Origin of the sequence: Planobacterium oryzisoli (genome assembly GCF_015354315.1) — a bacterium.
GTDB lineage: Bacteria > Bacteroidota > Bacteroidia > Flavobacteriales > Weeksellaceae > Planobacterium_A > Planobacterium_A oryzisoli.
This window is the reverse complement of the sequence record NZ_JADKYY010000002.1, coordinates 57,672-115,342: the sequence shown is the minus strand read 5'-3', so window position 1 is coordinate 115,342 and position 57,671 is coordinate 57,672. Positions and strand designations below refer to the sequence as shown.

At 40.8% G+C, this 57,671-nt stretch carries 55 protein-coding genes, 1 tRNA gene and 1 riboswitch (2 of these 57 cut by a window edge); of the genes, 27 read left to right on the top strand and 29 right to left on the bottom strand.

Features of this window, described 5'->3' with window-relative positions; translation table 11 throughout:
- Positions 1-79, top strand: the 3' end of a protein-coding gene (locus IC612_RS02140) for an exo-beta-N-acetylmuramidase NamZ family protein (RefSeq protein WP_194738530.1). Its footprint begins 1,124 nt before the window's first position; only the last 79 of its 1,203 coding nucleotides appear in the window; the start codon falls outside the window, past its left edge; its stop codon occupies positions 77-79.
- Here IC612_RS02140 and IC612_RS02135 read toward each other — a convergent pair.
- From IC612_RS02135 to IC612_RS02125, 3 genes are read right to left on the bottom strand one after another with little or no spacing between them, the layout of a single operon-like run.
- Entirely contained in the window at positions 76-282 is a 207-nt protein-coding gene (locus tag IC612_RS02135) for a hypothetical protein (RefSeq protein WP_194738529.1), read from the bottom strand. The two genes, IC612_RS02140 and IC612_RS02135, sit on opposite strands and share 4 nt — an antisense overlap.
- Positions 283-287: 5 nt before the next feature.
- Positions 288-866: a DUF3575 domain-containing protein gene (locus tag IC612_RS02130; protein ID WP_194738528.1), complete on the bottom strand. Its 579-nt coding sequence runs from the start codon at positions 864-866 to the stop codon at positions 288-290.
- 1 nt (position 867) lies between these two features.
- On the bottom strand, positions 868-2,040 hold the full coding sequence (locus IC612_RS02125; RefSeq protein WP_194738527.1) for a thioredoxin family protein: 1,173 nt from the start codon (positions 2,038-2,040) through the stop codon (positions 868-870).
- 222 nt (positions 2,041-2,262) lie between these two features.
- Between IC612_RS02125 and IC612_RS02120 the strand changes: the two genes are divergently transcribed.
- Genes IC612_RS02120 through IC612_RS02095 form a run of 6 tightly spaced genes read left to right on the top strand, consistent with a single transcriptional unit; the run spans position 2,263 to position 9,112 of the window.
- A complete protein-coding gene (locus tag IC612_RS02120; RefSeq protein ID WP_194738526.1) occupies positions 2,263-3,381 on the top strand; it encodes a hybrid sensor histidine kinase/response regulator in 1,119 nt (372 codons plus the stop codon).
- A 4-nt stretch (positions 3,382-3,385) separates the two neighbouring features.
- Positions 3,386-6,964 (top strand): response regulator, encoded by a 3,579-nt coding sequence (locus IC612_RS02115; RefSeq protein WP_194738525.1) that lies wholly within the window; start codon positions 3,386-3,388, stop codon positions 6,962-6,964.
- A gap of 11 nt (positions 6,965-6,975) precedes the next feature.
- Complete coding sequence (locus IC612_RS02110; protein WP_194738524.1) at positions 6,976-7,350, top strand: response regulator; 375 nt, start codon at positions 6,976-6,978, stop codon at positions 7,348-7,350.
- Entirely contained in the window at positions 7,307-8,173 is an 867-nt protein-coding gene (locus tag IC612_RS02105) for a CheR family methyltransferase (protein ID WP_194738523.1), read from the top strand. The genes IC612_RS02110 and IC612_RS02105 overlap by 44 nt, the downstream gene beginning before the upstream one ends.
- 7 nt (positions 8,174-8,180) lie before the next feature.
- Positions 8,181-8,756, top strand: coding sequence for a chemotaxis protein CheB (locus IC612_RS02100; RefSeq protein ID WP_194738522.1), 576 nt, complete (start codon positions 8,181-8,183; stop codon positions 8,754-8,756).
- Positions 8,753-9,112: a response regulator gene (locus IC612_RS02095; protein ID WP_194738521.1), complete on the top strand. Its 360-nt coding sequence runs from the start codon at positions 8,753-8,755 to the stop codon at positions 9,110-9,112. Before IC612_RS02100 ends, IC612_RS02095 begins: the two co-directional genes overlap by 4 nt.
- Positions 9,113-9,364: 252 nt before the next feature.
- Here the strand turns inward: IC612_RS02095 and IC612_RS02090 are convergent, their stop codons facing one another.
- From IC612_RS02090 to IC612_RS02075, 4 genes are all read right to left on the bottom strand, one after another.
- The gene (locus IC612_RS02090) at positions 9,365-10,021 is read right to left on the bottom strand and encodes a matrixin family metalloprotease (protein ID WP_194738520.1); all 657 of its coding nucleotides are present in this window, start codon (positions 10,019-10,021) and stop codon (positions 9,365-9,367) included.
- A 481-nt stretch (positions 10,022-10,502) separates the two neighbouring features.
- Positions 10,503-10,575, bottom strand: a tRNA-Phe gene (locus IC612_RS02085).
- 115 nt (positions 10,576-10,690) lie between these two features.
- On the bottom strand, positions 10,691-12,511 hold the full coding sequence (locus IC612_RS02080) for a lysophospholipid acyltransferase family protein (RefSeq protein WP_194738519.1): 1,821 nt from the start codon (positions 12,509-12,511) through the stop codon (positions 10,691-10,693).
- A 5-nt stretch (positions 12,512-12,516) separates the two neighbouring features.
- On the bottom strand, positions 12,517-13,758 hold the full coding sequence (locus IC612_RS02075; protein ID WP_194738518.1) for an aspartate kinase: 1,242 nt from the start codon (positions 13,756-13,758) through the stop codon (positions 12,517-12,519).
- A gap of 165 nt (positions 13,759-13,923) precedes the next feature.
- Between IC612_RS02075 and fbp the strand changes: the two genes are divergently transcribed.
- From fbp to IC612_RS02055, 4 genes are all read left to right on the top strand, one after another.
- The gene (gene fbp / locus IC612_RS02070; RefSeq protein ID WP_194738517.1) at positions 13,924-14,943 is read left to right on the top strand and encodes a class 1 fructose-bisphosphatase; all 1,020 of its coding nucleotides are present in this window, start codon (positions 13,924-13,926) and stop codon (positions 14,941-14,943) included.
- An 8-nt stretch (positions 14,944-14,951) separates the two neighbouring features.
- A complete protein-coding gene (locus IC612_RS02065; RefSeq protein WP_194738516.1) occupies positions 14,952-15,947 on the top strand; it encodes an o-succinylbenzoate synthase in 996 nt (331 codons plus the stop codon).
- A 384-nt stretch (positions 15,948-16,331) separates the two neighbouring features.
- The gene (locus IC612_RS02060) at positions 16,332-18,017 is read left to right on the top strand and encodes a glutamine--tRNA ligase/YqeY domain fusion protein (protein WP_194738515.1); all 1,686 of its coding nucleotides are present in this window, start codon (positions 16,332-16,334) and stop codon (positions 18,015-18,017) included.
- 50 nt (positions 18,018-18,067) lie between these two features.
- On the top strand, positions 18,068-20,077 hold the full coding sequence (locus tag IC612_RS02055; protein ID WP_194738514.1) for a TonB-dependent receptor: 2,010 nt from the start codon (positions 18,068-18,070) through the stop codon (positions 20,075-20,077).
- Here IC612_RS02055 and IC612_RS02050 read toward each other — a convergent pair.
- Positions 20,067-21,044, bottom strand: coding sequence for a YpdA family putative bacillithiol disulfide reductase (locus IC612_RS02050; protein WP_194738513.1), 978 nt, complete (start codon positions 21,042-21,044; stop codon positions 20,067-20,069). The genes IC612_RS02055 and IC612_RS02050 overlap by 11 nt on opposite strands.
- A gap of 68 nt (positions 21,045-21,112) precedes the next feature.
- On the opposite strand from IC612_RS02050, the gene IC612_RS02045 reads away from it, so the two are divergent.
- Positions 21,113-21,754 (top strand): hypothetical protein, encoded by a 642-nt coding sequence (locus IC612_RS02045; protein ID WP_194738512.1) that lies wholly within the window; start codon positions 21,113-21,115, stop codon positions 21,752-21,754.
- A 3-nt stretch (positions 21,755-21,757) separates the two neighbouring features.
- Here IC612_RS02045 and IC612_RS02040 read toward each other — a convergent pair whose 3' ends face one another.
- Positions 21,758-22,039 (bottom strand): chaperone modulator CbpM, encoded by a 282-nt coding sequence (locus IC612_RS02040; RefSeq protein ID WP_194738511.1) that lies wholly within the window; start codon positions 22,037-22,039, stop codon positions 21,758-21,760.
- Positions 22,032-22,940 (bottom strand): DnaJ C-terminal domain-containing protein, encoded by a 909-nt coding sequence (locus tag IC612_RS02035; protein ID WP_194738510.1) that lies wholly within the window; start codon positions 22,938-22,940, stop codon positions 22,032-22,034. The genes IC612_RS02040 and IC612_RS02035 overlap by 8 nt, the downstream gene beginning before the upstream one ends.
- A gap of 128 nt (positions 22,941-23,068) precedes the next feature.
- Between IC612_RS02035 and IC612_RS02030 the strand changes: the two genes are divergently transcribed.
- Entirely contained in the window at positions 23,069-24,286 is a 1,218-nt protein-coding gene (locus tag IC612_RS02030) for a dicarboxylate/amino acid:cation symporter (RefSeq protein ID WP_194738509.1), read from the top strand.
- A gap of 31 nt (positions 24,287-24,317) precedes the next feature.
- Here IC612_RS02030 and IC612_RS02025 read toward each other — a convergent pair whose 3' ends face one another.
- The 7 genes from IC612_RS02025 to IC612_RS01995 all read right to left on the bottom strand — a co-directional run bounded on the left by IC612_RS02025 (position 24,318) and on the right by IC612_RS01995 (position 32,125).
- Positions 24,318-26,828, bottom strand: a complete 2,511-nt coding sequence (locus tag IC612_RS02025) for a M1 family metallopeptidase (protein ID WP_228512828.1) — start codon at positions 26,826-26,828, stop codon at positions 24,318-24,320.
- A gap of 110 nt (positions 26,829-26,938) precedes the next feature.
- The gene (locus IC612_RS02020; RefSeq protein WP_194738508.1) at positions 26,939-27,733 is read right to left on the bottom strand and encodes a thymidylate synthase; all 795 of its coding nucleotides are present in this window, start codon (positions 27,731-27,733) and stop codon (positions 26,939-26,941) included.
- 10 nt (positions 27,734-27,743) lie between these two features.
- On the bottom strand, positions 27,744-28,184 hold the full coding sequence (locus IC612_RS02015) for a GreA/GreB family elongation factor (RefSeq protein WP_194738507.1): 441 nt from the start codon (positions 28,182-28,184) through the stop codon (positions 27,744-27,746).
- A 17-nt stretch (positions 28,185-28,201) separates the two neighbouring features.
- A complete protein-coding gene (locus IC612_RS02010) occupies positions 28,202-29,554 on the bottom strand; it encodes an alpha-amylase family glycosyl hydrolase (RefSeq protein WP_194738506.1) in 1,353 nt (450 codons plus the stop codon).
- A 185-nt stretch (positions 29,555-29,739) separates the two neighbouring features.
- Positions 29,740-30,303, bottom strand: a complete 564-nt coding sequence (locus tag IC612_RS02005) for an IS1096 element passenger TnpR family protein (RefSeq protein WP_194738505.1) — start codon at positions 30,301-30,303, stop codon at positions 29,740-29,742.
- 124 nt (positions 30,304-30,427) lie between these two features.
- Complete coding sequence (locus tag IC612_RS02000) at positions 30,428-31,444, bottom strand: sensor histidine kinase (RefSeq protein ID WP_194738504.1); 1,017 nt, start codon at positions 31,442-31,444, stop codon at positions 30,428-30,430.
- Positions 31,445-31,447: 3 nt separating this feature from the next.
- Positions 31,448-32,125 carry a response regulator transcription factor gene (locus tag IC612_RS01995; protein ID WP_194738503.1) on the bottom strand — a complete coding sequence of 226 codons (678 nt, stop codon included), beginning with the start codon at positions 32,123-32,125 and terminating at the stop codon, positions 31,448-31,450.
- Between the two features lie 120 nt (positions 32,126-32,245).
- On the opposite strand from IC612_RS01995, the gene IC612_RS01990 reads away from it, so the two are divergent.
- Positions 32,246-34,864, top strand: a complete 2,619-nt coding sequence (locus IC612_RS01990) for a TonB-dependent receptor domain-containing protein (RefSeq protein WP_194738502.1) — start codon at positions 32,246-32,248, stop codon at positions 34,862-34,864.
- 25 nt (positions 34,865-34,889) lie between these two features.
- Positions 34,890-36,056, top strand: coding sequence for a hypothetical protein (locus IC612_RS01985; protein WP_194738501.1), 1,167 nt, complete (start codon positions 34,890-34,892; stop codon positions 36,054-36,056).
- An 81-nt stretch (positions 36,057-36,137) separates the two neighbouring features.
- On the opposite strand, the gene IC612_RS01980 is transcribed toward IC612_RS01985, so the two are convergent.
- Genes IC612_RS01980 through nadE form a run of 3 tightly spaced genes read right to left on the bottom strand, consistent with a single transcriptional unit; the run spans position 36,138 to position 37,685 of the window.
- Positions 36,138-36,419: a barstar family protein gene (locus tag IC612_RS01980; RefSeq protein WP_194738500.1), complete on the bottom strand. Its 282-nt coding sequence runs from the start codon at positions 36,417-36,419 to the stop codon at positions 36,138-36,140.
- Entirely contained in the window at positions 36,416-36,892 is a 477-nt protein-coding gene (locus IC612_RS01975; protein ID WP_194738499.1) for a ribonuclease domain-containing protein, read from the bottom strand. Before IC612_RS01975 ends, IC612_RS01980 begins: the two co-directional genes overlap by 4 nt.
- Positions 36,893-36,902: 10 nt before the next feature.
- Positions 36,903-37,685, bottom strand: coding sequence for an NAD(+) synthase (gene nadE, locus IC612_RS01970; protein WP_194738498.1), 783 nt, complete (start codon positions 37,683-37,685; stop codon positions 36,903-36,905).
- A 174-nt stretch (positions 37,686-37,859) separates the two neighbouring features.
- On the opposite strand from nadE, the gene gldC reads away from it, so the two are divergent.
- The 5 genes from gldC to IC612_RS01945 are packed head-to-tail and all read left to right on the top strand — an operon-like array spanning position 37,860 to position 41,810.
- Positions 37,860-38,186: a gliding motility protein GldC gene (gene gldC, locus IC612_RS01965; protein ID WP_194738497.1), complete on the top strand. Its 327-nt coding sequence runs from the start codon at positions 37,860-37,862 to the stop codon at positions 38,184-38,186.
- Positions 38,187-38,191: 5 nt separating this feature from the next.
- Positions 38,192-39,337 (top strand): cystathionine gamma-synthase, encoded by a 1,146-nt coding sequence (locus tag IC612_RS01960; RefSeq protein ID WP_228512827.1) that lies wholly within the window; start codon positions 38,192-38,194, stop codon positions 39,335-39,337.
- A gap of 7 nt (positions 39,338-39,344) precedes the next feature.
- Positions 39,345-39,791, top strand: coding sequence for a GNAT family N-acetyltransferase (locus IC612_RS01955; protein ID WP_194738495.1), 447 nt, complete (start codon positions 39,345-39,347; stop codon positions 39,789-39,791).
- Positions 39,792-39,799: 8 nt separating this feature from the next.
- Positions 39,800-40,348, top strand: coding sequence for an L-threonylcarbamoyladenylate synthase (locus IC612_RS01950; RefSeq protein WP_317173977.1), 549 nt, complete (start codon positions 39,800-39,802; stop codon positions 40,346-40,348).
- Between the two features lie 34 nt (positions 40,349-40,382).
- Complete coding sequence (locus IC612_RS01945; RefSeq protein ID WP_194738493.1) at positions 40,383-41,810, top strand: CCA tRNA nucleotidyltransferase; 1,428 nt, start codon at positions 40,383-40,385, stop codon at positions 41,808-41,810.
- A 4-nt stretch (positions 41,811-41,814) separates the two neighbouring features.
- Here the strand turns inward: IC612_RS01945 and IC612_RS01940 are convergent, their stop codons facing one another.
- Together IC612_RS01940 and IC612_RS01935 are read right to left on the bottom strand one after the other, a co-directional pair.
- Positions 41,815-43,722, bottom strand: a complete 1,908-nt coding sequence (locus tag IC612_RS01940) for a TonB-dependent receptor plug domain-containing protein (protein WP_194738492.1) — start codon at positions 43,720-43,722, stop codon at positions 41,815-41,817.
- A 98-nt stretch (positions 43,723-43,820) separates the two neighbouring features.
- Positions 43,821-43,995, bottom strand: a riboswitch (cobalamin riboswitch).
- 17 nt (positions 43,996-44,012) lie between these two features.
- Positions 44,013-44,495 carry a cytidine deaminase gene (locus tag IC612_RS01935; RefSeq protein ID WP_194738647.1) on the bottom strand — a complete coding sequence of 161 codons (483 nt, stop codon included), beginning with the start codon at positions 44,493-44,495 and terminating at the stop codon, positions 44,013-44,015.
- 117 nt (positions 44,496-44,612) lie between these two features.
- Here IC612_RS01935 and namA point away from each other — a divergent pair, with 117 nt between their 5' ends.
- Both namA and IC612_RS01925 read left to right on the top strand, forming a co-directional pair.
- Positions 44,613-45,659: an NADPH dehydrogenase NamA gene (gene namA, locus IC612_RS01930; protein ID WP_194738491.1), complete on the top strand. Its 1,047-nt coding sequence runs from the start codon at positions 44,613-44,615 to the stop codon at positions 45,657-45,659.
- Positions 45,656-45,937, top strand: coding sequence for a DUF2752 domain-containing protein (locus tag IC612_RS01925; protein ID WP_194738490.1), 282 nt, complete (start codon positions 45,656-45,658; stop codon positions 45,935-45,937). Before namA ends, IC612_RS01925 begins: the two co-directional genes overlap by 4 nt.
- Here the strand turns inward: IC612_RS01925 and hemL are convergent.
- The 3 genes from hemL to IC612_RS01910 are packed head-to-tail and all read right to left on the bottom strand — an operon-like array spanning position 45,934 to position 49,237.
- Entirely contained in the window at positions 45,934-47,214 is a 1,281-nt protein-coding gene (gene hemL / locus IC612_RS01920) for a glutamate-1-semialdehyde 2,1-aminomutase (protein WP_194738489.1), read from the bottom strand. The two genes, IC612_RS01925 and hemL, sit on opposite strands and share 4 nt — an antisense overlap.
- Before the next feature lie 42 nt (positions 47,215-47,256).
- Positions 47,257-48,306: a glucosaminidase domain-containing protein gene (locus tag IC612_RS01915; RefSeq protein ID WP_194738488.1), complete on the bottom strand. Its 1,050-nt coding sequence runs from the start codon at positions 48,304-48,306 to the stop codon at positions 47,257-47,259.
- 13 nt (positions 48,307-48,319) lie between these two features.
- Positions 48,320-49,237 carry a 1-aminocyclopropane-1-carboxylate deaminase/D-cysteine desulfhydrase gene (locus tag IC612_RS01910; protein WP_228512826.1) on the bottom strand — a complete coding sequence of 306 codons (918 nt, stop codon included), beginning with the start codon at positions 49,235-49,237 and terminating at the stop codon, positions 48,320-48,322.
- 158 nt (positions 49,238-49,395) lie between these two features.
- Here IC612_RS01910 and IC612_RS01905 point away from each other — a divergent pair, with 158 nt between their 5' ends.
- Together IC612_RS01905 and IC612_RS01900 are read left to right on the top strand one after the other, a co-directional pair.
- Positions 49,396-49,890, top strand: coding sequence for an RNA polymerase sigma factor (locus IC612_RS01905; protein WP_194738487.1), 495 nt, complete (start codon positions 49,396-49,398; stop codon positions 49,888-49,890).
- Complete coding sequence (locus IC612_RS01900; RefSeq protein WP_194738486.1) at positions 49,883-50,560, top strand: beta-carotene 15,15'-monooxygenase; 678 nt, start codon at positions 49,883-49,885, stop codon at positions 50,558-50,560. The genes IC612_RS01905 and IC612_RS01900 overlap by 8 nt, the downstream gene beginning before the upstream one ends.
- A gap of 155 nt (positions 50,561-50,715) precedes the next feature.
- Here the strand turns inward: IC612_RS01900 and rpoN are convergent, their stop codons facing one another.
- The 3 genes from rpoN to IC612_RS01885 all read right to left on the bottom strand — a co-directional run bounded on the left by rpoN (position 50,716) and on the right by IC612_RS01885 (position 54,160).
- A complete protein-coding gene (gene rpoN / locus IC612_RS01895; protein ID WP_194738485.1) occupies positions 50,716-52,194 on the bottom strand; it encodes an RNA polymerase factor sigma-54 in 1,479 nt (492 codons plus the stop codon).
- A 78-nt stretch (positions 52,195-52,272) separates the two neighbouring features.
- Positions 52,273-53,721 (bottom strand): asparagine--tRNA ligase, encoded by a 1,449-nt coding sequence (gene asnS / locus IC612_RS01890; RefSeq protein ID WP_194738484.1) that lies wholly within the window; start codon positions 53,719-53,721, stop codon positions 52,273-52,275.
- Between the two features lie 112 nt (positions 53,722-53,833).
- Positions 53,834-54,160 carry a hypothetical protein gene (locus IC612_RS01885; RefSeq protein WP_194738483.1) on the bottom strand — a complete coding sequence of 109 codons (327 nt, stop codon included), beginning with the start codon at positions 54,158-54,160 and terminating at the stop codon, positions 53,834-53,836.
- A 39-nt stretch (positions 54,161-54,199) separates the two neighbouring features.
- On the opposite strand from IC612_RS01885, the gene IC612_RS01880 reads away from it, so the two are divergent.
- Entirely contained in the window at positions 54,200-54,385 is a 186-nt protein-coding gene (locus tag IC612_RS01880; protein WP_194738482.1) for a DUF5522 domain-containing protein, read from the top strand.
- Positions 54,382-54,909, top strand: a complete 528-nt coding sequence (locus tag IC612_RS01875; protein ID WP_194738481.1) for a DUF4136 domain-containing protein — start codon at positions 54,382-54,384, stop codon at positions 54,907-54,909. Before IC612_RS01880 ends, IC612_RS01875 begins: the two co-directional genes overlap by 4 nt.
- A 41-nt stretch (positions 54,910-54,950) precedes the next feature.
- Here IC612_RS01875 and pafA read toward each other — a convergent pair whose 3' ends face one another.
- Positions 54,951-56,582 (bottom strand): alkaline phosphatase PafA, encoded by a 1,632-nt coding sequence (pafA, locus tag IC612_RS01870; protein ID WP_194738480.1) that lies wholly within the window; start codon positions 56,580-56,582, stop codon positions 54,951-54,953.
- A 111-nt stretch (positions 56,583-56,693) separates the two neighbouring features.
- Between pafA and IC612_RS01865 the strand changes: the two genes are divergently transcribed.
- A protein-coding gene (locus tag IC612_RS01865) for an alkaline phosphatase (protein ID WP_194738479.1) crosses the window boundary here: on the top strand, positions 56,694-57,671 show its 5' portion. Its footprint extends 432 nt past the window's final position; the window shows 978 of its 1,410 coding nt (coding positions 1-978); its start codon is at positions 56,694-56,696; its stop codon lies beyond the right edge, outside the window.

Here is a 57,671-nt window from a genome sequence, read left to right as displayed (position 1 = left end):
TAAAATAAAGGAAAGCTGGAAGAAGGATTTAAAAGAATTTAAAGAAATCCGATCCAAGTATATTATCTACCAGGATTAATCAAAACGATCTGGGGGATTTTTATCGTCCTTGTTCTTATAAAGTATGAACATCCCTATCGAAAGACCTACTACACCAGCAACTGCATTTAAAAGCGCTCTGCTAATACGGTCAGACGCATCACTGCCAAGATAATTCATTAAGAAAAGTATGGTAAAAGTGATGGATGAGAGTATTAGGTGCGTTTTATTAAATAGTTTCATATCTTTTATCTGATTTTATAACTTATCATCACCCCTCCACGGTAGGGTATTATTTCTCCACTTTTATTCCACTCACTTGCTGCGTCGTATCGTATCCAGCGGTCGGGCGGTACAAGTTCATAACCATGGTAATTGGCCTGACTAGTTCCACCACCCACAAATAAGTCCATATACCATTTGGAAGAAATTTGATACTGATAACCTAGGGTGGCACCCGCTAAGATAGTAAAACCCCTTTGGAACTTGTCTGCACCCGAATAATTCCATTTTGTAAGATCAAATAGCCCTAGACCCGTATTTAGTCCTATGTACCATTTATCAAATGCATGTGTCAAATAGTAACGCCATTCTATATGCCCCATATATACCTGCGCATGGTTTCCTGATATGGATTTCCAAGGGGATATTAATACGTCTGCTTGCAATGTAGAGTGCATGCTTACTTTGTACTCCGAACCAACATTCAAAATCATGCCCGGTATTAAAAGTGCATTTCCTTTCACTAACCACTTGGCTTCTAGCTGTTCTTGAGCCTGCATAGTACCATATCCAAAAAGAGCTATTAATAGAAGTACAGCCTTCATTCTACTGAGTAATTTCTTTTAGTAATTTTTCCGGTATAGTAGCATCTGCCCCTTTCTCTTTAGTAAGGGCAACAGATTCCGTAGCATATTTTAAAGCTAATTTTCTATTTCCAAGTTTATGATAAAGTTTAGCTATTAAATAGCTAAGCTCAGGTGTGGAATGTCCACTATGTACCTTGATCCCATAATCCAATGCAGCTCGAAAAGATTCCTTATTTTCAATATTTTCAGCAAAAGTGTAAAGTATCTGGGTAGTGAGTTGAGGTTCAAGCAGTCTTTCCTCCTCCATGACTTCCAAAGCTAGCGCTTCGTATTCTTTAAAATTTTTAGTCAATCCAAAAAAATTCAGCCCCACCTCTTGCCACAGTTCCTTTGCTTGCTTTGTAGTAAGCAGCTCTTTAGTATTCTCCAGGAACAAGTCTTTATCCCACTTGCCTGTTTCTAAGTTTAATGCACTGTCTATTGCTCCATTAATTTGATACTGGCGCTGAAGTTTGTCAAGTGCTTCAGCTGGTATATGTTCAAGAAGATTCTGCTTTAGTGAGATAAACTTTGCGTAATTAGAGTCCGTAGCGGACTTTACAGAATTCAGAAGCATTGCTACTTCTAATTTATCTAACTCCTTTAAAGTAAATTTAGAAAAATACCGCTCAGCTATTTGCTTAGCAAAAAGTGGATCACTCTTTATAAAAATCCCGAATGCCTGTTTTAAAAATTCAGGATCTTCCTCCCCTTCCATGAATCTTTTCTTCAACTCTATACCGCCCACTTGTATAAGAGCGTCCTGACCCAAGCGCACAAATTGCTCTTCTTTTAAGTATCCATATCCGCGTAGTACAACCTCCCCTTTACCATTTAAAAACAAGTAGCTTGGATAAGTGTTAACACCGTACTTTTTGGCTAATTCTCTACCCTCTCCCTTTTCCATATCTATCCGTGCATTAATAAAATGCTGGTTATAGTATGTATAAACCTCAGGATCTGTGAACACGTTCTTTTCCATCAAAATACAAGGTCCACACCAACTGGCGAAAGCATCTAGAAATACTAATTTATTTTCTTTTTCTGCTTTTTCAAGTATTGTACTAAAATCACTCTTTTCAAAATTGATACTTGTTTGTCCACTCACCAAGGATATAGCAAGAACACAAAGTAGTATATATAGGTTTCTCATATTTATAAATTCGAGGGGCAAAGATAACAAATGTAACTTTGCTGGTTACATAGATGTAACAAGGTCATACTTATGAAAAAAACACGCCATTGTTCATAATTTTTTTTTGGGAAAAGTTAGCATACTTTTTGCTGCAGTCGGGCATCGGATCATATAGGTATGCTTGAATCACTTATAAATTCTTACCTTTGAAACTATCCCAAAAACACAACCACTTCTGACATGATTTTAATTGTCGATGACGCCCCGGAAAATATCATTTCCCTCAAAAAGGTTTTGGAAAAAAACGGCTTTGAGGTTGATACCGCAACTTCTGGTGAGGAAGCTCTGAAGAAAATTCTTAACCGCTCTTATGTTCTGATTATTCTAGATGTACAAATGCCAGGAATGGATGGGTTCGAAGTTGCTGAAACCATATCTGGGTTCAGTCGCGCAAAAGAGACAGCCATTATATTCCTATCTGCTGCTAGCGCCAATGTGAATCTTATAACGCGAGGTTATTCCTCTGGGGGATTAGATTACATAAGCAAGCCTGTGGACATGAATATTTTACTTCTAAAAGTAAAAACCTTCTACCGCATCTATGAACAAAGCCGAGCGCTGAACGAGATGCAGAAAGCACTTCGGGCAGAGATAGAATTCAGAAAGGAAGCAGAAAGAAAAAAAGATGAATTCATTAGTATCGCCAGCCACGAGCTAAAGACTCCAATGACAAGCATCAAGGGATATATCCAATTACTGGAGCGTAGCATCAAAAAACAAGATCACGATACCAGTTTGCAGCGATTAGAGAAAGTTCAAAATCAAATAGAAAAATTAAATCTTCTTATAGCGGATCTACTTGATATTTCTAAAATTGAAAGTGGAAAATTGAAGTTCCATATCCAGAGTTTTAACTTTGCAACTATGCTCGAAAATCTTTTGGAAGTAATGCAACAATCTAACAATCAAGTGAAAATACGTTACATTCCTGGTTTTACTAAAGAGGTAGAAGGGGATGAGATGCGTCTTGAACAAGTAATAGTGAACTTTATTTCTAATGCAATAAAATATGCTCCTGATGCAACGGAACTTATTGTTCGAACCGAAGACCAAGGAGATGTTCTTCGTTTTTCAGTACAAGATTTTGGAATTGGTATGTCGCATGAACATACCCAGCGAATTTTTGATAAATTTTACAGGATTGAAGAGACTTCAGAACGTTTTCAAGGACTAGGAATCGGTCTTTACATCTGTCAGGAAATAATTGAACGTCATGGAGGCAAGATTGGAGTAGTTTCAACTCTCGGAGAGGGTAGCACCTTCTTTTTTACCATCCCAATTCACTCTCAAGAAAACTAATACAATGAACTTTAAAAATAATTTACTTTACGGTTTAGGCCTGTCGTTAGCATTGCTGCTAGTAAGTTCTGTAGCATCCTTTATTAGTATTAAGAACTTGATTGAAAGTTCCTCCTTGGTGCAAAGCAGCAATAGAACCATCCGCAATCTGGACAACGTAATGCTACTAGTCAAAGATGCCGAAACTGGACAACGCGGATATCTTCTCACTAAAGACGATCGTTTTTTGGAGCCTTATACTGATGCGAAGGACAATATTGATGAAGCATTACGCTTATTGTCAGCCGAATTTACCAATTCTCCTACCCAGATATCCAATCTAAATCAGCTTAAAGCAAGTATAAACAAGCGAATTGAAGTATTGGATGAAAATCTTGCTACAAGCAGGCGAGGCGAAGCACTGCCAGCAGAAAGACTCCTTAGTGGAAAGAATACTATGGACGATATCCGTAGGGCTGTGGCATTGATGCAGGCGGAAGAGAAATCGACCTTGCAAAACCGCACTCAATCCATGGAGCAATTTGCATCGTACACTCCTCTTCTTATTATATTATCCGCTTTTTTAGCTATTGTGATCACACTGGTGTTTTACAGAAAAGTTTACCAGAACTACTACTCTATCGCAAACCTTTCCCAAGAACTTGAACATAAAAATGAGGAAACAGAAAATCGTTTGGTTGCAATAGAAAAGGTTGCGGAGCAGATTTCTTCTGGAGATTACGATATCCTCTGGGATGAAAATGCGCAGAAAACACTAGGAGCAGTTGCCGTACCCCTTAACAAGATGGCTGAATCTCTACAATCTTCATTCAGCACTCTTGCCGATAAAGAGTGGTTAAGCTCTACCGTAGCGCAGTTAAATGACAGGATGATGGGCGATAAAAGCATGGAGGAGCTGGCAGCCGAAGTGCTGGAACATCTCACTGTACAAACCCGTAGTTTCGTGGGTGCCGTATATCTTCACAATGAAGACAATCTACTTCATCTTGTCGGATCCTATGCATTGGATCTAAGCTCCGCTCAAAAAACAGTACGCGTTGGTGAAGGTCTGCTTGGTCAAGCCTTCAAATCAAATAAAAAAACGGTGGTTCGGGAGGTTGATAGCCAATCACACACAGTTAGCTACGCCTCCGGCAAGACGGTACCTGCTGAGATTGTTGCGGTTCCTATAACACGGTATAACATTCCGATTGGCGTTTTAGAGCTGGGTACCACGGGCTCATACACTCCGCTAGAACGTGAACTACTTCGTACAGTAGCCGGTAACGTAGGTATTGCATTCTTTAGCACGCAGAGCAGATTAAAGTTGCAGGAACTACTAGAAGAAACCCAAGCCCAGTCTGAGGAACTTATGACACAGCATTCCGAACTGGAGAATATTAATGCGGAGCTAGAAGCACAGTCACAAAAATTACTTGCTTCGGAAGAAGAGCTTCGTGTACAACAGGAAGAACTGCTACAAAGCAATCAGGAACTGGAAGAGCGTACCAGTCTTTTGGAAGAGAAAAATGCTCTGATTGAACAGCGAAATCTGGATATTCAGCAAAAATCCTTAGAACTCGAACAAAGTACCAAGTACAAATCCGAGTTTCTTGCAAATATGTCACATGAACTTAGGACTCCCTTAAATTCCATTCTTCTGCTTTCTAAATTAATGTCCGAGAGTGAAGATTTGGATGAACAGTATGTGGAATATGCAGAGGTAATGCAAAGTTCAGGTCAAGGACTTCTTCAATTAATTGATGAAATTCTTGACCTCTCTAAGATCGAAGCAGGTAAAATGACCTTAGAATTGGATTCTGTTGCAGTAAAAGAAATCTCGCAAGACATGATAATGCTGTTCTCTGCGCAGGCTGATCAAAAAAATCTGGAACTAAACGCAAAAATTCATTCTGGAGTACCTGACAAAATAACGACAGATAAATTGCGGATTGAGCAGATTCTAAAAAATCTACTTTCCAATGCTATAAAGTTCACCTCTCAAGGCAGTATTGCTCTTGAAATTAGTGAAAAAGACCGTCAGGTATTTTTCGAAGTAAAAGATACAGGAATTGGAATCCCACAAGAGAAGCAACACATGGTGTTTGAGGCATTCCAGCAGGCAGACGGTTCCACCCAACGAAAATACGGAGGAACGGGTCTTGGCCTTTCCATCTCTAGAGAACTCGCAAGGCTGTTGGGAGGAGAAATTCTTTTGGAGAGTACGGAAGGTTCGGGAAGTACCTTTACGCTCGTGGTTCCAGTTGATTCTTCCCAACTGCCAACTGAAACCACCATTGAAACGACTAAGTCCGTCCAAGCTCAACCGGTAGCAGCACATGTTGAACCAACACCTACTTTTGTCACAGAATACATCCCTCAGCCCGTAGAGGACGACAGAGACCACATTACTGCTGGCGACAAGGTCATTCTAATCGTGGAGGACGATACGGCCTTTGCTAAGATTCTTCTTAACTATGCGCGCGAAAAGCAATACAAAGGACTTGTGGCAGTTCGTGGAGACTTGGGAGTGGAAATGGCACACCACTATAAACCACTGGCCATCCTGCTGGATATTCAACTTCCTGTGATGGACGGATGGCAGGTTATGGAGGCATTAAAATCAAACCCTGCTACCAGACCCATCCCTGTGCACATCATGTCGTCCATGAAGTTTAAAAGAGAGAGCTTGCTTAAAGGTGCAGTGGATTTTATCAATAAGCCATTTGCTCTTGAACAGATGCAGGAGGTTTTCAAAAAGCTGGAAAATGCATTGAACCGTCATCCTAAAAAAGTATTGATTGTTGAGGAAAATGAACAGCATGCCAAGGCGCTTAGCTATTTTCTTACTGCCAATAATATTAATACCAATATATCAAACAACGTCTCGGATAGTATCAGCTCGCTTCAAAACCATGAAATAGACTGCGTCATATTGGATATGGGCGTTCCTGACCGTACAGCGTACGAAACTCTGGAAACCATTAAACAGAACGAAGGACTAGAAAAACTACCTATCATTGTTTTTACAGGCAAAAACCTCTCTAAGGGTGAAGAAAATCGAATTAAAAAATACGCGGATTCCATTGTTGTAAAGACTGCACATTCCTACCAAAGAATCTTGGATGAAGCGGGCTTATTTCTCCATCTTGTGGAGGAGAAAAGTAAAAAACCAAAACCCAATGCTGTAGAAATACAGGTTCAAGGAGAACTTCGAAACATTCTGAAAGATAAAACGGTTCTGATCGCAGACGATGATGTGCGGAATATATTCTCCCTTACCAAAGCACTGGAATTACATGGTATGAAAGTCTTACCAGCAATGGATGGTAAGGAAGCACTGCAAACTCTGCAACAAGAAAAGCAGATTGACATAGTCCTTATGGATATGATGATGCCTGAGATGGATGGATATGAAACTATCAGAGAAATCCGCACCCGAAATGAATTTAAAAATCTCCCCGTATTAGCCGTTACTTCCAAAGCCATGATGGGTGACAGGGAAAAATGCATTGCGGTAGGGGCATCCGATTATATATCAAAGCCCGTGGATATTGACCAGTTACTCTCCCTACTTAGAGTATGGTTATACGATAAAATATAAGCTTGCTTGAAATGAACACTACTAAAGAAATTCTAATAATTGACGACGATAGCAAAAATATCTTTGCATTGAGTGCCGTGCTTAAAGCGCGTAAATACAAATGTGTTTCTGCCCTAAGTGCTCGACAGGGGCTGGAAATACTTGAGGCCAACACGAATATCGGATTGGTCCTTATGGATATGATGATGCCTGAGATGGACGGTTATGAGGCTATTTCAGAAATTAGAAGTAGAGAAAGCATACAACATTTGCCCATTGTGGCCCTAACTGCGCAAGCAATGACCGGGGATAAGGAAAAATGTATTGAAGCGGGCGCGGACGGTTACGTCTCAAAGCCAGTTAATGTGGAAGAACTTACTAAACTCATTCAGAAATTCGCGCAGTAAAGTGGTACACCATGAACATAGCAACACGCAAATAGAGCAACTTCTTGCCGATGTATTGGAAGTGTACGGATATGATTTTACCGGATATTCCAGAGCATCTTTGAAGAGGAGAATAAACCGTTTATATTCTATGGATGGTTTTGTGGGATTTAGTGAATTCCGCTTTAAAATCCGTTCGGATGCCTCGTACTTCAAGAGGTTCCTAGAAGAAGTGACCATTAACGTGACAGAAATGTTCCGTGACCCTTCTTTCTATAAGTATCTTAAATCGGAACTACTCCCAAAATTGGGAACCTATCCCTTTATACGAATATGGATAGCGGGTTGCAGTACTGGTGAAGAAGCGTACAGTATTGCTATATTCCTCAAAGAACTTAATTTACTGCATAAGGCACTTATTTATGCAACGGACATAAACAGCGCAGTTTTAGAGAATGCATCACAAGCAATGATTCCTCTAAGCAAGATTAAGCTTTATACTGAAAACTACATTGCTGCGGGAGGAACCGAACAATTTTCTGATTACTACACAGCAAATTATTCGCTTGGAAAGCTAAATGAAGAATTTAAGAAAAAGATAATCTTTTCTACTCATAATTTAGTGACGGATAATTCTTTTAATGAATTCCAGCTTATTATGTGTCGCAATGTAATAATTTACTTTGATCGCCCTCTGCAAAACACTGTATTTTCTCTATTTGATGGAAGCCTTGAAAAATTTGGCTACCTTGCCTTGGGCACCAAAGAGACATTAGAGTTTTCTAAAGTGGCTAGCAATTTCGAGCGGGTTGGAAGTGAGAAAATCTGGAAGAAAATCAAATAATAATTTCATGTGTAAAGCCCTTCTTATTGGTGGATCAGCTGGCAGCTTAAATGTGCTACTAAAAATCCTACCTGGACTGAACAAAGAACTAGGGTTCCCGATTATAATAGTTTTACACAGAAAGCCAGGAAAAGACAGTATACTTACCGATATACTTTCCTCAAAGACTCTACTGCATGTGAAAGAAGTAGAAGAAAAGGAAGTCATTAAAAACGACACGGTGTACATCGCACCACCAAACTACCATCTCCTTTTTGAGGAAAATTACACATTTGCTCTTGATGCGTCAGAGAAAATTAATTTTTCACGTCCCTCGATCGACGTTTCTTTCGAAAGCGCGGCAGAGGTATATAACGATAAGCTCACATGCCTTATTTTATCAGGAGCAAATGCCGACGGGGCGCGTGGAATGGTTTATGCTGCAGAACATGGAGCACAGACTTGGGCTCAAGACCCAGCGACCGCAGTAGTCTCAGTAATGCCACAATCTGCAATAGAAATCGTTAAGAATATAAAGATAGTGCAGCCAGAAGAAATATCTTTGCTTATAAATGCACTTGCAAGTAATTTAGAAAGTTCATGAAAAAAGTATTCATATTTGACGACAATGTTGAAATCCTGGAATTATGTACCGAAATACTTCATGATTTGGGGTGCGAGGTGCGAACCTCTCCTACAACTAATGAAATAGTACATCAGGTAAAATCTTATCAGCCTGACCTGATTTTTATGGATAATTGGCTTCCTGACATTAGCGGGATTGAAGCCACTCGTCTATTAAAAGCAGATTCTGATCTTAAAAAAATCCCTGTTATATACTTTTCTGCAAATAGTAATGTGTGGCAACTCGCCGAGGAAGCAGGTGCAGACGATTATCTAGCAAAACCTTTTGATATTGATCAATTTGAAGAAGCTGCATCTAAATTCTTAGCGAAGTAAGTACTCCCTTATAAAACCTTCAAATAATACATGGCCACGATGGAACTTAACGTGGCTAATATATTATCGAAAAATAGCTTTAAAGCTTTGTCGGAAACGGGAGATTGTCCTGGAAATCCATGCGCTCCGCCCCGCAAGATTCTGGCAAGGCTTTATGCGTACTTAAATTAAGCGGAAGCAGTTTTCAATACTGTGCACTGAAATATGAGCGTGCGGTGGTGAAAAAATTTATACAGTGCATTAGCATAGACTTCAGTGAGGTAATACAAACCCCTTTGAAACTAAAATTTTCTTACACCTGACACAGAAATCCTTTTCTTCATCCAGCGGATTACCACCTTCTGCATCTCTCATCAAGCATGTTTTTTCTGGACAGTGCGGTAAACCTATTGTATGTCCGATTTCGTGTACAACAACTTTATAAAACTGCTCATCTGCGTTCCTCTTTTTTAATCTGTAAGTAGAAACTACACAGGCACTTCCCGGATGATATCCCAACCCAAAGACACCCCAGTCTTTCACACCTTTTGCAGTTGTTGATATATCACTACTTATAAGCCCTATTGTAATGGTATCTTGGCCATGAGCATTTCGCAAAACCTTAATAATACTATCAGCTCTATATCTGTTTCTTTCCTTCACATAAAAGCTTTTTGGGAGCTTTCGATTTTCCCCCACGTAGACCTTTCCAAAAGTTTTGGAAACTTCCTTTGCAAGCCTATTTGCCTGCTCAATTCGGAACCCGTTTAATGGTTGGAAATAGAAAACCTTCCCCGTTTTAGACTTTATGCCAGAAAGATCTTTAATGGATTTCAAAAACTTATCGCTGTCAATATGGTTGATTTTCTTCTCACATGAAATAACCAGTATAATCAATATAAAAAGTATATATAAAATTCTAAGTACCATTTTACCATGTAGTTAATTCCTTTTATTCTGCTGATTTCTTCTAGAAGCTTTTAGGTAGGTATAGAAAATTGGATAGGTCAGACTTGGCCTACTCGTTGTATGTCTTTAAATATTTAACTGCTTTATAAACTCAAAAGTACTTATTTTCAACATATTATAAATAAGATATGCATCATATTATCTGCCGGATCAGGATAGAAATAATACTTTAAATTGAATAGTTGGGATTATATTTTAAACATTAGAACCCCCAATTATCCTTAGCATTTCGAATCTCTAAAAACAGTACAAATTATATACATAACTCCGATAATATCAATTAAGAGCTTCTAAGTTAATATTGCAACACGAAAGTTGATCAAGTTAAAAAAGGTACACCCAGCAAAACAATAATAGGGAAAAAATTTAGGAACAAAAACAAAAAGAGGATTTATAATTTACTGAAATTCAGTATTTTATAAAATCCTCTTAAATTTAAAAGTGGTTTCTCCAGGAATCGAACCAGGGACACACGGATTTTCAGTCCGTTGCTCTACCAACTGAGCTAAGAAACCATTACTTAGTTGTTTAAAGTGATGCAAAAATAAGTCGTTTAAGGACATCTCGCAAGTTTTATTTGTAGTTTTTTCACAAATACAGATAAACCCACTGATAGTCAAGACCATTTTTTTACGTTTGCGCCATTCCCCTATTTATCTCCTCCATTACTGGTTTTATGGTATCTTCTGGAATATCACTTATCCTAATATACATAAGACCATCGATGGCATCATTAAACTCTGGATCCACATTAAATGAAATTACTTTTGCATTTTGTTTGATGTATTTTTTAATTAAAACCGGCACGCGGAGTCCTGGCTCCAATTCGTCGATAATTCTATCAAGCACGGCGAGATCCGAGACATGACTATTTAAGAAAAGTGCTTTATCGGTGTTTTTTAATTTAACTTTAAATTCGTGTTTGGGATGGACGTATTGAGCGACAGCTGAATCAAAGTAATGGCTACGCATAAACTCAATCATAAGCGATTTGGAAAAATCCGAAAATTTATCGCTTATAGATACGCCGCCCATCAAAAACTTATGGTCTGGATTTCTTAGACAAACGTGCACGATACCTTTCCACAACAAGAATAAAGGCAATGGTTTTTGTTGGTAGTCCTGCGAAATATATGCTCTACCCATCTCAATTACCTTCTTAAAAAATGGATGTAGTTCCTGATCAAAATCAAAAAGTGAACTGGTATAAAATCCCTGTATGCCCTGATTTTTCATTATTTGCCGGCCAAGGGCTAAACGGTACGCACCCACCAATTTTTCTTCCGCGGAATCCCATAAAAAAAGATGGCAATAATCTCTATCGTAGGCATCGAGATCAAATGGCAAGTTACTACCCTCACCTACTGCACGAAAAGTAATCTCACGTTGTCTTCCTATTTCCCGCATAATTGCAGGAATCTCCTCGTACTTTGCAAAGTAGACCTCATAGTTGCCATTTCCAAAAAGCATACTTCCCTTCTGTTTTAAGGCAGATATATCCGCTTGAAGCTCGCTCACAGGGGTAGGATCAATAATATTATGTACAATATTCTCACGATTTAGAAGAGGAAGAGGAAGATTTAGTTTCAAATTCCGCAGATTCATTAGCTGCATAAGAGTTTTCCTGCGATCATAGTAACTACTTAGTAACTTTATCCTCTTTTGAATTAAATCACCAAATTCTTGCAAGTTCTCTTCCTGGTCGAGAACCTTGGTAGAAATAGGGCGGCCAATTCGAATACGTATTGGCTTATCTCTTTTACGCAGCATTTCACTAGGAAGCAGTAGCGTCTGTAAATTTGGATGTATCCGCGCTAACTGATAAAACAATGGACTATTTTTAGCATTGAAATACATTGGGATAACCGGGACATGTGCTTTTCGAATAAATTTTAAAACAGACCCATCCCACGGACGATCCTGAACTTGACCGTACGTGTGGTTCATATTGGATACCTCCCCTGCAGGAAAGATACCTAGACACCCTCCTTCCTTTAAATGTCTCAGCGACTCGAGAAGTCCTTTGGTACTGCTATACACTTCTCTTTTTTCCTCGAAGGGGTTCACAGCGATCACATAAGGCTTCATGGGAGCAATATGTGTCAAGAGAAAATTCCCCATTATTTTAAAGTCAGGTCGAATCTGAGAAAGTATACTGGTCATCAGAACTCCATCAATTGCTCCCAAGGGATGATTCGCAACGATAATAAATGGCCCGGTCTTTGGAATTCGCGCCAAGTCTTCTTTGAATACTACATATTTTAAATCAAGTTCTTCAATAAATGCAGAAAAAAAATCTTCATGCTTCTTATGGGCCAACTTAGAATAAAATACATTTACTTTGTCAATCTTAGCTGCCTTCATTAATAATTCAGCAATAGGGCCTTTCAAAAATCCAAATTTTTGAAGATTAGCTGCACGAATTAAATCAGAGCGTGAGATCAGTTCCATACCTACTATTTTTTGCACACCAACTGCAATGTTCTTTTGCTCATCTGTTCCAGTAGCACATTCCTGCCTGAGTAGTATTTGTCCAACGTGCTTGCTTTGTAATTACGGACAGTGAACAGCTGCACATCAGAAGTAACTTCTACTTCAAATTTCGTTTTCAGTTCCTCTACAAGCAGAGCCAGATTGTGGTATTTGTCTCCCACACAAAGCTGCAGGGAAATAGCAGTGTTTTGTATCAGTGAAATTTTGATTTTATAAAAAACTATCCGGGCGATGATATAGCTTAAGTGCTCTTCAGTAACAAACGAAAAATCCAAACTGGAAAGACTAAGTAAATGTTGGTTTTCCTTTAAAATAAAAGTTTCAACTGGGCTTAGCACTTCCTCTTCTTGAACTTTCGTGCCTGCTTTCTGCGGCTCTAGAAATGATTTTACAAAAAAAGGTATTTTCTTTTGCTGCAGTGGTTGTATAGTTTTGGGGTGGATGACTGAAGCACCAAAATAGGCCATCTCGATGGCATCCGAATAGGAAAGCAATGGCATTAATTGCGTCTCACTAAAATGCCTGGGATCGGCATTTAGTACACCTGGGACATCTTTCCATACTGTTACCGCCATTGCATTCAAACAATATGCAAATATAGATGCAGAATAATCAGATCCCTCCCTTCCCAAGGTCACCGTAAAATTATTGCTTTCCGAACCTATAAAACCCTGCGTCACATAGATTCCGCGTGGTTCTATCTGGGAAATTCTTTCTTGGGTTAGTGCCCAGTCCACGCCTGCCTCCCTATATTCGCTGCTTGCTTTAATATATTCTCTAGCATCAAGGAGCTGATTACTTATCCCGACTTGATCTAAATAACGACTTAAAATTAGAGACGAGACAAATTCACCAACGCTTACTACCTGATCGTAAACAAAATCATAATTTGAGGAGCGGTTGGTATCTAGAAAGACTCGTGCGAGATTAAATTTTTCTTTAAGCTGCTGGAGTGTGGAGGAGGAACTACCAAATAACTCCGTAATAATTTGTTGGTGCTGAAATTCTATTTCAGCTAAGGTCGTAAGATATGAGGATCCATTAAGATACTCCTCCACAACCTTCTCCATGGCATTCGTTGTCTTACCCATTGCGGATACAACTATAAGTATATCCTTTCCAGTGCTATACTTAAGTACTTTTCCTACGTTACGTACTCCTGAGGCATCACATACCGAGGCACCTCCAAATTTAAATACCTCCATCTCTTACCATAATTAACCCAAGTGGATATGAATGCAAAATTACTCAATTACTGGGAATGTCCCATTAAGTGTTTTCTATAGTTTAGGAAAGTTTAGGAATTCCGTTTACATCGTGTTTTTGTGAAATAATTTTCCGAAATTTGGTACATAACCAAAAGCTTCAAAATGTCCGACCAATCACTCCAAACATTAGGTGAATTCATAATAGAGAAACAAGACGATTTCCAATACTCCACAGGAGAACTCTCAAGACTGTTAAGTGCTATACGGCTTGCTTCCAAAGTTGTAAACCGCGAGGTAAATAAAGCCGGAATCGCAGATATTATTGGGCATGCGGGAAATACAAATATCCAAGGGGAAGACCAACAAAAGCTGGATGTACTTGCTAATGAGATATTTATAACAGCGCTTTCTCAAAGAGAAGTAGTTTGTGGTATCGCTTCTGAGGAAAGTGATGATTATTTGGATATCGCCTGTGGAACCAACGGACATCTTAGCAAATACGTCGTACTGATTGATCCACTTGATGGCTCATCCAACATTGATGTGAATGTCTCTGTAGGTACAATTTTCTCCATTTACCGCCGCGTTACCGAACCCGGTACCCCGGTGCAACTAGAAGACTTTCTTCAAAAAGGGGTAAATCAGATTGCAGCAGGATATGTGGTGTACGGATCCTCTACCATGATTGTCTATACCACTGGTAACGGAGTAAATGGCTTCACTCTAGACCCATCCCTAGGCACTTACTACCTCTCGCATCCCAACATGAAATTTCCCGAGAAAGGAAAAATATACTCTATTAATGAAGGAAATTACATCAAGTTCCCTCAAGGCGTTAAGAATTATTTGAAGTACTGCCAGATGATGGAAGAAGACCGTCCGTACACGTCACGTTATATCGGCTCGCTGGTCTCAGATTTCCACCGGAATATGATTAAAGGGGGCATTTATCTATATCCATCCTATGCCAACGCACCGGATGGAAAACTTCGTCTTTTGTACGAGTGTAATCCTATGGCGTTTCTAGCGGAACAAGCAGGTGGAAAAGCATCAAATGGTTTTACAAGGATATTAGAGATTGAGCCTAAAGAACTTCATCAGCGTGTACCTTTTTATTGTGGATCTAAAACTATGGTGGAAAAAGCCGAAGAATTTATGCGCATGGATGCCGTCAAAGAATAATTAAATCTATGCGGGCAACTTATAAAAAGTATACTTTAAATTTCATCACTCCGGGAGGTACTTCTAGAGGGATCCTCACCTCCAAGAACACCTACATATTGACCGTGGAGGAAGATGAAAGGAAAGGAGTGGGCGAATGTGCTCTATTTGAGGGATTGAGCTGTGACGATGTACCCGATTATGAAGAAAAACTCCACTGGCTAGCTACTAACATTGCTTTAGACCCAGAGCAGATATACCAGTACCTTGAGAACTATCCATCGCTTTGGATTGGTTACGAACAGGCTATGGCAAACTTGAATTGGGGAAGCGATGAGTATTTTCCCAGTGCTTTTTCAAGAGGCCAGGACGGAATTCAAATCAACGGACTGGTGTGGATGGGAAATAGAACCTACATGGAGCGGCAAATTGAAGAAAAGCTTCAAAATGGGTTCTCTTGTATAAAACTAAAGATTGGTGTGGACTGGCAGACCGAGAAGCAGGTGATTGCTATGCTTCGAGTGCGCTATCCAGCGAGTCAGTTGGAAATTCGGGTAGATGCCAATGGTGCATTTAACAAAAACAATGTGGAACAAGTTCTAGACGAATTATCTTCCTTAGACATCCATTCCATTGAACAGCCCATCAAGCCAGGACAATCGAGCCTACTATATAATCTGTGCAGAAATACCCCAGTACCTATCGCTCTTGATGAAGAATTGATCGGTAATCATTCAAGAAAAAAAGAAATTTTGGACATAGTTCCACAGTACATTATACTCAAGCCTTCACTTATGGGCGGTTTCAGTGGCTGTGATTCATGGATTGATCTAGCGGAAAAAAATAAAGTTGGTTGGTGGATAACATCCGCGCTGGAAAGTAACATAGGGCTAAATGCCATTGCGCAGTACACGTATACAAAAGCGCCAAAAATGCCGCAGGGACTGGGCACAGGTGGAGTTTTTAGCAATAATTTCCCGTCATCCTTAACATTGAAACAAGATATTTTAAAGAAAAAGATCTGAAAGTTTCTTCAGATCTTTTTCTTTAAATGCTAACCACGAGGCTGTTAAATAACGTCCTCAACAAAAATTGATTTTTTCAGCCTTTCTTTCCATTGGGCGAACCATACTTTCAATGTTTTCATAGAATTCAAGGATTTAGTGATACTTACTGTTGCACAAATATACAACAGAGTGTGTTAATAAACAATAATCTTTACATTAAAATTTTATTAAAGATTTATATTTTTAATATTAATGTGATTTGATTAACAATTTATTAATACAAAAAACAATATGTGTTATATAATTAAGAAGTATAATTTATAATATTTTAGACACAATCGCTGCATTGTAAATTAAAGCTTCTATGAGTTAATTTAACTAAATTTGCATTTTACAACTATTATGAACGAACATAAAGAGGAGGAACGTAAACACCTTAATTTTATAGAACAAATCATAGAAGAGGATTTAGCAGGTGGACTTCCAAAAGCGCATCTTCGTTTTCGGTTCCCACCAGAACCAAACGGTTATCTACATATAGGGCATACCAAAGCAATCTGCATCAATTTCGGCCTGGGTGAAAAATACAGTGCCCCTGTAAACTTACGGTTTGATGACACCAACCCAGAAAAAGAAGAGCAGGAGTTTGTAGACTCTATAAAAAGAGACGTGGAATGGCTGGGCTTTAAATGGGATAAGGAGCTATATGCCTCTGATTATTTTCAAACCCTTTATAATTGGGCTGTAGAACTGATAAAGCGCGGTAAAGCATACGTAGATGAGCAGTCCTCACAAGAGATTACCGAGCAGAGAAAAACCCCTACTGAATCAGGTGTTGAGAGTCCGTACAGAAATCGTCCAGTAGAGGAATCACTTTCCCTTTTTGAGAAAATGAAAAATGGTGAATTCCAGGAGGGCAGCATGTCGCTACGTGCAAAAATAGACATGAACTCTCCTAATATGAACATGAGAGATCCGGTCATGTACCGTATTCTTAAAAGACCGCACCACAGGACGGGTGAAAAATGGAAAATATATCCAATGTACGACTGGGCACACGGACAAAGTGACTATATAGAACAAATTTCCCATTCGCTGTGCTCATTGGAATTTGAAAACCACCGTCCTCTTTACGACTGGTATTTAGATCAGGTATACACTCCCCCAAGCGTTCGTAATAAGCAAAGAGAGTTTGCACGTATGAACGTATCTTTTATGATCACCTCAAAACGCAAATTACAAAGACTTGTAGAAGAGAAAGTGGTAAACGGATGGGATGACCCGCGCATGCCTACCGTTTCGGGTTTACGCCGCAAAGGATATACCCCAGAATCCATTCGCAACTTCATTGATCGGGTTGGTGTGGCAAAACGGGAAAATCTAATTGATATTCAGCTACTTGAGTTTTTCGTTCGGGAAGACCTCAATAAAAAGGCAACTCGTTTAATGTGTGTTACTGATCCTTTAAAACTTGTCATCACTAATTACCCCGAAGATGCAACCGAATATGTAGACACTGAAAACAACCCGGAAGATGCTGATGCCGGCGAACGCTCTATGCCATTTTCCAAAGAACTTTATATTGAAAAGGAAGACTTCAAGGAAGAGGCAAACAATAAATTCTTCCGCCTTAAGCTAGGTGGAGAAGTACGACTCAAATCCGCGTACATAATTAAGGCTGAAAGCGTAGAAAAGGACAATGAAGGAAATGTAACAACTGTTTTTTGTACCTATGAGCCCCTTAGTAAATCCGGGTCGGGTACACCAGAAAGTTTAAAAAAAGTCAAAGGGACACTCCATTGGGTCTCTGCCAAACACGCCCATCCTGTGGAAATCAGGGAATACGACAGGTTATTTACAGTACCTCAGCCAGACGCTGAAAAGGATGCGGACTTCCTCTCCTATATTAATCCCGACTCTTTGAAAGTATTAAATGGTTATGGAGAGCCTGCCATTGCACTAACCAAAACTGGCGAACCTATACAGTTCCAAAGGATAGGATACTTTACTAAGGATCAGGATTCAACAGACTCTCACTTGGTTTTTAATAGAACGGTGACCCTCAAGGACGGATATAAACCTGAATAACGCAACACTAAATGTCCGATAACCGGACATTTTTTTATGGAGCACTTGATATGAATAGATTGTTTGCTGTATTAGTGCTTTTCTGCACGGTAATGGCCACGGCACAAACCCTAGACACAATTTCGACTCTAGAAGAAATACAGCTCAGTGGTTATCAGCGTCCAACTGCCTATCTTGAATCTACCCGGTCGGTGGGTATTATAACCCGGTCGTTTCTTAATCAAAACAGCGCAGACCGCTTGCTTGAGTCCTTTAATCTTCAGCCCGGAGTTCGCATGGAAGAACGCTCTCCGGGTAGTTACCGCATACAGATCCGGGGGAGTTCTATACGCTCTCCGTATGGCGTACGAAACGTCAAAATTTACTTAGACGAATTTACTTTGTCCGATGCCACTGGGAATACGTACATAAATTTAATTGATCCTCATCTTATCAGTAGTGTGGAAATATACAAAGGACCAGAAGCTAGTGATTTTGGTGCTGTTACCGGAGGAACCATTCTTTTGAAAACCAGGAATGAACATTCAAATTCGGCTTCTGTGGGTTACGGAACCCTGGGAAGTTTCCAACAGCATTCGTTCTTTCAATTTCAAAAAGATACAAGACAGACAGGAATTTTTGAATCCACCTATAATAATCCCGGATATAGAGAACATTCTAGCTTAACTAGAAAAAATCTAGTGATTACCCATACTAATCAATACCACGATTCTGCTCAATTGAAAGGACTGCTGTTTTTGTCTGCTTTGGATTACCTGACGCCTGGTGGGCTTACGCAAACGCAAATGGAGCGTAACAGAAGAGCTGCACGACCAGAGTCCCAGGAGCAACAAGCTGGCATCTACAGTAAAAATATCCTTGTAGGGATAGCACATACAACCAATGTGACGGAGCAATGGAAACATTTCTTTATGACCCAGACCTCATTCACAGGGCTTGAAAATCCATTTATAACTAATTACGAAGAGAGAGAAGAACTCAGTTACGCACTTCGCACGTCATTCTCTTATGAGAAAAAAAGTACCACGTGGAATAGAACGTTAAATTTCGGATACGAAACGGCCTCGACACAAACCTCTATTCGGAATTTTACGAACCACCAAGGAATACCTGGACTTCTGCAGGCTAAAGACCAACTAAGTGCACAGTCCGGTTTTTTGTTTCTTTCGCACCAAAGTTCCCTACCGGGAATTCTAAATGTGGATGCAGGATTAAGTTACAATACGGCTTCTTTCGACTGGAAAACACAGTTTCCCACTCAGACCCAAGGATCGGAAACCTTAAAGAATTCTATTCTGCCTTCTTTGGGAATCAGTGCTGCCATAGCACCTTACATTTCCCTTCGAGGAAAGGTAAATAAAGGAAGCTCCACGCCTTCGTCAGAGGAAATACGATCTTCAGACCAACGCATAAATACAGATTTAAACTCAGAGTACGGTTGGAATAAGGAAATAGCAGTACGAGCGGAAAAAGGAAATTCCATAGCAGAGATTTCCTTTTATCATTTTAAACTCAAAGAGGCCATTACGCGAAGTCAAAACAGTAAGGGTGAAGACTATTTTCAAAATGCCGGCGAAGTCACACAGAAAGGTCTAGAGTTTTTACTCTCTGCACCGTTAGTAGGTGCAAATCATCCCTCTTTACCTATGGTACATCTGCTGCTAAGTGGCATGGTGAATCATTTTATATATCAGAATTACATAAAAGACGGAAACGACTATTCCTTATATCATTTACCTGGTACACCAAATTTTACACTACAGGGATTGTTGAGTATAAAGACCAAATCGTCCCTCCGAATAGATTACTCCCACTTCTATACGGATAAAATGTTTCTGGACGATGCCAATAAGGTCATCGCACCTCCCTCTCATTTTGCAAACCTCACATTTGCTCTCTCCAGCGTTCCTTATCTGAAAAATACGGAACTTTTATTTAGAATTTCTAATTTGTATAACTCGGCACTTGTTTTAGGATACGATATAAATGCATTCGGAAAACGCTACTACAATCCTGCCCCAATGCGAGCGGTAGATTTAATACTAAAAGTTAATTTTTAGAATTTCTTTTTTCTCCGAGCGCACTAATAATCTTTGCCGCGTGATCACGTGAGTTTTCTATAAACCACAAGTGGGTGTCCCGACCCCCGCAAACTACGCCAGCTAAATATATACCATGGACATTTGTTTCCATGGTTAGCGGATCATATGAGGGAATTTTTGTCAAAGGATCCAAAGCAATACCTACACTTTCAAGAAACCTAAAATCGGGTACATAACCGGTCATGGCAAATACAAAATCATTGGGAACATCCACCAATGTGCCGGACATCTGCTGCAGAGTAACAAAATCTTGAGAAATACTCTTTACGGATGCATTGAAATATACTTTAATACTACCCTCCTTAACGCGGTTTTCGATATCGGGACGCACCCAGTATTTTACGCTAGGTGAGAATTCATCTCCCCGGACTACCATAGTAACCCGAGCGCCGCTTCGATAGGTTTCCAGAGCAACATCTACCGCCGAATTACTGGCACCTACTACTAATACCTCTTTTCCGGCATAACCATAGGGTTCTCGGTAATAATGGCTAACTTTACTAAGTTCCTCCCCCTCTATATTCATTAAGTTAGGTATATCATAAAAACCGGTAGCAATCACCACATTTCTGGTGACATAGTCAGCCTTTAGAGAACTTACGCGAAAGAATTCCTCCACTTTATCTACCGTTTCTACCTTCTCGTAGGTGTGAATATTAAGTTTTTTTCGTCTTGCGATACCTTGATAATACTCCAGTGCATCCCGCCTTCCTGGCTTAACTGCAGTGGTTATAAAGGGAATGTCACCCAGTTCCAACCTATCCGCAGAGGAGAAGAAAGTCATATAGAGCGGATAATGGTAAATAGAATTGGCGACCGTTCCTTTTTCAAGTACCAAATACTTTAAGCCTCTTTTTTCACTTTCCAGAGCACAGTTGATTCCAATAGGACCACCACCAATTATTAGTACGTCAAACACTTCCATCTTACAAATTTAAAGATATCTCTGTTTTATTGGAGTGAAATTTGAATACCATAGTAAAACTCTATAACATGCTTTATTTCTATACTGTTGCATTTTTAATGTTCTTTACAAGTTGTTCCCAAGACCAGTCCCTAGTACACTCCAAAAGAACTACTGCCAACAGCAGCGAGCAAACGAACAAAAATGATTCTGCAATCCATCCAGGTGTGACAGAGTTATCTACTGTAGAGAGACTAAGTAACACTATCATTACTCTCCTTGAAAAGAAGGAGTATTCTTCACTCTCCAAGTTCATTCACCCTGGAAAAGGGATTCGCTTTTCCATGTATGCACATGTCGACCCTATGAGAGATAAACTATTTCTTCCAGACTCTTATAATCGCTATATAGGAACACCTGTTAAGTTTACATTTGGAGAAAAAGACGGTACAGGGGACCCTTATGTGGTCTCACTTAATGAGTACCTATCCCAGTGGGTTGCTCGGCGCGCTTTCAGTAAAGGGGAGACAATAACGGACTCCATCGCCTCAAGAGGGAATACTCTAAACAACATTAAAGATATTTATCCACAAGCAATTGTGGTGGAAAAACACCTAAAAGGAAGCGAGAAGTACGGAGGCATGGATTGGAACTCATTGTATTTAGTATATGAACAATGGAATGGGCAGTACTATATCGTGGGAATAGCCAACGACCAATGGACCACTTAAGCTTTATAGTTTCTGCTCAAACTGTTTTAAATAATTAATTTCGCTGCGAAGATCGTGAATTTTGGAAAGCAGCCTATCAATCACTTCAAGTCCTGGAACATTGATATCAAGATCGTAACGTAGATGTACGAACCTCTCGAAAGTGGCTAGTTGCTCGGTTAGCAAATACACCTGATCTTCGTTTTTTTCAACTGTTAGCAAATTGCACTCAATAAGTTCCTCGATGAATGCAGGCTCCACTTCATAAACCTCTATAAGACGTGCAATTGTAATCCACTTATCCATTACTGTATTTTTTTCTTAGATTTTCAATGATTTCTTTATCTTCCTCTGCAATATCTCTAGGGACTTTAATGCGAACTGTCAAAAGCAAGTCTCCGATTACTTCCGGTTTTTTATATGCAGGAAGACCTTTTCCTTTTAATCGAAGAATCGTTCCCTCCTGGGTATTAGGCTTAATTTTGACTTTAAGAATATCTCCGAAACGTTCAAAATTAACTTCTCCACCTACCATTGCTGTAAAAGCATCTACTGCAATATCGGCAAGCAGACTAGTATCCATTCTCTTAAAGGTACCATGCTCACCTACTAAGAATGTAATGAAAAGATCCCCCGCAGGCCCACCATTCTGTCCTGGATAACCATAGCCACTTAACTTGATCTTCTGCCCGTGAGAAATGCCCGCAGGTATGGTGATGCGCACCTTTTTTCCCTGTATATCAAACGTTCGCTTATGCGTAGAAAGGATTTCTTCCAAATCCAAACTAACCTCCGCTGCAATATCGTGTCCTTTAAATTTCCCAAATCCCTGTCCTGAGTTTTGTCCCGAAAAGGAAGCACCGCCAAACATGCTCTGGAAAAAATCCGAGAAATCACTCTCCCCACCATACTGATGGTAGGTAAAATCGTCAAAATCTGAAGAGGCTTTTCGTCTGCTTCTCTCTTTTTCAAAAGCTTCCCCTTCCTTCCAATGCTCTCCGTACTGGTCGTATTTCTTACGGTTGTCCGCATTTGCAAGTACCTCATTGGCTTCATTGACTTCTTTGAATTTCTGTTCTGCCAGCTTATCCCCGGGATTTAAGTCTGGATGGTACTTTCGCGCTAGTTTCCGGTATGCTTTTTTGATATCGTCAGCCGATGCGGATTTATCAACTCCTAAAATTTTATAATAATCAATAAATGCCATTACAAGTTTATTTTCTTAGCTATTGTAAAGTTAAGTAACCATTTGAAGCTTCGCTTTATATACCGTTCTCCCGTCTTTACAAAATTAATTTTATTGGAAAAAATCTATATTTGGTTAAATATTAAGTTATGGGTAATATGCTATCCTCCTACAGGGGAATCATTTTTTTAATTGGAGGAATCACCATGGGAAGCATCGTGGGGTTGCTTTTTCCTGATATTGTGAAATACGTAAAACCAGTAGGCGATATCTTTCTTAATCTTCTATTTGTCAGCGTAGTTCCTCTAGTATTCTTTGCAGTAGCAAATTCTATAGCAAGTTTGGAACAGCAATCCAAGTTCACCAAAATCATTTTAGCTACAGGAGTGACTTTTTTATTCTTTATTATGACGGCTGCGCTCTATACCGTGTGTTTAGTCTACTTTTTTCCTTCGGAACCGATTACAGATACTTCTACTCTTGCACCGAGCACTGAAAAGGGAGAAGGTAACTGGGGCGATCGCATTGTAGCTTTTTTCTCTGTAGGAGAATTTACTCAGCTTTTTTCACGCCAAAATATGCTGGCCCTTCTAATTTTTTCATTTTTAACGGGAATGGCCATTCGAAAATCAGGGCAAAAAGGGGAAATTTTCAAGCAATTCGTAAACTCGGGATATGAGGTTATGAAGGAACTACTGCTTGTCGTAATGAAAGGTGCACCTTTAGGCCTTGGAGCTTATTTTGCTTTCCAGGTTGCAACCGTAGGGCCGCAGCTATTTGGAATATATGCCAAACCAATGGCTATATACTACGTAGGTGGAATTATTTATTTTATTGTATTTTTTACAATGTACGCCTACATGGCCTATGGCAGAGAGGGTGTGAAACGTTTCTGGCCAAACAATATTCTTCCTTCCTTGACTGCCGTTTCTACTTGCAGCAGTTTTGCAACCATGCCTGTAAATCTACTAGCAGCAAAAAAAATAGGTGTTCCGGATGCGGTAGCTAACGTGGTAATTCCTATTGGAAGCACTTTACATAAAAACGGATCCTCCATGTCCTCGATTATCAAGATCTACGTCGCATTTTTAATAATTGGAGAGAATTTCTTCGATCCCTCAAATCTAGTGCTCGCATTAGGAATAACCATCTTTGTGAGTATTGTGGCTGGAGGAATCCCCAATGGGGGGTATATTGGAGAAATGCTTATGATCTCTGCCTATCAACTACCTCAGGAGGCAATTCCTGCCGTGCTAATCATTGGCACACTGGTGGACCCTTTAGCTACGGTACTTAATTCTACAGGGGATACTGTTGCCGCTATGCTTGTCTCCAGATTGTCGAAAGAAAAGCTGCGCCAGGAATAAGTACACATTGCTCCCCCTCTAGTAGTGCATTCTATTTCTGATACTCTTCCACGATCCTATTAAGCAGTTCTACTTGCTCTTTCACGGAATCGCTGGAAGGATTACTTCGCAATAATGCCAATTTAGCCGATTGCCCTTCACGAAGAATTTGCAAAAGCACCACTTTTGCTTGTGGATTGCTTTTTAACTCTTTCAGTACCTGTTTCATAACAGAACTAATCTTTTCTGTAGACTCTAGATCATCCGACTCCATGATCCACTGATACCCTTTCTTTGCCCAATCTCCAAGGACAGGATCTTCAAAAGCCAGAAAAGGATAAAAAGCTACAGTTTGCGCAATGGCAGTGCGGTGCTGCTCCACTTTGTCTTTCACAATGAAAGGAAGTAATCTGCTGATTGCCTCATCATTCCATTCTCTCATATCCAAGCCGGCACTTAGATTTTGGAACCTACTAGGATCCAATTCCACAATTGCAGCCAGTGCATTTGCCCGCACCGCATTGGATTTGACCAAGAGACTGCGCTCGTATAACGGAAGGTATTTTCTGTCTTTTGTTTTTGCAAGCGCTGCGAGGGCTTGTCCTCGAACAAGTGTTTTGGAGTCATTTTGTGCCAGGTCTAACACCCTATCCACCCCAGATTTTAAATGCTCGGAGCGTGACAAATCAAGCAGCTTCAGTGCCTGAGTACGCAACCTGAAATTAGAATCTTTTAAAGCTAACAGAAAAACCTTTAATGAATTTAAATTATCTGGGGTTCTTCCTGCTCCTTCCAAAGCTTTGGCTCGGTTATAAAACTCTTTTGCACCTTGGAACTGTTGTAAATAATGCTCGGGCTTCTTATCGTCCTTAATTTGACTCAATAATACTCCGTCGGGGTTGAGCACCACAAAATCCGCCATCTTTTCCAAAGGGATAGCAAATTCATTTTGTTTGCTAGCTTTCACCCAGAAGTGATGCCTTACCGCCTTTCCGTTGAGGTAAAAATCAACCGCCAGAGGAAATTCAAATAAGCCCTGACTTTGTGTTTGCCTTACAACCAGTCGCACTTGCTTTTTAATTGGTTCATAAGAAAGAGTGTGATCAAGTACCGGATGACCTGCGCCATAAAACCATTGATTAAAAAACCAATTCAAATCCTTGCCGGATATTTTTTCAAAGGCAAGACGTACCTGATGTACTTCCCCTGTAGCATATTCATTAGCCCGCAGATATTCATGGAGACCCGCAAAAAAAGCATCATCACCCAAGAACTTTCTAAGCATATGAAGCACCCCTCCACCTTTGTTGTAGGAAACAGCGTCAAACATGTCTTCGCGGGAATGGTACTTGAAACGGACAAGATCTTTAGTCCAGAGAGAAGGATCTCGAAAATAGACTTCCAAAGCTTTATTGAGCCCATAATCAGCAAGGTCCTGGCCGTATTTATGTTCATTCCAAAGATATTCGGAATAATTAGCAAACGATTCGTTCACTGATAAATTGCTCCAACTTTCAGTGGTTACAATATTACCAAACCAGTGGTGAAATACTTCATGAGCTATGACATCCTCCCATATGTTTTCATCTGCGAGTGCGGCGGCGCTTTGCTGGGACATATCCGAATGTAAAACTGCAGTAGTATTCTCCATCGCTCCGCTTACATAGTCACGTGCCGTCATCTGTGCATACTTGTTCCATGGATAATCGTAGTTCAGGCGCTTAGAGAAAAACTCAAGCATTTCAGGAGTATTCCCGAATATACCTTTAGCCTGCGACTCGTATTTTTTCTCCACGTAGTAATCGACCGGGATATTCCTCCATTTATCCTTTACCACCGCATACTCTCCTATTCCCATAAAAAAAAGGTATGGGGCATGCTTCTTATCTAGCACCCAGTGATCTGTCCGTAAATCAGTTCCGGTAGGTAAAGAGGACTTAAGCACTCCATTGGATAATGTGAGAAATCGATTAGGAACTGTTATATAAATTTCCTGTGTTGTCTTAATGTTGGGCTTGTCAATGGTAGGAAACCAAACGGATGAGGCCTCTGTTTCACCCTGAGTCCAGATTTGCGTGGGTTTGTCCTTTCTGATCCCACTTGCGTTAATAAAATAAAGCCCCTTGGCTTCGCTAATTGCGGCGCTCCCCTTCTGTAGGATTTGATTGGGGCGTGCCGTATATTTTACATAAACTGTGTACTTTTCGTTCTTGCTATAGCTTTTATCCAGGTTAATCTTTAAGATATCATCCTTATAGGTGAAATTTAAGGGTTTTAAATTACTGTTACGATCCAAGCTAACCTGGTGGATAAGCATGGCTTTAGCGTTTAGTACCAAACTATCAGAAGGATAAAAATACGGGGATGCGGATATCCATGCCTCACCTTGCAGTTCTTCTTTCTCTAAATCAATAGCGACCTTAAGTTTGGTGTGTTCCAGCTCTGTAGTTTTGGTGTGCGATGGATGGTATTTCCCTATTGCAGAGGATTCTAAAGCTTGCGCACTTACGAAATACCAAGGCCCAAACATCAGACACCATACAAAAAGAAAGAAACGGTTCATAATTGACTTAAACGTTAATGTTAATATAGCTCCTACCAATCAAACCAGATGGCCACACAAAGGAGCAGTAGGTAAAAATTATTTCATTGGTTTTACAGACCATAATAAGATCAAATAGCAACTGGTGCCTTTATCCCTGGATAAGGATTATAATTTTCGAGCGTAAAATCACTGTACTTAAATGAGAAAATATCTTTTATCTCGGGGTTTAACACCATCCGGGGTAAATCTCGCGGAGTTCGAGACAACTGTAGCTTTACCTGTTCAAAGTGGTTATTATAAATATGGACATCACCGAAAGTATGAATATATTCTCCAACCTGTAGTCCGCAAACCTGTGCTACCATCATGCATAACAAAGCATAACTGGCTATATTGAAGGGTACTCCTAAAAATACATCAGCACTACGCTGGTAGAGCTGGAGTGATAGTTTTCCATCTGCCACATAAAATTGAAACAGTGCATGGCAAGGTGCTAAGGCCATTTTGGGGATATCCGCTGGATTCCACGCCGATACGATAAGGCGTCGTGAATCAGGATTGTTCTTGATTTGTTCAATAACCATCGCTATCTGATCGATCACACCGCCTCCATGGTCCGGCCAACTACGCCACTGCGCGCCATAGACTGGTCCCAGATCACCATTTTCGTCCGCCCATTCGTCCCAGATACTCACGCCATTTTCCTTAAGATAGGCCGTGTTGGTATCTCCCCTTAAAAACCAGAGCAGCTCATAAATTATAGATTTTAAATGCGTTTTTTTGGTGGTTACAAGCGGGAATCCTTCCTGTAAATCGTAACGAAGTTGGTACCCAAACACACTGCGCGTTCCGGTTCCGGTGCGGTCCTGTTTGTCGGATCCTTCTTCTAAAATATGCTGTAATAGATTCAGATAACTTTGCATGCTTCTGGTTTTAATATATTTCAAGTACGGTATAAGTCTTATCGCGCAGACTGAAGCTTTCTCCACAGTGCTTACCCATCAATGCGCCCGAAAGTGGCGAATCCATGGATATGCATGTGATCTCCTGACCCTCTAGTTTTATAGTTACTCCAGAAGTTGAAAGATAAAAATAGCCCATTTCTGTTCTAACCACCGCACCCCTTTCAATTCTCGAGGCTTTGCCCTTAGGCAAGCCTTTTACTTCATGTATTTGATCTAGCAAGACCTTTTCTCTAAGAAGAAGTTGATTGATTTGTTGTCCAAGCATTTCTGCGCCAGTTTCGTATTTATCTCCCATGGCACTTTTTGTCTCTACATTGGAAGATCTTGTCTGAGCAATTAAAGCACGTAATTGCTCTAGTTTATCCTCAAGGATAGCATACAATTCTTGGCTTAGGCCCTCTTTATTCATTTATACTTAGCCAAAATCTATTTGTGAAAAACCCGGTACCCGGAAACTTCCAAATTAAATCCTTTATCTTGAGAAAAATCCCTACTGGCCTGACTAAAAGCATCCTTGAAAACACCTTTTAGCGCAGGGTCTGTAATCTTTACGGCGACCGGTAATTTCGAGAAGTTTAATACGGTAAGAACCTGCGAGGATCCGTTACGGCGTAAGTATGCCAGTACACGATCGTCGGCATTTGTTTCAAGGACCGTCGTAGAGGCATTCGGATCACCACCGCGCAGCGCAGAATTTTCCGATTTTAAAGTAAGTAGCCTACGGTAAAATTCCTGCATTTTATAGTCCCCATTCCAAGGAATTGGATCTTTTTCAAAAAACTCCAGTCTTTTATTTACCAGTGGTAGCTCCTGACCGTTATACAAGAGCGGAATTCCATCCCAGGTTATAGAAAGTACTGCAAGAGGTAATGCAAATTCCCCATACTTTTCGTATTCCGTGCCGTTCCACGTATTTTCGTCATGGTTACTGGTAAACCATGCGCGCATGGACCCGTTTCCAATCTCAGAATATCGGCTCAATAAACTGCGTAGCTCGGACAAGGGTAAATCCTTTTCTTTGAATTCTTTGGTTTTATGCATCCAAGTCCATATGTAACTGGCATCAAAGACTTTTCCGTATTCGGGGTTCTCCAACTCATCAAATTCACCCAGCCAAAACAAAGGCCTTATTTTCTCTACCTCCGGTCTTGCTTGTTGCCAAAAGTCCACCTCTACCCATGCAGCGAGATCACATCTAAAACCATCAATATTAGTTTCCTTGACCCAAAATTTCATGGCCTCTATCATGGCCTCACGCATCTTTGGATTGCTGTAATCGAGCTCAATGATATCTTCCATGCCAGAGGCAACCTGGAAATCATTGGTTTTTGGATCCATAAGATAAAAGTCCGGATTGGTCTTGGTCCATGTGTGATCCCATCCCGTATGATTTGCTACCCAGTCTATGATGACCTTAAAACCCATGCTGTGGGCTTTATCCACAAGATTTTTAAAATCCTCCATCGTTCCAAATTCAGGATTGATGGATGTGTAGTCCTGAGCAGCATACTGGCTTCCCAAAGTTCCTTTTTTGTTCTTTTGGGCTATTGGAGTGATCGGCATAAACCATAGTGTTTTCACTCCCATATTTTTCAAACGCGGCAAATGCTTCTCAAAAGCTTTGAAAGTACCCTCCGGCGTATACTGACGTATATTCACCTCATAAATATTTGTCGTGTGCTTCCACTCCGACGGATCTTCAAACTGCATCGCTTTTTTGCTCGGACTACAAGCCATTACACCTAAGATTGCAATGGCTACTAAAAATATTTTTTTCATATACGATCTATTTCCCTAAGGTTTAATTTAGTGCTAAAAATAGTAAAAAAAACGGGGATAAGGGGTACGCAAGAAGGTGAAATATAAGCAGAATAAGGGAGAGCACTCGCTAAAAAAATTGCCTCTAAAAAGCCTTAAACTTTTTAGAGGCAATTCTTCTTACCGCAGTTGTTTACCTATAGCATTTAATCCTCCTCTTCGTACGAATCGTCAATAAAATCCTGGTTGTCGTCGTCTTCGTACTCGTCGTCTTGCTGTGAAAATCCGTCTTCAGAAAACTCATCACCAAAATCAAATTCTTCATCAAGCAAAGGCATCACGGACTTCTTGCTGACTGCGCTTTTACTTGGAGCTTTTAAAGGCACGCTTCCAAATCGAAAAACAGTTATCGGATAGTTTACGGCCGGTTTCTCATCTATGATTTCCACGAGTTCACAATAGAACTCCCACAAATCCAGTAAACCGTACTGAAACTGAGCCTTATCTCCACTATCACTAAAAGCCTCATTGATATAAATGTCCGACATTATCTCTCCATCCCCTTCATCACTCATATCTTCCAATGGTATACTTTTTACCACGGTTCCATCCTGTTCCAAAAGGTTAAATGCCGAAAGTTCATCACCCTGCAGGCTGAAGGCACTCTTTATACCTAAATGCAGATTCCATAGAGTCTGCTTTTCTTTGATTTCTATATCACGGAAGATATCTTCCTTTGTGTCTAAAATAACCCTGATTTTATAGACCATTCTATCAGACAATTAAGTAGTTAGTATATTTGACTGTTGGGTACAAATATATAACAAATGGAAAATGCCTAAAAAAATTTTAAAGTTTTTATTTTGAAAAGATTTCCCTACATTTTGCCCAGTTTTATGGGGCTTTTTCTAGAAAAAAACTGAATTTAGTACCTTCTAAATATTCACTTTCTACAGTGATATTCTCGTTATGGGCCTCCATAATATGCTTTACTATTGCAAGTCCTAATCCGCTTCCACCTTCCCTGCGGTTTCTGCTGCTTTCCACCCTGTAGAAGCGTTCAAAAATACGGGGAAGCACTTCGGGCTTTATACCCATTCCGTTATCGCTCACCTCTACCATTACTTTACTTTTTAGTATGGTGCTACGCACAGTTATCTGCGCATTTATGCGGTTTGCATAATGTATCGCATTGGATACGAGATTGATTAGTACCTGAGAAATACGCTGTTTGTCCGCATAGACAAAAATTTGAGAATTGGTACTTTCAAAATGAAGATTTGCATCACGTTCCTGAGCTTCCAAATCCAATAAGTCTATGACTTCCCTCATAAGTTCATTGATATCGAATCGGGAAACACTAAGTTTTATCTCGCCGGCCTCAAATCGGTTGATCATGTCCAAATCGTTAACAATATTTATGAGACGCTCCACAGATATACCAATGCGCTCAAGGTACTTGTCACGTATGGCTAAATTCTCCACCGCTCCATCCCTTAAAGTCTCAATGTAGCCTTGAATAGAAAACAGAGGAGTTTTAAGTTCGTGCGAAATATTTCCTATATACTCCTTTCGATACGCTTCCATTTCCTTGATCATATCAATCTCCGTGGCACTGCGATTGAGTTTTTCTGAAAGTTCCTTGAAGCCTACATTCTGTGAGTCCTCAAAAAAATCCTTTGGAAGTTCTCCCGCCATTTTCTTTATTTGCCTTCGTGCATAGAAGAACAGCAGATAACTTATTCCAAAGTAACTAATGAGAAAAATAAGAAGGGTACTTACTACAAGTAGGAGAATATTATCCGGGAAGGAAGGGGTGCGTTCTTTAAAATAATCAAACAGAACTAGCACTGCAGAAAAGGCAAGAGAAAGCAAAAATGCGGACAGCAGGGAAAGCCGATTAATCTTCATGCGTTACACCATAAGCTTATATCCAATTCCCTTAAGTGTCTGAATACTTTGGTCCCCCAATTTTTCTCTCAACCGTCGAATATGGACATCAATAGTTCTCTCACCTACAATTACATCGTTTCCCCAAACTTTTTCTAATATTTCTTCCCGCTTAAATACCTTTTGCGTATTGGAAGCTAATAAGGAAAGTAAGTCGAACTCTTTCTTTGGTAGAAGGAAGAGCTTCCCTTCTTTGGTAACACGAAAATTGTCACGGTCAATTACCATATCCCCGACTTGCAGCACCTTTGAAGCCTCGTCGGGTTTGGTAGTGAGTTGCAACAGAGCATTAATCTTAGAAATTAATACTTTGGGCTTTATCACCTTTACTACATAATCATTACCTCCAGCTTGGTAGCCTGCGAGCTGCGAAAACTCCTCACCCCGTGCGGAGAGAAATACGATTAACGTATTTTGCAGTTCCTTAATCTTTCGTAAATCTTGGCAAGTTTCTATTCCGTCCTTCTCGGGCATCATCACATCAAGAAGTATAAGGTCGGGATGTACTTTCGTTGCAAGTTCAATTCCTTCCGTTCCGTTATCACATGTGAATACTTCATACCCTTCTTTTGTCAAATTATACGACAAAATCTCAAGGATATCATGTTCATCATCGATCAAGAGAATCTTCTTAGCGCTCATTAATAAGGATTTAAGCAATCAAATTTAGCCAATTTCACCGAGTTCAACTACACGGATACTATAATTTACATAAAATTAATAAAGACCCATAATATTTAAAAATTATGTAAAGAATACTTAATGCTTATTAAACGAATCCTGACGGGCCAAGATTCTTTCTTTGCAACGAATTATAATAAGTATAGTAAACAGATGAATTTAACTAAACTAAGTATTGCTGCTGTATTTCTCACAGCCTTTACACCGATTGCAGCGCAACAAACGGATAGCCTAAAAACCGAGAAACGAATCGAGGGTGTTGTTATTCAGGGAACAACGAATAAAGGCGCTGAAGCAAACCTTATAAATACGCAAAGAAGGTCCCTTGAGGTTATCGAACGGGTGGGATCCGCACAGCTTGAAAAGCAGGGCGTAGGAGATGTTTCCACTGCAGTCACCAAAGCCACTGGAGCTCAAAAACAGGAGGGCAGTGGACAAGTTTTCATCCGTGGACTGGGCGACCGAAGCAATTCCACACAGATCAATGGCCTTGCAATTCCCTCCAACGACCCCATGTACAAAAACCTTGACCTATCCCTTTTAAAAACCGATATGATTGATTATGTCAGTTTGGAGAAAGTCTACCACCCAAAAATGTGGGGGGACATGTCAGGCGCCAACATTAATATTGTTACAAAAGTATATACAGGTAAACCGTATTTTAAAATCAACTTAGGTTCCAGTATTTCACTAAATGCGGTCAATACCGGCACCTTTTTCCTTCAAGACGGACTGAACTATTTTGGATTTGACACTCCTTCAAAACCAAAAAACGCAGCCCTTGTCAACAGTGGTTTTGCCTTTACCACTTCAGCCAACAATCAACAGATTCTTAATCCTATTAACTCTTCACTGTCAGTGGATTTTGGACGCAACTGGAACATAGGGCAAGGAAGGTTAAGTATATTTGGATATGGGTCATTCGAAAATCAATACCAATATCTGGAAGGTACTACTGGAGGATCCTACGATGCCCACGGCTCGATCCTACGGATCTACGATACAGCGGAAGAATTCGGGTACGACACCAATACCACTGCGCTAGTAAATCTAAACTATCGTCTTAACCCGCGTCATACCGTAAATTTCTCAACCAATTTCATCCATACAACCGACCAGAAACTTGGCCTCTATGAAGGATTTGATCGGAATTACCTTGACGACCCTCAGCGCGAACTAGGTTATACTACGTTACGTAGAGCCTCCACAAAGGTTAACGATCTATTAGTTAACCAACTACGGGGTGATCACACGCTGTCGGAGTCTCTAAAACTTTCCTGGAACCTAGGTGTAAACCTGCTGGAATCGCAAAGACCTGATAGGCAGCAAAATGCCTCCGTCTTTGATAAAGCTACAGGTACCAGCTATTTTGCAAGTAGTAATCCAGGCGCAAACCACCGTTATTTTGACCGTTTAAAAGAGAAAGATTATGTGGGCAGTGTACAACTTGAGTATGAAGCTACAGAAAAACTAAAATTGCAGGCGGGTCTGGAAAGCAGATTTAAAGATAGTGACTTTAGAGCAACGCAGTACAATTTCAGAGTAACCAGTCCACAAGGCAATTACTATCTTGATCCCAACTCCTACGATTCCTTTTTTAACCTGGACAATTACCAGACGGGTTCCTACTTTGATATTGTCACATTCCGAGGAGATATTAGATACAACCCAGAAAACGCGCTGATTCCACAGTTTTATCAGGCAGAGATGTTTAATAATGCTGCATTTGCAAATCTGAATATTACATTAAACCAGAAACTTAGTGCCCAAGTAGGCGTGCGTTATGATAATTTACAACAAGAGATACGCTACAATACTGCAATCTTCTCCAATGGGGGAGAAATTAAAAAAGACTACTCTAAGATTCTGCCTGCCTTGAATGTCAAATATGCACTCGATTCGAAACACAACCTAAGATTCTCCGCTTCCAAAACTTATACGACACCTCTACTACTTGAAATAGCGCCGTACGAGTATGAAGAAATCGACGAGCTTAGCTATGGAAATATCGACCTATATCCCTCCGACAACTACAATGTAGATTTAAAATGGGAATGGTTCCCAAGACGCAATGAGTTGGTTTCACTTACTGCTTTTGGAAAACTTATTCAGAACCCGATCGCCCGAATCACTGCCTCGTCCTCTGCAAATACTACTTCATTTGCCAATGTAGGCGACCAGGGGCAGGTATTCGGAGCAGAATTTGAAGCCCGTAAGGACCTGCTAAACTTAGGACAGTCCCGGCTCTATACTTTCTTGAACCTATCGTACATCCACACTTCACAGGAATTGGATAAAGAAAAGGTCATCCGTGAGAACTCGACAGTTACTGCAGATTTTATACGTGCTGAAGATAAAATGACTGGCGCCTCCGATTTGCTTGCTAATGTCAATCTCGGATGGGAAAGAAAGCTAGATACTGGAGCACAGCTTGATTTAGTTGCCTCCTACTCCTATATATCTGATAATGTATATGCTCTGGGGTATGAGATGAGAGGAAATATTGTTGATAAGGCAATCCACACCTTGGATGCCGTTGCTAAATACAAAACACAATCGGGTATAGGAATCTCACTGTCTGCAAAGAACTTACTGAACCCCACTTTTCATAGAGTACAAGATAATACGAATGCAGAGCTGACGGTACGAAAGTATCAGCTTGGTGCGCAACTAGGAGCGGGAGTTTCCTACGAATTTTAACAACTAAATCATTAATAAAAAAGTTATGAGAAAAAATCAAATGAGACTTTGGAGCCTGGCAACAGTATTAACTGCAGTTTTCGCTGTGCAGTCGTGCAGTAGTGACGACGAGGATCCGATACCAGCCCCAACCCCAGTGGGAATTGCCACAAATCCTGCAGACTTTAAAGGAGAGGTGCGTGCGGGAGAAACCGTTACCCTTGATGCCACAAAAGTATATACTCTAACCGGAGCTGTAGCTGTTAAGGACGGTGGAAAACTTATCATACCTGCAGGAACCCGTATTAATGCTACAGGAGGAACCTCCGCATACATTACTGTGGAGCAAGGCGGGCAGATTTTCGCAAACGGTACTGCTACCAATCCTGTAGTTTTCAGTTCCGCTAACGCAACTCCAGGAGCATGGGGAGGTCTAGTTCTTTGTGGCCGTGCACCTATCAACAAAAGTATACCAGCCACAGCTGAGGTTGGAGGAGCGCAGTATGGAGGAACTAATCCGGCGGATAATTCAGGATCCCTAACCTATGTTCGAATTGAAAATGCAGGAGCAATTTTCACAGCAGACAAAGAGTTTAATGGTCTTTCCTTATTTGGAGTAGGTAACGCAACAAAGATTGACAACGTATCTATGATAAACGGTTCAGACGACGGTATAGAATTTTTCGGAGGTACTGTAAATGTATCCAATATTATCTCTGTGGGCAATGAAGATGACGCCTTTGACTGGACTGAAGGTTGGAATGGAACCGCTACTAACGTCTATACAAAAAGAAGAGCAAACGGTATTGGAAACAGAGGGATAGAAGCCGACAACAATTCCAACAACAACGACGCCAATCCTCGTTCCAATCCTACTATCAAGAACGCCACATTCATCGGAGCCAACACCGGTGGGGAAACCGACGGAATAAAATTGAGAGTTGGAACCCATGGCACGCTGGATAATATTGTCCTTTCGGGCTGGGCAACAGGATTTAATTTTGAGCATGACGCTACTGTGACCTACTTTAATGGAGGCAATAAAATCACCAATGTCAAGTTTGACAATATTACAAAAGAAGCATCTGCAAAAGCATCCGATGGATCCTCAGTTACTGTAAAAGCAAATACTTACACAGTAAATGCTACAGCTAATGGTGCAGGAAATGGAACCGCCACTCCATCTTGGGCTGCCGGCTGGGCTGGAATCTAACACCATACTATTATAATTCATATGGTAGAGCCGCTTCTGCACTTGTGCAGGGCGGCTCTGATTTTTTGTTATAGGTGCGATTTATTCTTCGTACTGTTCCAGATAATAGCTAAAAGTAAATTCCTCCAATGAATCTTCTAACTCCTCCAAAGTGTTTATCAAATCTTCAAAAACTTCCAGTTGCTCCACTGAGAGATTCACAAACTCCACATGCAGAGGCAAGGAGGCAAACCCAGATATAAAATCACTAAGTGCATCCAGATTATTTCCAAAAAACTCCGGAAGGTCAAGACGCTTTGCCAGCTCTTCATAAAACTCTTCCATATCTCCAAGGGAAGAAAAATCGATAAATACTTCTTTCATTTTATAGGCTTTAGTTTCTCAAAGGACTTATAGTGGTCCTTAGTGATATAGACATCTCCACGCTTTGAATACACCAGTCTGGAGGCATTTCGCCTGCCACAATGGTAATCAATGTCTGCTTCATAATAATTGATTCCTGTGGGTAAGAGGCGTTCCCGGTTAAAGAACCGGTCGCCGCCAATTGCACGACCCGGTAGCACCTCGCATAGATTTTCTTTGGAAGGATCCCACCCCTGGCTTCTAGCTTGTTCCTTAGTTAAATAATAGGGTGGTAATACGCCGTGCGTAACAATATAACTGGCCACTCGATGCTGGTCTGTTAATTCATCTATTTCCACAGCTCTGGCGGAATATGTTTGAGAAGACGTCTCTTCTGTGTTGACTCTCCCACCAGTCTGAATTAGTGTCAGAATTAGAAAAGTTAGCATGGCTCCAATAAAAAACCACAGGGCACTTCTTCTTTTTCGGTTCATGTAAATATTTTTACCTCCAGTTTTCAGGAATATCACACACAGGAATAGGATTAATCTTATGTTGAGCCAGAGAATTCATCCGCTTAAAAATATCAAACACCTCCAGCATCCGCCCGCTGTACTCAGAACGTTCTTTTTTCCCCCATTCTTTCTGAATGGCCTCCAATTCCTCATAGCTTGCTCCTATCTGCTGTTCGTCCGTTCGCTCCTGATCCCATAGCCCATCGGTAGGTATCGCGTTTTGAACTGACTCAACCAGATTAAGCTCTTTTGCGAGCAAATATACCTCAGTCTTATACAGATCCGCTATAGGTGAAACATCTACCCCTCCATCGCCGTACTTTGTAAAAAAACCGATTCCAAAATCTTCCACTTTGTTACCAGTTCCACATACAAGTAATTTATTAACCTGCGCGTAATGGTATAGCGTTAACATTCTTAGGCGCGATCTGGAATTTGCAAAGGCAAGTTCCAAGGGACCTGAGCCCTCTTTTCCAAAGGTATGTTCTAAAATCTCAAAGGAAGGGGTTAAATCCACCTCCCGTGCCTGCACATTGGGAAAACGGGACTGTAAGTCGTCGATATGCTCTTTGGCTCTACTGACTTGGTCTTTTTTCTGACGGATCGGAAGTTCCAACAGAAGTATTTTTAATCCTGTCATAGCGCACAGAGTGGATACTACAGCAGAATCGACTCCACCAGAAATTCCTACGACATAGCCTTCCACTTTGGCTTGCTGCGCATACTTTTTTAACCAGTCTACAATATGTTTTATAATTTTCTGACTTTCCATGATCGCTAAGTTTTAATATGAGTGAGAAAACTCGAAATAGTTAATTTTACGTATTTTTGCTACCAAAACACCCGTAAAAATAACAAAATTTATAGGGATTGAACTGCAGAAACTATTTTTACTGCACTACAGTGGTAAAAATCAGGTGCTGAAAACCAATATTGAAATTCACTAATGAAAAAGACGCGCATAACAATCGATGTAGAATTAGACGAAAACCATGTTCCTGAGGCAATTACTTGGAATGCCCAAGACGGAGGAGTGGAAAATCAGCCTACCAAAGCAACTATGATTTCCGTTTGGGACGACAGCAATTTTGAGGCACTTAGAATTGACCTATGGACCAAGGATATGCCTGTAGATCAGATGAAAATGTTCATTCATCAAAATCTCATTTCACTTGCCCATACTTATAGCCGAGCCTCCGGTGAAGAGGACATAGCAGAATGGATGGAACTAATGGCCGAAGAGTTCGCGCAGAAATCCGCAATAAAAATGTAATACAAATGAAATTCAATACTAAAGTTATTCACGGAGGTCAACAGCACGAGCCCCATACGGGCTCAGTGAATGTGCCGGTTTTTCTAACCTCCACTTTCGCACAGAAAACACCGGGAAAACTACAAAATGGGTACGAATATTCGCGTGGAGCCAATCCTACCCGACAGGCCCTGGAAGATTCATTAGCTAGTATTGAGAATGGAGCAAGAGGACTTGCTTTTGGTTCAGGCCTGGCCGCAGTAGATGCCGTACTAAAATTACTTTCTCCTGGTGACGAAGTGATAGCTGTGGACGACTTGTACGGGGGAACATACCGTCTCTTTACTAGACTTTTCTCCAAATACCAGATTAACTTCAAATTCGTATCGTTCGAAAACGTAGATGCCTTGGTCCAGGAAGTAAGCGAAAACACCAAGCTTGTATGGATTGAAACTCCGACCAACCCATTAATGAAACTGGTGGATATAGAAGCTGTGGCCGCAGTTTGTCGCCCCAAGGGGATTCTTCTAGCAGTAGACAACACCTTTGCCACTCCTTTCATCCAACGTCCTTTAGAATTAGGAGCTGACATAGTAATGCATTCTGCAACCAAATATTTGGGTGGACATTCAGATGTGATTGCCGGTGCGCTCGTGGCCCGAACTGAGGAACTAGGGGAAGCACTGCATTTCATTCAATTTGCAAGTGGAGCCATTTTAGGTCCTCACGATTCCTACTTAGTGCTAAGAGGTATTAAAACCTTATCCCTTAGAATGCAGCGGCATAGCGAAAACGCACTTGTTCTCGCACAATTTCTGGAGCAGCACCCGAAAGTCGGAAAAGTGTATTATCCGGGGCTTACATCCCATCCGCAACACGATCTTGCTACTAGACAAATGGAAGCAATGGGCGGAATGATTTCCTTCACTTTTTCCAGTGGAGAAAAAGCGGACTCCATTGCATTTCTTGAAAAGCTAAAAGTTTTTACTCTTGCAGAAAGTCTGGGAGGAGTGGAATCTTTGGCCAATCATCCTGCGTTAATGACGCATGCTTCTATTCCAGTGGAAAAAAGACAAGAACTAGGTATTTCGGACGATTTGGTTCGTCTCAGCGTGGGAATTGAAGATCTCCAAGATCTGAAAAACGATTTAGAGCAGGCCTTAGGAAAATAGCTATTCTATGGGAAAAGTGCGTACTACAGAACTGGATGATTTGCCCCAGCTGACGCGGTTATTTGGAGACTACCGTACGTTTTATGGAAAAAAAGAAGATTCTGAGAAAACAATTGCTTTTTTAAAGCAACGTATAGAACATAAGGACTCAAAGATATTTGTGGGGTACGAAACGGAGACACTATGGGGTTTCACGCAATTGTACCCTCTTTTCTCTTCTACACGACTCTCAAAATACCTCCTCCTCAACGACCTCTATGTTGCTAAAGACTATAGAGGCCGAGGATATTCCAAGCTGCTCCTGGAGAAGGCACAACAATATTGTAGGGACGAAGGCGCCTGTGGGATACTACTAGAAACAGATCGCTCTAATGAAATAGCTAACAGACTCTATCCTGCAATGGGATTTGAACTATATAACCATGCTAATTTTTACGAATGGACACCCCAATAGAACAACTCATCGACCATACAGTGGAAATACTGCTTCAAGGAGGCGTAATTCTCTACCCCACCGATACGATTTGGGGCATTGGTTGTGATGCCACCAATTCTAGAGCAATCGAACGTATTTTTGAGATCAAGAAGCGCGATGCAAATAAATCGATGATCATTTTGGTAGAAAACGACCGCAGACTACAGGAACTTGTTGAGGTACCACCAGCAGCATGGGACATTATGGATCTTTCAGAAAAACCTGTTACTATAGTATACGAACACCCCAGACATTTACCAAGGCAGCTCTTAGCCACCGATGGCAGTGTGGGTATCCGCGTCATCAAAGAACCTGTTATTGAAAAACTCATCCGCAGATTAAACCGACCCTTGGTATCTACCTCTGCAAATCTAAGTGGAGATAAAAGTCCTCTTAGGTTCAGCGATATTAACACTGAAATCATTTCTAAAGTAGACTACAGTTTCCCCTACCGAATGGAGGAGCAGGCGGTTTATACCGGATCGTCTGTACTAAAAATTTGGAATGACAACCGCATAAAAGTTCTGCGCGAGTAATTTGTACAACCTACTGCATCATAAAATATATCTTATGCATATTAATCTTGTTCAAAACAAGAATTTTAAACTTTTCAAAACACTTTCTAAAGTGGCTCAGGACAAGGGTGTTTCCTTATATGTCGTAGGAGGATATGTTAGGGATCTGCTGCTAGAGAGAGTAACCCCTACTGATATTGACTTTGTGACCGAGAGTTCGGGAATTTCTCTTGCAGAATCAGCTGCTTTGGAGCTGCTTGGAAGCGCCCACAAAGTTTCTGTCTTCAAAACTTATGGGACCGCCATGTTTCGGTACCAAAATCTGGATCTTGAATTTGTCGGAGCTAGGAAGGAAAGCTATACAAAAACTAGCCGCAACCCTCAAGTACAGGTGGGCACTCTTGAGGACGATCAACTTCGGCGAGACTTCACCATAAACGCTATGGCTATTTCTCTCAATACAGAAACATTTGGGGATTTAATCGATCCCTTTGCGGGAATGGACGACCTGCAAAATAAATTAATCCGTACGCCCTCTAACCCTCTACAAACATTTACAGACGATCCTTTGCGAATGATGCGTGCTGTTCGCTTCGCTTGCACGTTAGACTTTACACTGGATCCTAAAGCAGTGGAATCTATAAAACAAGAATCCAATCGTCTCACCATTGTTTCTAAGGAGAGGATAATGACCGAGTTTAATAAAATTATGCAAAGTGACAAACCTTCCCGAGGTCTGAAACTACTGGATACATGTAAGCTACTGGATTTAATACTTCCAGAGCTTACTGCTTTAAAGGGAGTGGAAGAAGTGGAAGGACTAACGCACAAAGATAATTTTTACCATACTCTGGAAGTTTTGGATAACATTTCAGTTCAGACCTCTAACTTATGGTTGCGGTGGTCTGCATTACTGCATGATGTAGGTAAGGCACCTACAAAAAAATTTGTAGAAGGAACGGGATGGACATTTCATGGACACGAATACTTAGGATCAAAGATGGTAAAAACTATCTTCCAGCGTCTTAAACTCCCTCTTGGCAATGATCTTAAATATGTGCAAAAGATGGTACGACTTTCCTCGCGTCCCATCGCACTAGTTACGGACGACACCTCAGACAGTGCCCTACGAAGAATGCTTTTCGATGCCGGTGAGGACCTGGAAGATCTTTTCACCCTTTGTAAAGCAGATATTACCACTAAAAACGCAAAGAAGCAAAAGCATTTTAAGAAGAACTTTGACTATGTAGCCGAAAAAATCCGCCTGGTGGAACAAAAAGACCATCTGCGAAACTTTCAGCCCCCTGTCAGTGGGGAGGAAATAATGAGACTCTTCAATCTTTCTCCCGGTCGCGAAGTAGGTATCCTAAAGGAGAAGATTAAAGAGTCTATATTGGAAGGTACTATTGGCAACAGCCGTGAGGAAGCGCTTGGTCTGTTAATGAAACTCGCACAGGATTTAGGACTCTCCCCACAGCATTAGCTGATTAGAAGTTATAGGTAGTACCGACCGTAATGGATCGTGGTCGGTGCGAATACCCTACTACATCCGTATAATTTTGATTTAAAAGATTGAATACATCAATATATACTTGAAAGGCCTTCTTGTACTCTATCCCTGCATGTAGATGGATTAAATTATAGCCTTTCACATTGGTATCCACTACTTTAAATAGGGAGGAGTCCCAATAACTGTCTCTTCTTTTGGATACATACTGATGGGAGAGGCGTAGTACACTTCCATGGAACGGATATACCATCACGGAATTATTCACTCTATGTTTAGGCTGGCGAAGCATCGTTTGCTCCTTCTGTTTTTGTATAAAGGTATAATTGGATTGTGCAGCGAGCCAAGTGGCGAATTTGCCTTCCATTCCAATTTCAACACCTTCTACTTTGTTTTGCTCGACATTTTCAAATCTACCTGTATAGTCTTCTAATGTTCTATAAGTGAACACATTCTTTTCCTCCCTTCTAAAAAGACTTCCTTGGAACAAGAAAGTTCCGTCTGTGGCTCCGTAAGCCAGATTTATCTGTTGTGAAATATTGGTCTCGGGCTGTAAGTCTGGATTGGGTCTAGTGTAAGGTAAAGTTCCATAGGTTTGGTACAGCGTTGGGGCTATAAAAGCCGATGCTATCGAATAGCCTATCTTAGCGTAGTAATACTTACCTTCCTTGAGTATGTACGGATTAATAGAGTATACACCATGTGTACCGAATCGGGAATGCTTTAGGGCCCGCCCTCCTACATCAAGATGCATTGAACCCTTGTGAAGATTTACCTGCGTAAATAAATCCATGTGGGACAACTGGGTATCCTTAAGTGCAAGCTCCTCTTTTAAGATATTTTCGCCCCAGGGCACACTGCGGGATCCCATACTTTGTTTCTCGAGTTCCGCTCCACTCAATAGTGTTACAAAATCCGAGATATTCCATCGATTCACCAATTCGAAATATCCTACTCTCCCTTGGTATTCGTTTTGGAGTTGATATTCCGAGGAAGTATACTGCTTAATTTTACGCTGATTTTCACTAAACCTTCCATTTAACCTTAACGTTCCTTTACCGTACCGAAGGGTTCCTTGTACTCCGGCGTAATACTGCAGATCTTCCCCTCGATCCTTACCGTCGGCGAAGGCGCCTTGGTCGAAATCAAATGCATGGGTTGTAACACCGGAATTAACACTTAACTGTACATTTCCTTTGGAATACCCACCGTGGACCACAAAGTTTTGCCTCCAAAATCCGTCTTTTTCAAAGCCTTCACCTTCCGCAGACGAAATACCTTCCGAAAGCTCATTGCTGCCACGTAGGGAATAATTCCACGCGCCACTCTTACCCTGCACTGCAGCCTTTTGGCCAAAAGTACCAAAGGAACCTGCATGCAAGCCTAATTCTCCAGCGAGCTTAGATTGTGATCCGCTTTTAGTAGTGATATTTATTACAGTAGAAGCCGCATTAGATCCATACAATACAGAATTGGCTCCATTTACAATCTCTATACTTTCGATAATATCAAGAGACACAAGACGCAGATCCATTGCATTGTAATCATTACCGGTGACATCACGCATCGGCACTCCGTCAATGAGGATGAGAACGTTGGCTAATTTCCCACCACGAACTCTTGCTATCTTAGGCTCAGGATTATTCGAGTCGGCGCCTGTAATGTGAAAGCCCGCTATACTATGAAGCACCTGCGTTAATTGTTGACCTTGATAGTTAGAAAGTTTTTCCTTAGTAATTAAGGTGACATTGGGTCCACCACGGTAAAAAAGTGTTGAGAATTTTCCTGAAATTTCCACTGTAGGAATTTCTGTAGGTTCTTGCTGTTGGGCGATTGTTGACGAACTTACGACAAGCAGCGCTCCAACAAAAATCAGTTTTCTTTTCATAATAAAAACAGTTTAAGTTAAAGGGCACTTATCGGAAAAATAAAGTCTAAAATAAGAACGGTTGTTCTGTAAGTCAGGCTTTTCCTCCGAAAGCATTAATAAAAGAATACTTTCAGCAAGGTCTCCTGACTTTCACATTCCAGCACCTTCTCTTCCCAACGGGAAAATGGCGTATTTACTGGAATCTTTAAAGTGATTTACAGTTGCGGGGACAGTTGGTGAATTGCACACCATTCCCTTTTCTGAAAGCGTTGCGAAGATACACTTATATTAGCGCGCAGGCAAGTGGCCTACAGAAAAGTCGAATCAAAGGAGAACGGCAACAGAGCACTGACCGATTTGGTCATAAATATCTCACCCTCTACAGCTCCAAAGTAGATTTCAATTTCGTGTTCCTGCCTGCTTTCGTACTCTAATATACTCTGGCGACATGCCCCGCATGGAGGAATAGCCGTAGTGGACTCAGTACTTGCGTTTGGGCCGCCGACCACAAAAATTTTATTAATTCGGACATCAGGATAGTTTGCTGCAGTCCAAAATATTGTAGCTCTTTCAGCACATAATCCAGAAGGGAATGCGGCATTTTCCTGATTACTTCCCGTTATAATCTTTCCATTATCAAGAAGTATTGCACAGCCAACATTAAAATCCGAATAAGGAGCATATGCCTTGTCACGAGCTGCACTGGCCTTTTGAAACAATTCTTTTTCTATATCATCTAACTCTGCCGAACTGGAGAAATAACGGTATGGGATAACTATCTGTTTGTTCATGATATTAAATCGAGCATAAAGGTAATTTATTTTTATCATTTCCGTGCATTAAGGTAGCTGGGAGCAGAACTGCAAACAAATAAATTCTCTAAATTTAACACCATCAAAAAATATATTATGTTATACTCCTCTTTGCATTTTCGTAATCTTGAACTACCCAACCGTTGGGTTCTTTCTCCTATGTGCATGTATAGTGCACAGGATGGTGTTGCGAATGATTTCCATTTTGTACATTACAATTCGCGTGCAATAGGAGGTGTAGGTCTTGTAATGGTTGAGGCAACAGCGGTGGAACCAATTGGCCGCATAACACACAAATGTTTGGGACTCTGGAATGATAAGCACCAGGATGCTTTTGAAAAGATAACACAGTTCATTCACACCAAGACCGCAGCAAAAGTAGGCATACAGCTAGCTCATGCGGGGCGCAAAGCTTCCACATGGAATGGTGTTCAGCTTCCCTCTGAACAGGGCTGGCAAACGGTTGCACCCTCTGCCATCGCCTACAAAGATGGAGAACTATCTCCCAGAGCACTTACCACAGAAGAAATCAAAACTATAGTACATCTATTCCGGTCCGCTGCCCGGCGTGCAGTGGAGGCTGGCTTCGATGTAATCGAGATCCATGCAGCCCATGGCTATCTTATTCATCAGTTCCTCTCTCCGCTTTCTAATCTCCGCACCGATGAATATGGCGGAAGTTTCGAAAACCGTGCACGGCTTCTTTATGACATTGTTCAGGCAGTTAAGGAAGAAATTACAGAGCATCATGCGTTATTTGTTAGGATTTCGGCCGACGAATATGCCGAAAATGGTTGGAATATAGAACACAGTATCGCATTAGCGACACAACTAAAAGAGATGGGAGTAGATCTTATTGACGTATCCAGTGGAGGGAACATCCATGGAGTATCGATTCCCGTGCAGGACGGATACCAAGTGCCTTTCGCGCACGCAATCCGGCAAAGCGCAAACATTAAAACAGGGGCAGTTGGTCTGATTACAACGGCCCGGCAGGCGGAACTTATACTTGAAAACAATCAAGCCGATTTAATCTTCGTGGGAAGGGAACTACTCCGCAATCCTTATCTGCCACTCCAAGGAGCATTTGAATCCGGTGCAGAATGTTTCATCCCTTCGCAATACGAACGCGCTCGGCCATGAGTTTTATCGAAGATATCTTCCTAAGCTGCCCTTACCAAAAGTATCTGGGAATTCACTGCCTGGGATGCGGCGCGCAACGGGCTGCACTGGAGCTGCTAGAAGGCAATTTCGCTGAAGCCTGGCACCTTTATCCTGCAATATTCCCCCTTAGTGCGCTACTACTTACGTTCGTTCTATCAAAAATTGTGACCGTTCCCTCTTTGGCAAAAATACAATGGGCTCTGCTTACAGTATCCGTTCTACTAGTGTTTACTAATTACTATTTAGGTACGGCCTAAGGCTCAAATGAGCGAACCGCATTATAAGTCTTATCAAGTTCTTCTTCACCAATAGCCCTTGAAATAAACCAGGTTTCGTATCCGCTCGGAGGCAGATAAATTCCCTTGGAAAGTAAATGATGGAAGAATTTATTGAACATTTGGTGGTTAGCAAGTGTTGCCTGATAGAAATTTTCCACTTGATCCACTCCAAAAAACACAGACATCATTGATCCCTGTCTATTTACAGTATGTTGGATCCCTTTTTCATTTAGTAGGGAACTTACCGTTTCATCCAGTACTTGGGTCGTACGCGCCAAAGCAGAATAAAAAAGAGGGTCGCTCAATATCAGCTGGAGCGTGGTCAACCCAGCCCGCATAGCCAAGGGATTTCCACTTAGTGTACCTGCTTGGTACACCGCACCCTTAGGGGCAAGAGCGTCCATTATAGGGGCTCTCCCAGCAAAGGCGCCCACTGGCAGACCTCCACCAATTACTTTTCCATAGGTAACCAAATCAGCTGCCACTTCATATACCTTCTGAGCACCAGAAAAATCCAGACGGAACCCTGTCATTACCTCATCAAAAATTAGTAGCGTCCCATGCTCATCACAAAGAGAACGTAGCTGCTTTAAAAAATCATTCTGCGGCAAAACGCACCCCATATTACCCGCTACGGGTTCAATTATAACAGCCGCAATCTGCTCCGGATATTCCACAAAGAGACTGCGAACCTGATCTATGTCGTTGTACTGCGAAAGCAATGTATCCTGAGCAGTTCCCTTTGTCACGCCGGGGGAATTGGGATTACCAAATGTGGCTGCCCCGCTACCCGCCTTGATTAAAAACGAATCCGAATGACCGTGGTAACATCCTTCAAATTTTATAATTTTATCTCTACCTGTATACCCTCGTGCTAGCCGTACTGCGCTCATGCATGCTTCCGTTCCTGAGGATACCATGCGAATCTGATCGACATTACAAACATTTTCCACGATGAGCTTTGCAATCGTTGTTTCCAATTCCGTAGGAGTACCGAAGGAAAAACCACTATCGGCCTGTTGTTTTATAGCATCAAGTACAATGGGGTCTGTATGGCCAAGAATGGCTGGCCCCCAGGAATTGATATAATCAACATATTTAGTACCGTCTTCATCCCAAATGTAGGGACCTTCTGCCCGTTTCATAAATAATGGAGTGCCTCCAACGGATTTAAATGCGCGGACTGGTGAATTTACTCCCCCTGGAATAAATTGGCTAGCCTCCAGAAATAGTTCTGAACTTCTTTTATATTGCATATGTATGTGCTTAATTTTGTGAGAGTAATAACATAGAAGAGTTTATCCTCTTGGCCGCTTCTGCTGAAGGTACAACACCTGCCCGGGAGTTGGTTGCTCTCCCTGACGCATTCTGTTTTTTGAATACAGTGTGGATAGCTTTATACCCAGTTTCTGGGAAATGTCATGCATACTTTCTCCTGCTCTTGTTTTATAGGTATTTGCTTTGGCACTGGAGGATTTGGACTCCAAGAAAACAAGATCATTTTTGGAAACAGAGGTATTATCTAAGTCGTTCCATTTTTTGAGTAAGCGCACGCTAACTCCAAACTTGGTTGCTATAAAGTCCAGGTCCGTATCCGCAGGAACAATTATATACTTCTTACCACCATTAGGATGGCTCTTTATTAGAATTGTAGTTAATAATTCTTCCCTGGATTTAATCCTGTCTACGTTTTCCATCTGTTTAGCATAGCTAACCTGTTGGTAGGGCACCGATACTGTAACCGGTTCTGTTTTTTGACGGTTTTGATCTACTTTAGCCATAAAAACTTGGTCGCTACTAAGGGCAGGGTACATCTTAAGAAGCGTAAAGAGGACTTTATTAGAGTCTGTTCGGTCAAACTCGTAAAGGCGGTGTTTTTCGATTCGGTCGATCAGGATATACGCATATCTTGGATTGGTTGCATAACCTGCCTTTTTTAAACCGTGTGCCCATGCTTTGTAATCTGTAGGATCTAGTTTAAAAAGATCTTGGTAGTACTTTCTGAATCGTAAGAATTTTGAATGGTCCTCGTAGGATTCTCTTGGATCATTATAGACTCTAAAACACTCATTGGGAGCATCATCAGTATGAGACATGGTCTTTCCCGTCCACTCTTCTTTGCATTTTATTCCAAAATGATTGTTGCCCTCAATGGCAAGTCGACTTTGACCTCCACCCGTCTCAAGTAACCCTTGTGCTAAAGTTATGGAAGCGGGAATCTGGTATTTTTCCATTTCCTCTACCGCAAACTGTGCGAATTTCTGAATATATTGTTCATCTGTTTTCCAACCCTGACCTTGGGCGGAAAGAGCAAACAGAAATAAAAACAAAAAAACATAATGCCTCATATCTTTACAATGTTTATAAGCCGAAGCCTTCTATTTTGTCCTCAAAATTAAGAAGATTTTTTTTCTTAATTCTCAAAGTTTGATTGATCCCGGAAATACCCTGCAATCCACCAGTATGAAAAACTAAAACTTTGGTTCCTGGAGCAAAGTAACCTGCACCAATCATTTCTTGCAAATGAAACATCATTTTTCCTGTATACACTGGATCAAGGGGAATCTTAAATGCATCGTAAAAAGAGTTGCAATACGCAATTAGCGCATCGCTTACTTTACCGTACCTTCCTTGCGAGGCATCCACTAAATTGAAATCAGATGAATTAGCCAAGGTATAAATGCGTTGTTTTAAAGTGAGGTCCTTTACTACAGACATTCCAATTGCTTTTTGGTAGGATTGTTTGTATCGGGTTATACCAGCCAATGTTCCTCCTGTACCCACAGGTACGCAAAGAACATCATACTGCGTGGTACGTACATCGAGCATATTTGCTATCCCCTTTACCGCTGAGGAGTTAGTTCCTCCTTCGGGCACTACCAGTGCATGTGGAAATTCACTGGTGTAGTACGCCTCAAGTTCCTCTTTAAATCTATATCTATCACGACTCGTGAAAACTAGATCCATACCCTGCGAAGCAGCCCGTAGTAAAGTGGGGGAAGTAATTCTCGCATCGGACAACTCCTCTCCTCTTATAATGCCCAAAGTCGGAAGTGAGAGTAATTTCCCCAATGCTGCCACTGCTGCAATATGATTGGAATAAGCACCCCCAAAAGTTATTATAAGAGGGCTTTTTGGATCAGACTTCAGATACTCATTGATATTATGGTATAGTTTCCAGTACTTATTTCCTGAAATATGAGTATCAATAAGATCCTCGCGCTTCATATGCACCGTTATTCTATGCTCTTCTCCAAATGAGAGCGATTCTATTGGCATTGAAATATTAGGCAGTGGTAGCACGAGAGAAACCGTTTTTTTAAGCCTCAAAGGTACTTATTTTGTAAACACCAAATTCCAATGCACTAGACTTAGGCACACACTCCATAAAGACTCCAAATAGATTTTATATCTTAGCGCCCAGAATACACACAGCAGTGAAAGAAAAACAGGCCATCTTTTCGAAATTAATTCAAGATAACCAAGGCCTTATCATCAAAGTCTCCAGACTCTATACCAACTCGCTTGAAGACGAGCAGGATCTTTTCCAAGAAATCGTGTTACAACTCTGGCGCAGTTACGACTCGTTTAGAGGACAAAGTAAAATATCGACCTGGATGTACCGAGTTGCATTAAATACAGCCATCACATTATTTCGAAAAAAAACCAAATCTCCCCAGACCAGTGAGTTGCACGATGTGCAGAACCAAATACATTACGAGCATGAGGAGGAAAAACAAGATCAGATTGCGCTGCTATATCGTGTAATTAAGTTGCTTCCTAAGGTAGAACGCGCCATAGTACTTATGTACCTAGACGACCAGCCTTACAGGGAAATAGCTGAGACCCTGGGCATCTCAGAAGTTAACGCCAGGGTCAAAATGAATCGACTCAAAAAGACCTTAAAAGAATTGATGGAAACGCATGGATAATTTTGATCTGGACTCTATAAAACAAAAATGGAAGGAACAAGATGTTCCCACCATTTACCAGGATACGGACATTCAAAAAATGCTCAATCATAAATCACGTAATTATGTGAAGTACATTTTTTGGATCAGTGCCCTGGAGTTTCTAATTTTTCTTCTGCTAAACATTTACTACATTTTCCAGGATAGTTCCCAGAGTAGCTTGCTCCATATTTTGCAAAGAATGGGTGTAGAGAATACAGTAGAACTTCAAGCGGATTTCGCCCACCTGCTATTTGGAATGAAGATTTTCAGTCTTCTCATGACAGGCATTTTCGTTATTTTGTTCTATGTGAATTACTGTAAAATTAAAGTACAGCAGAGCTTAAAATCATTTATTACACAAATTCTTAAATTCCGAAAAGTCGTAAATCTATTTATACTGACTAATATCGCTTTGCTACTAGTGTACATTTCGGTCCTTTGCTGGTTTATCTTCTATATCTTTTCAAAGCAGAATATTGCTTTCGATGGGGAGACTCTCGCAGGGTTTATCGTCGGGCTAGCGATCGCTACCGCAATAGGAATCGGTTTAATATGGCTCTACTACCGTGTTGTCTATGGCATAATTATGCACCGACTAGGCAAGAATCTAGAACAGCTAAAAAAAATAGAACAGCAAAAAGATATTTAACTCGATAACTTATCTTGAAGCTTTATACTATACCATTAATAACCTCTTTCGAAAAAATTTAGGCGTTATTGAGCATGTTCATTTTAGTACTCTTTCAACTATAGAGAGAAACTTCAGATGTGCATTTATGCATTGAACACTGCAAATAATCAGAATTAAAGTTCCTTGCGTAGTCGTGCCACAGGAATATTTAGCTGTTCGCGGTACTTGGCAATGGTTCTGCGCGCAATGTTGTATCCTTTTTCCTTTAAAATACCTACTAACGCATCGTCCGTAAAAGGCTTGCGCTTATTTTCCCGTTCAATGGCCTCCTGGAGATGCATTTTTATTTCTTTAGTAGAAACTTCCTCTCCATCATCATTTGTAAGGGAGTCGGAAAACAAATCCTTTAAGTATACAATTCCGTTCGGAGTATCGGCGTACTTACTCTTTACTACTCTTGATATAGTGGATATATCAAAACCTGTAATATCCGCCACGTCCTTTAGGATCATAGGTCTTAGGGACTTATCGTCGCCCGTTAAGAAATACTCCTTCTGGAGTTTGACAATAGCCGTAATTGTCTGCAATAAAGTGTTTTGCCTTTGATTGATGGCATCGATATACCATTTGGCTGCATCCAACTTCTGCTTTATGAAAAGAGCCGCTTGCTTATGTTCTGATGAAGTCTTATCATGAGAGTATGTGGATAATATCTCTTTGTATTCGTCCGATACCCTTAGAGTTGGAGCATTCTTACTATTTAATAAAGGTATCACCTCATAATTACCCTTGGAAATTTCTTTTACCTGGATAACGAAATCGGGTATGATTTCTTGATTGATGGTAATAGTCTGGGTGTCGAAGTTTCCACCTACTTTTGGCGAAAGCCTTGCAATTTCGTCCAATGCCTCACGCAGATCCTCTTCCTCAAGATCGTACTTCTGCATGATTTTGTTGTAATGCTTGTTGGTAAGGGCATCAAATTGATTCCGAAGAATTGACGCAGCAAGTGAGACGGATTTGCTTGCACTGACTTTTTTTTCTATTTGAAGTAAAAGACATTCCTGAAGATTGCGAGCGCCAACGCCTGGGGGATCAAGCTTTTGTATATAGTTTTCTAAAATATCTGCAACTTTGTCTCGGTCTGTATAAATTCCCTGAGAGAAAGCCAAATCATCCACAATAGCTTTGAGATCGCGTCGCAGATAACCGTCCGTATCTAAATTCCCGATAACATATTCCGCAATTTTCAAATCCTCAGAGTCAATATTAATCAGACGGATTTGCTCTATCAGATAGTCATAAAGAGTTTGACCTTCTGTAAGAAGGCTTTCGTTATCAAATTCTTCGTCGTCTGCAGAAAAATTACTGGAAGCAGTCTTATAGGAGGGCTCATCGTCAAACAAATACTCCTCAACGTCGAAATCCGTGTCAATTGTATCCGTACCTTCTTCTTCGTAATCGGTACCAAGATCCTCGTAGTTATCCTCTTCCTTATTTTCCTCTGCCCGTTCGAGTGCAGGATTTTCCTCCAGCTCCCTTTCTAGTTCCTCTTCAAATTCCAATGTATGAAGCTGAATCAGCTTCATTAGCTGAATCTGCTGGGGAGCCAACTTCTGTCCTAATTTGAGTTGCAGGTTTTGTTTTAACATATCCTTCTTTGGTTTACAAAAATATCAGCTTGGCTCTTAAACTGCTTATATGATTTTCTCGGCTTGTTTTACAATTTATTAAAATTCCGCATTCTTCGGTGTTCTAGCGAAAGGTATGACGTCTCGAATATTAGTCATTCCGGTAACAAACAGGACCAGTCGCTCCAAACCTAGACCAAATCCGGCGTGAGGTACAGATCCAAATTTCCTAGTGTCTAGATACCACCACAGTTCCTCAGTATCCACATCCATCTGCTCCATTTTTGCCTTTAAAACTGAAAGACGGTCCTCTCTTTGTGATCCTCCTATAATTTCTCCAATCCCTGGGAAAAGGACATCCATTGCGGCCACTGTTTTACCATCGTCGTTTAGCCTCATGTAAAAGGCTTTAATTTCTTTAGGGTAATCGAACAATACTACAGGACATTCAAAATGTTTTTCTACCAAATAGCGTTCATGTTCAGACTGCAGGTCTGTTCCCCAATTTTCTACAGGAAACTGAAACTTACCTTTTTTATTCTCTTTGGAGTTCATTAGGATTTCAATAGCCTCCGTGTAGGACACTCTTTTAAATCTTTTGGAAAGTACATTCTCCAATTTTTCGATAAGTCCTTCCTTAGCTCTGTCCTTTTCCGGTTTCTGATTTTGCTCCTGAGTGAATCGCTCGTCCAAGAAAGCCAAGTCGTCCTTGCAATTTTCTAGTACATAACCGATTACGTATTTTAAAAAATCTTCTGCCAAATCAATATTATCTTCGAGATTATTGAAAGCTACTTCAGGCTCAACCATCCAGAATTCCGCTAGATGCCTCGTAGTGTTAGAATTCTCCGCACGGAAAGTAGGCCCAAAGGTATATACTCTTCCTAGTCCCATAGCCGCGGTCTCTGCTTCTAACTGACCAGATACGGTCAAGTTCGTTTTCTTGCCAAAAAAGTCCTGCGTAAAATCAACCGCACCTTGCGCATCCTTTGGAAGATCACTTAAATTAAGGGCAGTGACACTAAACATTTCCCCCGCACCTTCTGCATCAGCACCTGTTATGATGGGAGTGTTAATATAGAAAAACTGCTTTTTGTTAAAAAATTCGTGAATTGCAAAACTAACAGCACTACGCACTCTAAAAATTGCACCAAATAAATTAGTCCGAAACCGCAAGTGTGCCTCTTCCCTAAGCTTCTCCAAGGAATGCCTCTTTGGTTGAAGAATAGTTTTTTGTAATTCTTCAAAATGATTATCTCCTAAAACGATGATTTTCTTTGCAATGATTTCTACCGTCTGTCCGGCACCTTGGCTTTCTACTACTTCGCCAAGTATTTTTAAAGAAGAGCCGGTATTAATGTTTTTTAACAGCTGTTCGTCAAATTCGGAAAACTCAACTACAATCTGCAGGTTTTTAATTGTGGACCCGTCATTTAAAGCAATAAAGCGGTTGGAGCGGAACGCTCGAACCCAACCATAAACTGTTATATCATGATGCAAAAACTTCTTATAACCTTCTAAAATATCCCTAACCGTTTTCTTTTCCATAGATGTAATCTGTATAATGCAAAGGTACAAAAAAGCAAGGTAATTATCCGGTACAGAACCATTTTTACCTTACTGTACTAGCACCTTCAGAGGTGCTTAAAAACAACGTGTCTTACCTATATTTTAGAAACTGCCAAAATGTACGCTTGGATAGATATTGGGAATCCCTCTCGTTGGCATAGGCTTCCTTTTCAAACGAAATACTCCGGTATGCCAGTTCCCTATTACGCAAACGAAACCAATGATAATAGAATTCCAATACATACCACACATAGAATAGCACCACTAGAAGTTCTAACTGCTGCCGAAGATGTATCTTCTCGTGGTTTAACAAAACCGTATCCTTAAAATCTTTTCGTTCACGCACCAAAATAAAAGGAAATAGTGTCAGGGCGTTAATTTTTGTATTTTTGAGTATTAATGAGGCAAGAATAATCACAGAGCAATATTACGTAAATTATAGATTTGCATTTAACCAATGAGTAATTTGAACATCAAAGAAGGTGAGGATTTTTATTACAACGAGCAGGGATACCGCGTTTTCACAGAGGCCTACCATCTTAAGCGTGGCTACTGCTGTAAAAGTGGCTGCAAACACTGCCCTTACGGTTACGATAAAAAGACCGACACTTTTAAAAACAATCAACTAAAAAGCAAAAAATGAAAAAATCAGTTTTTCTACTCATGATCTCTACAGCTGTATTACTCTTTTCCTGTAGTCCATTTCAGGTTCAAAGTGATTATGCAGAAACCGCCCAGTTTAGCACCTACGACAGCTACAAATTAAGAATTGACGATTTAAAGCTTAACGATTTAGATAAAGACAGGGTTCTTAATGAGGTCTCTAAGCAATTGCAGGCCAAAGGACTGAAGGTGGATAATAATCCGGATTTAATCATCAACGTGAAAGCACGTCATAAGAAAATTAATGAAGTACAATCCTCCCGTCCATTCGGAATGTACGGATGGGGAAGCCCTTGGGGCTGGGGGGTTGGAATGGGACGAACCTGGTCGTCCAATTACAATCAAGGAGCACTGGTAATTGATATAATTGATGCTAAAACGCAAAAGTTAGTATGGCAAGGAATCGGAGAAGGAATCTCAATCGATTCTCCTAAAGCGAAACAGAAGCAGATACCGCAAATTATTGAAGAGATATTCTCTCAATACCCACCGGAAAAAAATTAATAAATAAAAAAGGCTTTTTCGATCGAAAAAGCCTTTTTTTTCTAATCCAAGAGTTCTACTATCGGCTCTCCGATATTGCCACTCGGGTTTTCAATTTTTAGAAGTTGCGCGAGGGTAGGCGCAATATCTGTCATATAGTAAGGCTTACTACTCTGCCCCTGAGAGATACCTTTACCCATAAAAATGAGCGGAATATGTGCATCATAGGAATTCCATACACTATGCGTGGTTCCCTTAAGTGAATAGCTAGGTAACATAGCATCGTGACTTATAATCTGGATATGTCCGCTGCGTTGCCAATTATAGCCATTAATAATTCTTGATTTTATGGGTTCGGGAATTGGTGCGGAACCCACTTTGCTTAAATCAACGGCATAGAGCACTCGCGGGTCTCTATTAAGATAATCGGTGGTCGCTTTGCTTACCTGCTCGAGTGAAAGTCCATTTTTCATTATTGAAGACTCATTAAAATACACTTGGTAATTGTCAATGGTATAAATAAGATCTTTCTGACCTAGTAAAGTTTCCAGTTCCTTTTCTAAACCACTGAGTAAGTCTTTATCAAAAAAATCTGAACTCATTTTGTTTTGCTTCATATAAGCTACTGAATGCGCTGCACCATGGTCGGAAGTAAGGAAGAATAGGTAATTTCCTTTGCCTACTTTCTGGTCTAAGGCATTTAGGAAAATCTCCAAGTCCTTATCTAATCGCAAATAGGTATCCTGAACTTCAATAGAATTAGGCCCAAAAGTGTGACCAACGTAATCTGTGGAGGCAATATTGACTACCAGAAAATCCGTTTCTTCACCACGCCCTAACTGATAGCCTTCCAGCGATGCTTCAGCCATTCGAAGTGTGAGGGTGTTACCAAAGGGAGTAGACCGGATTACCCCTTTCTTCTCGTTATAGTCTTTGGCTAAGTTACTATAAGGGAAAACAGGTTCTTTAGCACTGCCGATGGTATTTTCCCATGGCATGTTGTCTTCCGTGCTTTCTTTATACTCGCGAATGTCCTTTAGAGTATTCCAGCCATTTCGTACGAGTTGACTTCCTATGTCTTTGCTGTTAAATTTGCGAACCCATTCCGGAAGTTCATTCATATAGTACGAACTCGTCACAAAGTGCCCCGTTCCCTCGTCAAACCAAAATGCTGCAGTAGGGTTATGCCCCGCAGGAAGGATGGCTGCCCTATCTTTAAGTGAAACCCCAACTACTTTGGATCTAAAATTACTAGCCATTCGCAATTGGTCCGTAATAGTGGTACTCCATAAATTATGGGGTGAATGCGCTCCTATTTTCTCACTAGAAGATCCCACGCCTTTGACGGACGCGTCTGTGGTACAATATACATTTTGTCCAGTTCTACGATCGGTCCAATCGTTTCCGGCAATTCCGTGAATGGAAGGAACCGAACCAGTATACACCGACGTATGTCCCAATGCCGTAACGGTTGGAATATAGTTAATCATGACATTATTGAAATTATACCCTTCCTTTAAAAGCCGATTAAAACCACCTTCACCGAAATGTTTTTCGAATCGGTATAATTGGTCCCAGCGCATCTGGTCTACGACCATTCCCACAACCAGCTTAGGAGGTTGTTCAATTTGTTGCGCACTACTGAAAATTACACCACTAAAAAGCAAAACTGCTACAATACCACGGATTTTCATGACTCTTTATTTTATGGCAAATTTAGCATAATTTACTCTGTAGAAGTTCTTTCTACGATATTTCATATTGGCTTAACATTCGTTTTGATATTTTTGAAAAAATAAATTACAATGAAAAGAAGAGATTTTCTTAGAGGCGGTAGCCTTGCACTAGGCGGACTAGCTTTAACTCCAATAATCTCCAAAGGGCAGGTTCTCCCCCTTGCCCCATCTTCGAAAAGAGCCAAGAATATTATTTTTATGGTTAGTGACGGTATGAGTAGTGGTACGTTAGCAATGGCAGATCTGTACTCAAGGAGAAAATTTGGCAGACCTTCCCATTGGATATCCCTTTATGAACAAAGCCAGGTACAACGAGGTTTAATGGACATGGCTTCACTTAACTCCATTGTGACCGACTCGGCCGCGGCAAGTTCCTCGTGGGGTGGTGGACAAAGAGTAAATAATGGAAGTCTTAATATAAGTCCGAGTGGAGAGGAATATTTACCCATACTTCAAAAATTCAAAAAATCGGGAAAAAAGGTGGGTTGCGTTACAACAGTGCCCATTACCCATGCAACTCCTGCCGGTTTTAGCGTTGCTACCAAGAGCAGAAATTCACAGGAGCAGATTGCTTCCCTTTACAGCACCTTAGGATTTGATGTTCTGCTGGGAGGCGGAAGCAAGTATTTTGATGCTTCCTTTAGAGACGATAAAACAGACATGTACCAGAAATTTCGCACGAAGGGCTATTCCGTAGTAAAATCAAAGGAGGAGCTGCTTAAGGCTTCGGTTCATTATCCGCTCCTGGGCATATTCGAGACGGACGGACTACCCTATTCGATCGATCACAACAGTTCTTCCCTTCTCTCCACTAACGTTCCAACATTAGCGGAAATGAGCGTCAAGGCCATTGAACAGATGCAATCGCATCCCCAAGGATTTGTACTTCAGATTGAGGCGGGTAAAGTGGATTGGGCAGCACATGGTAATGATATCGGCGGCCTACTGTACGACCAACTTGCCTTTGATGAGGCAGTGGGAAAAGTGTTAGATTTTGCAATGAAAGATGGAAACACTTTGGTTGTCATTACAAGCGATCATGGAAAT

What these genes read in the sequence shown, in the direction of transcription:
- IC612_RS02115 (WP_194738525.1), top strand. Translation starts at nt 3,386, where the DNA reads ATGAACTTTAAAAATAATTTACTTTACGGTTTAGGCCTGTCGTTAGCA.
- IC612_RS01875 (WP_194738481.1), top strand. Translation starts at nt 54,382, where the DNA reads ATGAAAAAATCAGTTTTTCTACTCATGATCTCTACAGCTGTATTACTC.
- IC612_RS02050 (WP_194738513.1), bottom strand. Translation starts at nt 21,044, where the DNA reads ATGGAAGTGTTTGACGTACTAATAATTGGTGGTGGTCCTATTGGAATC.
- IC612_RS02005 (WP_194738505.1), bottom strand. Translation starts at nt 30,303, where the DNA reads ATGGTCTATAAAATCAGGGTTATTTTAGACACAAAGGAAGATATCTTC.
- IC612_RS02025 (WP_228512828.1), bottom strand. Translation starts at nt 26,828, where the DNA reads ATGAACCGTTTCTTTCTTTTTGTATGGTGTCTGATGTTTGGGCCTTGG.
- IC612_RS02105 (WP_194738523.1), top strand. Translation starts at nt 7,307, where the DNA reads ATGTGGAAGAACTTACTAAACTCATTCAGAAATTCGCGCAGTAAAGTG.
- IC612_RS02040 (WP_194738511.1), bottom strand. Translation starts at nt 22,039, where the DNA reads ATGGATAAGTGGATTACAATTGCACGTCTTATAGAGGTTTATGAAGTG.
- IC612_RS02125 (WP_194738527.1), bottom strand. Translation starts at nt 2,040, where the DNA reads ATGAGAAACCTATATATACTACTTTGTGTTCTTGCTATATCCTTGGTG.
- rpoN (WP_194738485.1), bottom strand. Translation starts at nt 52,194, where the DNA reads ATGTTAAAACAAAACCTGCAACTCAAATTAGGACAGAAGTTGGCTCCC.
- IC612_RS01955 (WP_194738495.1), top strand. Translation starts at nt 39,345, where the DNA reads ATGGGAAAAGTGCGTACTACAGAACTGGATGATTTGCCCCAGCTGACG.
- IC612_RS02130 (WP_194738528.1), bottom strand. Translation starts at nt 866, where the DNA reads ATGAAGGCTGTACTTCTATTAATAGCTCTTTTTGGATATGGTACTATG.
- IC612_RS02095 (WP_194738521.1), top strand. Translation starts at nt 8,753, where the DNA reads ATGAAAAAAGTATTCATATTTGACGACAATGTTGAAATCCTGGAATTA.
- IC612_RS01940 (WP_194738492.1), bottom strand. Translation starts at nt 43,722, where the DNA reads ATGAAAAGAAAACTGATTTTTGTTGGAGCGCTGCTTGTCGTAAGTTCG.
- hemL (WP_194738489.1), bottom strand. Translation starts at nt 47,214, where the DNA reads ATGCAATATAAAAGAAGTTCAGAACTATTTCTGGAGGCTAGCCAATTT.
- IC612_RS01980 (WP_194738500.1), bottom strand. Translation starts at nt 36,419, where the DNA reads ATGAAAGAAGTATTTATCGATTTTTCTTCCCTTGGAGATATGGAAGAG.
- IC612_RS01880 (WP_194738482.1), top strand. Translation starts at nt 54,200, where the DNA reads ATGAGTAATTTGAACATCAAAGAAGGTGAGGATTTTTATTACAACGAG.
- IC612_RS02035 (WP_194738510.1), bottom strand. Translation starts at nt 22,940, where the DNA reads ATGGCATTTATTGATTATTATAAAATTTTAGGAGTTGATAAATCCGCA.
- IC612_RS01935 (WP_194738647.1), bottom strand. Translation starts at nt 44,495, where the DNA reads ATGAACAAACAGATAGTTATCCCATACCGTTATTTCTCCAGTTCGGCA.
- IC612_RS01975 (WP_194738499.1), bottom strand. Translation starts at nt 36,892, where the DNA reads ATGAACCGAAAAAGAAGAAGTGCCCTGTGGTTTTTTATTGGAGCCATG.
- IC612_RS01900 (WP_194738486.1), top strand. Translation starts at nt 49,883, where the DNA reads ATGGATAATTTTGATCTGGACTCTATAAAACAAAAATGGAAGGAACAA.
- IC612_RS02090 (WP_194738520.1), bottom strand. Translation starts at nt 10,021, where the DNA reads ATGGTACTTAGAATTTTATATATACTTTTTATATTGATTATACTGGTT.
- asnS (WP_194738484.1), bottom strand. Translation starts at nt 53,721, where the DNA reads ATGGAAAAGAAAACGGTTAGGGATATTTTAGAAGGTTATAAGAAGTTT.
- nadE (WP_194738498.1), bottom strand. Translation starts at nt 37,685, where the DNA reads ATGGAAAGTCAGAAAATTATAAAACATATTGTAGACTGGTTAAAAAAG.
- IC612_RS02020 (WP_194738508.1), bottom strand. Translation starts at nt 27,733, where the DNA reads ATGCAAAGTTATCTGAATCTATTACAGCATATTTTAGAAGAAGGATCC.
- IC612_RS02110 (WP_194738524.1), top strand. Translation starts at nt 6,976, where the DNA reads ATGAACACTACTAAAGAAATTCTAATAATTGACGACGATAGCAAAAAT.
- IC612_RS02135 (WP_194738529.1), bottom strand. Translation starts at nt 282, where the DNA reads ATGAAACTATTTAATAAAACGCACCTAATACTCTCATCCATCACTTTT.
- IC612_RS01990 (WP_194738502.1), top strand. Translation starts at nt 32,246, where the DNA reads ATGCTTATTAAACGAATCCTGACGGGCCAAGATTCTTTCTTTGCAACG.
- IC612_RS01910 (WP_228512826.1), bottom strand. Translation starts at nt 49,237, where the DNA reads ATGCCAATAGAATCGCTCTCATTTGGAGAAGAGCATAGAATAACGGTG.
- IC612_RS02060 (WP_194738515.1), top strand. Translation starts at nt 16,332, where the DNA reads ATGAACGAACATAAAGAGGAGGAACGTAAACACCTTAATTTTATAGAA.
- IC612_RS02120 (WP_194738526.1), top strand. Translation starts at nt 2,263, where the DNA reads ATGATTTTAATTGTCGATGACGCCCCGGAAAATATCATTTCCCTCAAA.
- IC612_RS02065 (WP_194738516.1), top strand. Translation starts at nt 14,952, where the DNA reads ATGCGGGCAACTTATAAAAAGTATACTTTAAATTTCATCACTCCGGGA.
- IC612_RS02045 (WP_194738512.1), top strand. Translation starts at nt 21,113, where the DNA reads ATGCTTTATTTCTATACTGTTGCATTTTTAATGTTCTTTACAAGTTGT.
- gldC (WP_194738497.1), top strand. Translation starts at nt 37,860, where the DNA reads ATGAAAAAGACGCGCATAACAATCGATGTAGAATTAGACGAAAACCAT.
- IC612_RS02030 (WP_194738509.1), top strand. Translation starts at nt 23,069, where the DNA reads ATGGGTAATATGCTATCCTCCTACAGGGGAATCATTTTTTTAATTGGA.
- IC612_RS01925 (WP_194738490.1), top strand. Translation starts at nt 45,656, where the DNA reads ATGAGTTTTATCGAAGATATCTTCCTAAGCTGCCCTTACCAAAAGTAT.
- IC612_RS02010 (WP_194738506.1), bottom strand. Translation starts at nt 29,554, where the DNA reads ATGAAAAAAATATTTTTAGTAGCCATTGCAATCTTAGGTGTAATGGCT.
- IC612_RS02000 (WP_194738504.1), bottom strand. Translation starts at nt 31,444, where the DNA reads ATGAAGATTAATCGGCTTTCCCTGCTGTCCGCATTTTTGCTTTCTCTT.
- IC612_RS01960 (WP_228512827.1), top strand. Translation starts at nt 38,192, where the DNA reads ATGAAATTCAATACTAAAGTTATTCACGGAGGTCAACAGCACGAGCCC.
- IC612_RS02080 (WP_194738519.1), bottom strand. Translation starts at nt 12,511, where the DNA reads ATGGAACTGATCTCACGCTCTGATTTAATTCGTGCAGCTAATCTTCAA.
- IC612_RS01945 (WP_194738493.1), top strand. Translation starts at nt 40,383, where the DNA reads ATGCATATTAATCTTGTTCAAAACAAGAATTTTAAACTTTTCAAAACA.
- IC612_RS01915 (WP_194738488.1), bottom strand. Translation starts at nt 48,306, where the DNA reads ATGAGGCATTATGTTTTTTTGTTTTTATTTCTGTTTGCTCTTTCCGCC.
- IC612_RS02100 (WP_194738522.1), top strand. Translation starts at nt 8,181, where the DNA reads ATGTGTAAAGCCCTTCTTATTGGTGGATCAGCTGGCAGCTTAAATGTG.
- IC612_RS02015 (WP_194738507.1), bottom strand. Translation starts at nt 28,184, where the DNA reads ATGAATAAAGAGGGCCTAAGCCAAGAATTGTATGCTATCCTTGAGGAT.
- IC612_RS02055 (WP_194738514.1), top strand. Translation starts at nt 18,068, where the DNA reads ATGAATAGATTGTTTGCTGTATTAGTGCTTTTCTGCACGGTAATGGCC.
- IC612_RS01995 (WP_194738503.1), bottom strand. Translation starts at nt 32,125, where the DNA reads ATGAGCGCTAAGAAGATTCTCTTGATCGATGATGAACATGATATCCTT.
- fbp (WP_194738517.1), top strand. Translation starts at nt 13,924, where the DNA reads ATGTCCGACCAATCACTCCAAACATTAGGTGAATTCATAATAGAGAAA.
- IC612_RS01985 (WP_194738501.1), top strand. Translation starts at nt 34,890, where the DNA reads ATGAGAAAAAATCAAATGAGACTTTGGAGCCTGGCAACAGTATTAACT.
- pafA (WP_194738480.1), bottom strand. Translation starts at nt 56,582, where the DNA reads ATGAAAATCCGTGGTATTGTAGCAGTTTTGCTTTTTAGTGGTGTAATT.
- namA (WP_194738491.1), top strand. Translation starts at nt 44,613, where the DNA reads ATGTTATACTCCTCTTTGCATTTTCGTAATCTTGAACTACCCAACCGT.
- IC612_RS02075 (WP_194738518.1), bottom strand. Translation starts at nt 13,758, where the DNA reads ATGGAGGTATTTAAATTTGGAGGTGCCTCGGTATGTGATGCCTCAGGA.